Below are 53,945 nucleotides of genomic sequence, written 5' to 3'. Positions count from 1 at the left end.
CTCTTTCAGAGAAGATAGGGTGGAGAAAGTGATACAGGGAAAAGTCATAGCAATCACACGATCTAAGGAGGATTCAGAAGAGTTTGTCAGTCTAATTACAGGTGAAAAGGCACGGGCAATATCGCTTCCAACAATAGAACTTGTCAGCAAAGGCGAGGGAATGGTAGATGAATTTCTAAATGCAGTAAAGGAAGAAGATCCAGACTTTTCTGTATTTATGAGCTCAAAGGCCGTAAAACTACTATTTGACACTGCCAGAAAGATCTCAAAGTATGAAAAGCTGCAGCTAGGAGTGGCAAACACAACCGTGATTGCAGTTGGTCCAAAAACAAAGGCTGCGCTTGAAGCAGAAGGAATACGAGTGGCCCATGTTCCTGAAAGATTCTCGTCAGTAGGTGTTGGAGAAGTTTTCACACGCCTAAACGCAGAAGGAAAAAAAGTAATTGTACCAAGAAGTGGGGCGTCTACCGAATTTCTGGCTCAACTTCTTGAGAAGATAGGGCTCATAGTGAAAGGAGGTTTACTTGTATGACGTTAAATCTCACAGCGATCTGACTCAATGGATAGAATTCAAACAATTGTTTTCAAGTAACAAAGTTGACGGTATTGTCTTTACAAGTGCATCATCTGCTAGAGCCTTCTTTGAAATTATGCTTGGCGATACTAATGAAGACACATTGAGGGAAAACTTGGAAAAAACAACTGTTGTGGCAATAGGCCCATTTACTGCAGATGAACTAAAAAAATTTAGGATAAATCCAATAATTGCAGATGTTCACACTGTTCCAGGTGCAGTAGAGACGATCAAAAACTGTCTTTGCTAGCTTTCTCTTCTTGCATGCAAACGTTCCACCAGAAAAAATTCGATTTTTTAAATCTCGTTCTAAGATCTTGGAATGAGATCATTAGCTAGACCTAAGATGATTTGCAATGCCAATCTTGGCAAATATTGTATGTTCACATGCATTTAGCTTGGCCTACTCCGCTGTACATGTATGAAGAGGGGTGTAACTTTTTTATAATATAACGGAGTTATGTCAATCATGACGACAGAGAACCTCAATATGGATTATACAAAATATGATTTCAAGGATTCTACTGAGATGTATGTTTTTACAAGTAAGAAGGGATTATCAAGAGAAGTAGTTGAAGAAATTAGCAAACTAAAGGGTGAGCCACAATGGATGCTGGACTTTAGACTCCGCTCATATGACATCTTTATGAAAAAATCAATGCCAAATTGGGGGGCAGATCTCAAAACTATTGACTTTAACAATATCTACTATTATGCCAAGGCTTCTGAAAAGACAGAAAAGGACTGGGACAGCGTTCCAGCAGAAGTAAAGGCAACCTTTGATAAGCTTGGAATTCCAGAGGCTGAAAAGAAATTTTTGGCTGGAGTAGGGGCTCAATACGAATCTGAGGTTGTTTATCACAGTCTAAGAGAAGACCTTGCAAAGAAAGGCGTTCTCTTCCTTGATACCGACACTGCTCTAAAAGAACATCCTGAAATTTTCAAGAAATATTTTGGTAAAATAATTCCACCAGAAGATAATAAGTTTGCAGCACTTAACAGTGCTGTCTGGAGTGGTGGATCATTTATCTACGTTCCAAAAGGAGTAAAGGTAGACCTACCATTACAAGCGTACTTTAGAATCAACAAGGAAAATATTGGTCAGTTTGAAAGGACACTGATAATTGCTGATGAAGGTGCTGAGGTTCACTATATCGAAGGATGCACAGCTCCTGTATATTCGATCAGAATCACTACACTCTGCAGTTGTTGAATTGATTGCAATGAAAGGTGCCAAGTTGAGATACACCACAATTCAAAACTGGAGTAATGATGTTTACAATTTGGTTACAAAAAGGGCATATGCATACGAAGGTGCTAGAGTTGAATGGATCGATGGTAACATTGGAAGCAGAGTCACCATGAAATATCCTGGAATTTATCTCCTAGGACAAAGAGCACATGGAGAGACACTATCAATTGCATTTGCAGGCAAGAACCAACACCAAGACACTGGTGCAAAAATGGTTCATCTTGCTCCATACACTACATCTAGAACTACATCCAAATCCGTGAGCAAGAGCAATGGTAGAACTACATACAGAGGACTTTTGCATGTTGCTAAAGGCGCAACAAATGTCAAAGCCTCAGTAAGATGTGATGCTCTCTTACTTGATGATACATCAAAGACCGATACTTATCCTTACATGGAAATTAACCAAGAAGATGCAACAATTACTCATGAAGCAACTGTAGGTAAGATAGGCGACGAAGCAAATATTCTATCTGATGACAAGAGGATTCACCGAAGAAGAAGCACTCACACTCATTGTAAACGGATTCATCGAGCCATTTACTAAAGAGCTGCCGATGGAATATGCAGTTGAGCTCAATAGGCTAATCAAACTTGAAATGGATGGCTCAGTCGGCTAGTCCGGCTTGCCAATAGCACTCTGAACGGATATGTCATCTTTTGTCCTGTCTAAGCTTGGTGCAAACCATCTAGACGAAATCTCTGAAGCCAACAACGAGCCGGCTTGGCTAAAAGACTATAGGAAGAATTCATTTTCAATTTATGAAAAACTCCCTCCTGAGGTTTCTCCACTTTATAACAAATACTCAGATGCCAATAAAATGGATGCATCACAAGTGACATTCTCTTTAAGCTCGGACACTACACTGCCTGATTTTGTAAATGACAGGCTATCTGAGATTTCAGATAATCCAAACATAATTCAGATAGGAACAAACATTTCAAAGATAAACATACCATCAGAATTAAAATCAAAGGGCCTAGTTGTATGCTCAATTCAAGATGCCATAAGAGAGCATGAAGATAAGATAAGAAAAACATTTGAAAAAATTGACGCAAACAAAGACAAATACGTTGCACTCAACAATGCATTTTTCAATTCTGGAATTTTTATTTATGTTCCACGAAACCTTGTTTTGGAAAAACCGATCCATGTAATATCCTCGCTTTCTCTTGATCAATCCTCTACCATATCTAGAAACATTGTGATAGGTGATGAAAACAGCAAGGCGTCCATAGTTCAAGAGATTTATGCACCCAAGTCTGCCAAACAACAGGCATACCTTGAAGTTCTTGATGTTACTGCCAGCCCAAACAGTCATCTTGAACTTGTAACACTGCAAGCAATGGATGAGAATGCAGTAAACTTTTCATCAAGAGCTGCAAGAATTTCACAAGATGCCCAAATGAACTGGTACCTTGGCCTGTTTGGTTCTCATCTTTCAAGATACAAGGTTGATAACTATCTAAATGGAACAGGCGCAAATGCACATGATACCGAAGTAGTATTTGGAAACAAGAATCAATCATTTGATCTGGCTTCTAATCTTATACATAATGCACCTTCTACTATTGGCAGAGTCTTAGAAAAATCTGTTCTCAAAGATACTTCCAAGTCTCTCTTTAAGGGAATGATTAGAATTGAAAAAGATGCACATCATGCAGAATCGTATCTTGCAGGCCACTCGATATTGCTAGATAAGGGTGCAAAATCCGATTCCATTCCAGGCCTTGAGATACTGACAAACGATGTAAAGGCAACACACTCGGCCTCGGTTGCTCAGATGGACGAAGAACAGCTATTCTATCTTGCCACCAGATGCTTGAACAAACCTGGAGCACAAAAGATCATAGTAGAAGGATTTCTAGAACCTCTGTCAAGGAAGATGTCGTACCAGATTCGTGCTTGGATAAGCTACCTTATTGAATCAAAATGGCTTGGTAGAGACCTTAAGATCAAAACAGATGAACAACTCAAAGCAATACTTGAAGTCGAAGAGACAAGATACCGTGAGACCGATATCTTCGAGAGCCACTACAAATACAGGTGAGTGTGTTGTCAGAATGGGTCAAAGTATGTGATACAAGTGATCTGAAAAGAGGAGACATGCTAGATTTCGACTACAAGGAAAAAAAAATTCTCTTAGCAAATTTTAACGGGAAGGTTTACGCGACAGATAGAATATGCACTCATGCAGATGCTGACCTTACAACAGGAATTTTGAGCGAAGAGGGAGTTACATGTCCTTTGCATCTTTCAACATTTAATATTTCCACAGGAGTTCCCCAAAACCTTCCAGCTGAAGTGCCGCTTAAAATCTACAATGTTAAAATAGAACAAAATGAAATCTATGTTGAGGTAGAATAATTTGCAAGCAAGCATGATACAAATTGAAAACATAAGAAAAGATTTCCCTATTCTCAAACGTAAAGTTCACAAAGACAAGGCATTGATCTACTTTGATAACGCAGCAACTACTCAAAAGCCAATCCAAGTGATTGATGCCATAAGCAATTATTATCTAAATTACAACTCTAACATTCACAGAGCAGTTCATGAATTGGCAGAAGAGGCAACAATAGCATATGAGAGTACAAGAGATAAGATTGTAAAATTCATCAACGCAAAGAGCCGCGAAGAGATAGTTTTTGTTAGAGGTACAACTGAGGCAATAAATCTAGTTGCTTATGCTTGGGGGAGGCAAAATGTCAACAAAGATGACATTATTGTTACTACCGAATACGAGCACCACAGCAATATTGTCCCATGGCAACTCTTGACAAAAGAAAAAGGTGCAAAATTAGAGTACATTGGAGTTGATGACAATGGTGAACTCTTGCTTGATCAACTTGACAAATATTTGGAAACTGGCAGAGTGAAACTTGTTGCGTTCAGTCAGATGTCAAATGTTCTTGGTACCATAACTGACTCTGAAGAGATTATTCGACGTTGTAAGAAAAAAGGAGTTAGAGTCCTAGTTGATGGAGCCCAGTCTGTTCCACATCTCAAAGTAGATTTGCAAAAACTAGACTGTGATTTTTTTCGCATTCTCTGCCCATAAGATGTTAGGGCCAACTGGTGTTGGTGTACTGTGGGCAAGAAAAGAACTGCTTGAAGGCATGGTTCCATTTAATGGCGGAGGAGATATGATTCGTGAGGTCCACAAGTATGAAACATCATGGAACGATCTGCCATACAAGTTTGAGGCGGGAACTCCAAATATTGCAGATGTGATTGGATTTGCCGCTGCTATTGATTACCTTGAAAGAATAGGGATGGATAAGGTACGCGAGCACGAAATGGAGATAACAAAGTATGCACTAGACAAGATTTCTCAGATAAAAGGAATAAAGCTTTACGGCCCAATGGACGTTGCAAAACGTGGCGGTGTAATATCATTTAATCTGGGAGACATTCATCCTCATGATCTTGCAACAATAATTGATGAAGATGGAGTTGCCATTCGCTCAGGACACCACTGTGCACAGGTATTGATGGAAAGGCTTGATGTTTCTGCAACTTCTCGCGCAAGCTTTTATATTTATAATACAAAGGATGAAGTGGATGTTTTCATCAAGTCTCTCTATAGGGCAAAGGAGTTGTTTAGACTTTGAGTAGCGCAGACATTTATCGAGAAATTATACTAGACTATTACAGAAATCCAAGGAACTATGGCAAGCTGACAAATCCTGACATTGCCCAGAGGGACAGCAATCCGCTTTGTGGAGATGAACTTGAGATGCATCTTAGCATAAAGGAAAGTAAGGTAGTGGATGTCAAGTTCACAGGAAAAGGATGTGCAATAAGCCAAGCCAGCGCGTCAATGCTAACTGAACTTATAATGGGAAAAACTTTGAAGAAGTAAAAAAGCTCTCAAAAGAAGACATACTGGACAACCTTGGCCTGCATGACCTCGGACCTGCCAGAATAAAGTGCGCGTTACTGTCGCTTAAGGTTCTAAAATCTGGCCTGTATTCTTATCTTTCAGAGAAACTAAAGGACACTGAATCTGCAGATAAGGTAAAGGAAGAAGCCTCGGGTCTGTATTGACTTGACAACCCAAACAATGACGATACCTATTCAGATAAGAAAAATAATTTTTGAAAAGTTCAACGATCCTAATCTTAGGTTCACAAATGATGAGGTTTTTGAGTTCCTACAGAGCGACGGACTTGACAGCTCTCTTACAATAGATGACATGGAGACATACTTTAAGCAACTACATGACGAGGGACTGATAAGGCCTATTGCCCAGAACTTTACCACTCAGTGGTTTAAGATCTTCGATGTAATTGAGAAACGTACATGCAAATCTTGCAACCAAGAATTTTACTTGGGTAAACTAGAGCCGCAAGTATGCCTCAATCCTCAATGCAAGGCAACTATTTAGCTCTGTATCTTGTAGCTGCCTCTTCCAAGGCCTGAATCATTGGAAGCTTTACGCCAGTCAAATACAACACCAGTGCGCCGCCAGCAGTACTGATGTGGTTTATCTTCTCTGTCAGGCCATATCTTTTCAGGGCAGCTGTTAGGTGTCCTCCGCTTACTATGGTTGTGGCAAAAGAGTCTGCCACTCCCTTGAGAAGTGCTTCTGTGCCAAACTTGAAATTCTCATTTTCAAAAAATCCTGCAGGTCCACTCATGAATACGGTGCCTGCACCTTGTATTGATTTTAGATAGTATTCGACCGTCTTTGGGCCTAGGTCAAATATGTTATCGCCCTTGACAAGCTCACGAACATCTATCTCTACCCTTTTTCCGTTTCTTTCTACTGCGATGTCTACTGGGACAGAAAAGACATCGGGATATTCTCCTATGAGTGAATGGGCCTTTTGGACAACCTCTTCTTCTCTTTTTATTCCTAATGGGAACTTGACTCTCCCCTGTGCTCTTAGAAACACATTTGCTATTACACCAGTAAGCAGTACTTGGTCAGCTCGTCCATTTTGGATTAATTCCTTTATTGCCTCAAGTCTGTCAACTACTTTTGATCCTCCAAGAACTAGAACATGTGGTCCTTTTGTGATGGTCATTATTTCGTCAAGCTTTCTTACCTCGCGTTCTACTAGTCTTCCGGCACATGCAGGAAGAACATGTGCAAATCCTATGATTGAAGGATGGGATCGGTGCGAACTTGGAAAAGAATCAAGAATACATAGATCAAACAATTTGGAGAGCCGACTTACCATGATTGTCTGCGATGCATCAGGAGACAAGAACTCGTAATTTTCTTCAGCGCAAAGCCTCAAGTTATCAAGCAAGATTATATCGCCATCTTTCATATTTTTAATTTCGTTTTGAGCTGCAGATCCGATTACATCCTCAACATATTTTATTTTGCGGCCCAGAATCTGTTCTAAAACTTTGGCGTGGTTTTCCATTCCGGTATAATCCTTGTTGCCTACCCTTCCTTGGTGTGACGCAATCACAACCTTTGCCCCCTCCAAGTCTTTGAGGGATTCGGTAGATTCCTTGATCCTGCTTGTTTCAATTATCTTCATACTGGTAGGATCTATTGGACAGTTCATGTCTACACGCAAAAAGACAGTCTTTCCTTTAGTATCAAAATCATCAAGAGTGAGGATTCTCACGGCGATCCTTTCTTGGGGCAGGTTAAAATCTTTTAGTCAGGCAACAGATCATGTGGACTCTTCTAGAACAATTGACGGCATTTTAATATGGATTGGCTTTCGATCAAATATACATGTCAATACTAGGAGGATCTTTCTTTGCAAAAGTGGGTTTTTGATGTAAGAAGTAGAACATTTTTCCTTTTGACATTGTCATTTTTTATACTTGTATATCTTGCATGTGCAAAAATTCTGGTCTATCAGGACAATGTCTTTGAAAACTCACTACAAAAACTGGCGGGAAACACAACTGTGGATCTTGCCATGCAGCTCTTCTCTGAGATTGGTTGGGTTTTGTATCCGATATTTGTTGCCATAGTGCTTTTTATAAGGAAAAGTACCCGGCGTCTGGGCCTCATACTTCTTCTTTCGCTACTGATAGGAACAATAGCTGCGGCATACCTGAGATGCTATACTGGATATGAAAAGCCTACAATAGAGTTCTTGGGGGCGCACCTGTCAATAGAATCTGGGGCAGATGTTGGGGTTCCATGCCAGATAGATGGCACGTTCCCGGCAGGTCATACCGTACGAACAACAATCTTTGCATTTATCGTGGGATATGCATTGTCAAAACGATTTCCCAGAGGCTGGTATTTGGTATGGCTGTATCCAATTCTTGTCTCAATTAGCAGGCTGTATCTGCTGCAGGAATATCCCACAACGGTCATTGCTGGGGCAGTACTTGGCATCCTGCTTGCAGATATAATGTCAAAAAAACTCAAGATAGAACTTATCTTTGATAAATCAGAAACCTAGGGAACTTAGGACGCGCGAGCTTATCAGTATCATTGCAAAATGATCCTGATCATGGCTGTAGATCCAATATCTTACGTCGCGCTCTTGTTTTGTCTTTCGCAGGCCAAGATTAAGCTCATTCATGATTGTAAACCCAATTTTTTTTGCTACCCCTTTGTCTTTGGTCATGATCACTTTGAATCCCCCTTTTTGCGCTGAAAATCCCAACTTGACCATCTCAGCTGCAATTTCAGGTGCGTTGAACTCGTTTTCAATCTCAAATGTTTTGGAGATGGGTATCTGTGACGGGTGAAATTCCATGCATTTTTACTGTCAATGCCAAATAAAATCTACCTGCTCTATTTCTGATCATGTTTAAAATTTTACGAAAAAATTTAGAAAATATGTAAAAAATATTAACTCTTATGTCAAATCCCGATCATAACAAAAACTTAATCGATTACAAATGCTCTAGAACGCATATGGCATCCTTGGAGACACTCACTAAATCATATAAAGCAAAGAAGATTGAGGTTACAAAATTACGAAGAAAAAGCGAGAATAATCTAAAAGTCGGTCCTTTCAACGAAGAGGAGATCATCATCAGGGCTTGCATCTTTGGCAAGACGAAACGAATCTTTAGGCAGGCAGATTGAGCATGTGGCGCAACTGCTGAATCAACACTTGGCGCAAAAGGAGAGCATATCTAGGCTCAAGATTGCAGCTGAAGAACGATTACGACAGGAACAAGATGCACAGGACAACGCAAAGCAGCAAAGCGAATACGGTGGACCTGAAGAAAAGGCAGCTGCACAAGAGAGGCTAAAATTCATCGACGAAAAGATTATCGAATTACATGCGCAATTAAAGGAACGTGAAGCGATAGAGACAAGACTTGCCAAACAGATTGAGAGTTTGCACAAGGAAAAAGCAAAACTTGATTCACAATTAAGAAAACAGATTCATACTAGGCCTGGGCTGCTTGAACAGCTAAAATCAAGCCAGAAAGCAGAGCTAGTACTACGACCAAGAGTTCAATCTTTGATTAAAAGAGAGGCTCAAACAACCAAGGTATTACAATCAATGGAGAAGCGATTGGAAGAAGTTATGGCTCAGAGGAGAAAAGCGGCAAGAAAGGCCAAGAAAAAATCTGGAAAATCAAGAGTTAAAAAACGAAGAGCTGCCAAAACAAAGAAATCTGCTGGAAAGAAAACAAAAAGGACAAAGACAAGAACTAGAAAGGCAAAAACAAAGATGTCAAGGAAAAAAGCAGTAAGACGAAAAGTAGCAAAGAGAAAAATAACGAAACGAAAAGCAAAAACACGAAGATCAAAATCAAAACGAAGATAGCAATCCTACGCTTCATTAATATTGAATAATTTTTTTCCGTAACACATGTCGCTTCCTAACAGAATTATTGTGGAAGTAACTGAGATTCCAAAACTCAAGAATCCTTCATTAATCTGCGGTCTACCGGGAAGTGGATATGTGGGAAAGCTTGCAGTTGATCACCTAATTGAAGAACTCAAGGGAATTCCGTTTGCACACATCTTTTCATCGTCATTTCCTCCACAAGTCTTGATTCAATCTGATGGGACTGCAGACCTTATGAAAAATACGTTATATTATTGCAAGAATAAATCCTGTGATCTTGTTCTTCTCAGCGGAGATGCCCAGCCTGTTAGTCCAGAAAGCGAGTATGAGATGGCAGATGAGATAACCAAGCTTTGTGAAAAGCTTGGCGTGAAGACTATCTATACACTTGCTGCATATATCACGGGAGCATTTACGAAAACTCAAAGGGTTTATGGAACAAGCACTTCGTCTGAAATTGTAAAAGAATTTCCAAAACATGATGTTCATACAATGAATAGCGGAAGCATTACGGGAATGAATGGATTGATAATTGGAGTGGGAAAGAGAAAGAACATAACTGGTGTTTGTCTGCTTGGGGAAACTTCAGGCTATGTGGTTGATGCAAAAGCGTCAAAAGCTGTTCTTGAAATTCTTGCCAAGATGCTTGATCTAAAACTGGATCTGGCTGGAATTTCGAAAAAAGGCACAAGACACAGAACAACTTGTTAAAACAATTGAGGAACAAATGGGTGGCAGATCATCGCCTGAATCATTACCCATATCACAACACGATAAGAGACTAGGATATATCAGCTGAAATGAAAAAACGCGGACCAATTGTAATGATTATAGGCGCGGCGTTGATAGCTATTGCTTTTGTAACATCTTATTCTGTTATGGAAAGAGCCGGTCTGAACTCTGGCAACGGTGGGTTTTTTCCGTCGCCAGAAAACATGTTCGACGAAGTATCTGAAAAAGAAACAATTGATCCTGGAAATGCATACACATTTTCCCATACGACTTCATCATCCCAAGGTGCCATTGATGTGGGGTCTCTATATGGAAGATTACAAACCAGATGACAAAGTTGCAGTAAATGTTACCAATATTTTTGGTGACAAGTTTGGTTCTTTTCAAGAAGGAGAACCCATATTCATAAAGTCATTTATGATACCAAAGGTGGACACGTATAGCTTCAACGTGGAAAACATGGGTAACTCGTCAGTAACAGTAGAGACCATGTTTACAGAGAATCCTGAAAAATCAAAGGCTCTAACTGATCCAAATTCGCCATTTAATCAAAACATCGTGCCTCTGGCAGCTGCAGGCTTTATGTTGATAATTGGGATAATTGCAATTATTGCTGGAATAATACTTGGCGTAATAGACTGGAAAAAGAACAGGAATCAGTCTAGATATATCTAGAATTCTATTACTTCGAGTTTGCCGTACTTGCCTACGTTAAGAGAATTTTCTCCTCTAAATGTAGAGATGTATCCGTTTTCAATTCTGATCTTTGAACCCTGTTTTACCATCTTGATCTGTGCATCCCATAAGGTAAGCTTGATCTCTCCGGTGTCATCTTTTAGCATTGCATCTGCAACTTGGGCCTGTCCACCTGTCTTGAGGTTTACAGTTCTTGGTTCGCTTATGCTGCCTATGACTCCCTCAACAGGCTCTAACCTGTTTTGTGGTTTGTTGAGTTGGCCTATGTTTGGCATTCAGTAAAATTTTTCAGGCTCAAATAATAAGTGTTTTGATACAAACTTCTGCTAAGATGTTGATGTTCGGGCATTAGAAATTTACATTGTTAACTTTCGGGGTTTGAATACAAGCCCTAGAAACAATGCAATTCCAATCAATGCGAATCCTGCAAAGAAAATCGGTTCGGTAACATTAGGATTGAGATTGTAGTATCCTTGCATATCTGTACATGTAGGGCAATGTTGTAGGACACCTGCTAAATCTTCCTTGCTTAATTGAATATGGATGTGAACTGGCATTAATTCAAGACCAACAAAATTCAAGGCAATGCCAGTAATTGCAATAATTAATGTGATAGTTTTTCTATTTGCCAACTATTAGATTTTTGTGAAGTCAGTCTAATCAAATTTTCTATCTTATTCTGTCCTGAATCTAGCTTGATTCCTGCTTTTTCTGCGGGAGTCTGATCTATCGAACTGTGATTTCTAATGAAATTATAATGAATCCTAAAAACATCAATTGTTTTCTGAATAGATTTTGCGTATTTGAATAAATGAGACACAATTAAGAAGAATATGCGCTCCATATTATGACGATCATTGTTATTATGAAAGCACTGAAAATAGAGCCCATCACAATCGTCAATACTTTTTTCCTACTCATCTTGGTTAACTCTTAGTTTTGCCTTAATTGACATGTTATTTCATTCTATCTGGGAACGATGGTACCTATTTTCAAGCCACGAATATAGTGATTAGATTTTAAATAACCATCAATAAAACAAGACGAGCATGAGCGAACAACCAAGGACATTCTTTAATTTCTCCTTCTTTAAGGTTGATCCAAAATGGCGCTGGATGGCAGACCTTGCAAAAGACGAGTCTGCAAAAGAGGTGGAAAACATATTGAAAAATTCACAAATGCCGTACAGGTCATATTCCACCCTCGGACTACGTGATGACGCAGAATTCTTGTTATGGTTTGCATCCGAGTCTGTTGAGAAGCTACAGGATGTAATCTCAAAATTATACTTGACAGTTTTTGGAAAATACATAATTCCAACACATGTTTATCTTTCATGCACAAGACCATCAGTATATACAAAAAACTCTACAACCCATGGCTGGCTTGCAGGTGAAGAACAAAAAAAATATGTCATCGTATATCCATTTATCAAGACCAGAGGATGGTATCTCCTTCCACTTGAAAAGAGAAAAGAGCTAATGTCAGAGCACATTGCAGTTGGACAAAAATATCCAGAAGTAAATTTGAACACGACCTATTCTTTTGGCATTCATGATGAAGATTTCATGCTTGCATTTGAAACTGATAACCTGGACAAGTTTCAGGACTTGATAATGGATCTTAGAGAGACTCGCGTCAGTGAATATGTGCAAGTTGACACACCAATGATAGTTTGTGTGAAAAAAGACCTTATCTCAATGATAAGGAGCCTCGGATGATGAAGGCACTAAAGGAATGGGCAACCGTAGTAAAAGCACTTGAGAACGGAAACCAGACTGTTTTATTGAGAAAGGGTGGAATTCTTGAGACTGAATCAGGATTTAGGGTTGAGGCAACAAAGTTTGCATTGTTTCCAACTTTTGAACATCAGGACAATGCGTCGCTAAAATCACAATATTATGGATATCTTGCTGATGTAAGAGAGGATAAGCCAAGGGAAGGGTACAACAGAATTACTTCGATTGCACAAGTAGTTGAGGAGCGCGACATTTCATCAATTGAAAAAATAGAACAACTATCGCCATTTCACATTTGGAGCGACTCTTACATAGTTGAAAGAATGAACTGGATGCCGTCAAAACCCATGAAGGCGGTTTTTCTCAAGGTTTTCAAGATTGCTGAAACTGAGGTACCTGTATTGCCAGATTACCACGGATGTAAATCTTGGATAGAATTAAATGTAAATTCGGAATCTGGACAATCTGTTTTGAGCGATGCGGAACTACAGCAGCAATTGGAAGAGTTTAGGAGAATTGTAAATTGAAATACCGAACCCTTGGCAAAGAGTGGAATAAAGGTCTCTGAGATAGGATTTGGAGCATGGACTCTGGGTCTTGATTGGTGGGGAAAGAAGATTGAGGATGATGAGGCCAAGCGACTGTTAAAACACGCATATGATTTAGGAATTAATTATTTTGAGACTGGTGATATCTATGGAAGAGGTAAAAGCGAGCAACTAATTGGCGAAGTCTTCTCTGGAATGAGAAACGAGGTTGTAATATCTACAAAATATGGATATGACATTTACAGTAACGAACAGATAGGCCACAAGGAACTTCCGCAGAAATTTACTCCGGAATTTACCGAATTTGCATTGAAGAAGAGCATGGAGAGATTGCAAACTGACTATCTTGACGTCTATGGCCTGCACAATCCAAAGATCCATACTATTCGCGACAAGCCAATATTTGATTATCTAGATAAAAAAGTAAAAGAGGGCATCATCAAAAGCTACCAAATTGCTCTGGGTCCTGCAATTGGATGGACTAGGGAGGGGCTTGATGCAATGGATCTTACAAACACTACTGCGGTACAGACAGTATACAATATCTTGGAGCAAAACCCGGGAAACATACTGGTAGAGCAGGGTGAAAAACACAACGTGGGCATTCTTGTCAGAGTGCCAGATGCTTCTGGTATACTAACCGGCAAGGTCACAGCAGACACAAAGATTAGCGAAAAGGACCACCGTTCTGTGAGAAGCGGAGACTGGGTGAAGCAATCACTTCAAAAGGTTGACCAACTCATGCCTATTGCAAAACGATATGGATGGAACATAACTGAACTTGCAATCAAGTTTCTCTTGTCACATAATGGGGTATCATCGGTGCTTCCTACTGTTGTAAGCGAAGAAGAGATCACAATGTTCTCGCAAATGGCTGATGGGAAATATCTTAATGCATCAGATAAGAAAGAGATAACTGAACTTTTCAACCAGTGGCCTCCATACGAACTCAAGGCGTCTGCACAAACTGCGTGAGAAGATAACTTTGAACCTCGTCTTACCAAGTATTTTTAACAATGTTTTTCTTCTCTGTATACACAAAAGGAGATAGAATGGAAAATGGTATTGGCTACTAAAAAGACATCAACTATGACATTCCGAATTGATGAAGAAGTTCTAAACAAACTGCGAGAAGAATCTGAGCACAGAGAGACAAGTCTTAACACGTTTGTCAATCAGATCTTTAAGAGATATGTAGAATGGGACATGTTTGAATCAAAGGTTGGGATGGTACCTGTTGCCAAGCCAATAATTGTGGAACTTTTTGGAAAGATGTCAAAAGATGAGATAATAGACATGGCTAACCGAATAGGAAAAAATGTTGTCAGAGATATTGCATTGTTCATGAAGGGAGACATCAGTTTGACCTCTTTTCTGTCGTGGTTTGAGGTAAGGATGAAGGCCTCTTCAATTGAGATAAATCACAACATAAAAAATGGCTATCATACATTTATTGTAAAACATGATCTTGGCGACAACTGGTCTTTGTATCACAAGACTGTACTTGATTTGATATTTGTTGATGTTCTTGATAAAAAAGTCCAGTTCGATTATAATGCTGGCATGATATCATTCAAGTTCAGCGATTAGATGTTTGCAACTGTTTGCATCTGAGTACATTCTAATCTTCCTTGTTATATCGACCGGAACAAAATAGATACTGTGCAGGTACTTCTTTTAGGAAGAGATGTGGACCAGGAAAACACGCGCAATGCCATATTGAAGATAATCTCAAACGAGCAGGCCATCCAAGTACTTGAATGCAGCATAGATTCTCCAAAATCTGCATACGAAATCAGCACGACATGTAATATTCCCCTCACTCAGGTGTATCGTTGGGTTAGAAAGTTGCACAAGATGGGGCTTGTTCGTATATCGGGGGCAACAAACGATGCCGGCAAAAAATATTTTATGTATAAAAGTAAAGTGAGGGAAATAAAGATAGTACTGAGTGATACTTTTAGCCCCAAAATAGAAATATCGTAAATATTTTTTCTGTTCTGTCTTACACTGTAATTGTTTCTTCTATCTTGAATTCGTGCTCTACAAAGTATTCGACTCGAGTCTTTTTGAATTCTCTTGAACTGAATAATATTTTGTAGTCGTGTACGTCTATCTGGTTTTGGATCTCAGTTGCAATCTTCTGGGCATCATCATTTGATTTGCAGTGAACCATTGAAAATACATTGTAAGGCCAGTCCGGATAAACAGGTCTCTGATAACAATGACTTACTTGGGGAAATGCTCCCAGCTGTGCTCCTACCTGCTCTATTCTTTCTTCTGGCACCTTCCACACTATCATGCCATTTGCCAAAAAGCCTACCTCTCTGTGCCTTAGTATGGCTGCAAATCTACGCATCACGCCAATTTCTTCGTAATATTTGGCCTTTTCAAGAACTTGCTCCTCTGTTATTCCAAGACTTTGTGCGGCTTTTAAAAACGGTCTCTCAGTTATATCTAGATCTTTTTGCAGCTCGCGGATGTATCTCTTGTCCTCTTCGGTTGCAACAAATTTTACTTCGTGAATCTTTTTCTTCTCTTCAACAGGTTTGACTTCTGCCTTTTTCTCGTCTACCATCTCAAGCTTGACGCCAATCTTGAAGAGCTTTATTGTTGGAAGCATTCTGACCTTGTTGATGCCTTGTAACTTTGAAAACTTGTCAATCTCGGATTTTAGGTCTGAACCAGGTGGGACAGCTAGGGTAAACCAGAGATTGTATTCGTGGTTTCTCTCATAGTTGTGGCTGACGCCTGGGATGCTTGTTTACTTGGTTTGCAATGTTGTCAAGCTTGTCAGCATCAATTGCCATTGCAACCAGTGCACTTTTGTATCCTAGTCTTCGCGTGTCAAAGATTGCGCTAAGCTGTCTTACTATTCCAGCTTCTTTGAGTGCACGCAGTCTCTGCATCAAATCTTCGTCTGAAATTTGAAATTTCTTTGCAATATCAGAATACGGTCTTGGAACAAGAGGAAATGTCCACTGGATTTCATTTAGAATTTCCTTGTCCATCTTGTCCATGAATACACATCCAAATCTTGCTTACAATTAAAAATGTTACCTAGATTTTCATGGAATCTATAAATATCTTACAAAGACAGCGAGAATCATTGATAGTTGATCTAAATCTCAAGGGAAACTTGGTGATTGTTGTAGGTGGCGGAAACGAGGGACTCAAAAAGGTCAATGCGTTGCTTACCCAAGACTGCAAAATTCTTCTAATCAGCGATTCAACTAACCGGCAAATAGACAAGTATGTAAAACAAAAAAAGATCCAATTTAAAAAAATAAGACTTGTAAATGCTGATTTTATAAAAAAATACAAACCATTTGCGGTACTTGCAACTACAGATGATAGAGATCTGAACAGAAAGATAGTAGGAGCAGGCAAAGAAGATGCGATGCTATGCCTATGCGGCAGATGATCCAGAGGTAAGTGACTTTGCATTTGGTTCTGTCATAAACATCCAGGATACAGTACAGATAGCGGTATCTACCGGCGGACGAAGTCCGGCAATGGCGCGCAGACTGCGAATGCAGGCAGAAAAGATCTTCAAGAAACTAATCAAAAAGGAGGACATTTATCAAATAAAACTGCAGGACTTTGCCAGAAGGGCAGCCAAGACAAAACTTGCCACCTTTCCTGAGCGCAAAAAGTTCCTCTACCGTGTCATGAATGACAATCATATCAAACAATTAATAGCTGACGGAAATCTAAAAAAAGCACAGAAATACGTGATCGAGATGTTGGGTGATCTAAACTGACAAGCAATGTAATCAACGCTAGAGTTACTTTTAGAAAGTCCCCAATACACATGCTTGAGAGATTTACATTTAGAAATATTGATTCTGCATACGAGTCTTTCCTGAAACATTCTGGACTGCAGGAATGTGTGCTATTGCAAACTTGCAACAGGGTGGAACTATTTGGATTTGGAAATCATGAAGACATTGAAAAGATAAAAAAGACATGGGCATCTGTATCTGGCCTTGAGGAAAATGCCTTCAAAGAAAATCTGGAGATAAGCCAGGGAACGGAGGCATACCAGCACCTTCTAAAACTTACCTCGGGGCTTGACTCGCTTGTTATTGGGGAGGATCAAATTCTTGGACAGATAAAAGAATCAATCAGCACAGCACGCGAGATGCGGGCATCAGGAAGTGCACTGAACACCATGTTTGACAAAGCAATCCGTGTGGGAACACGAGTAAGACAGGCAACGGGAATAAGCAAGGGAAGCATCTCTATTGGTTCAATGGCAGTCAAGCTTGCCGAAGAAAATATCGATGACCTAAAATCCAAAAACATTCTCTTGATTGGTACTGGAGAAGCCGCAAGCCTTGTGGCAAAATCGCTCAAAAAACGCGGAATTGACTTTAATGTAACAAGCAGAACATTTGAACGCTCAAAATCTTTTGCAGAAACTGTGGGTGGAAACCCGCTCAAGTTTGAGGGAGCAATTGCAAACTTTCAGTCAGTTGACGTACTTTTTGTCGCAACCGTTGCTCCATACTTTTTGGTTACGCATGACAGGGTAAAGGAAGCAATGGAATCGCGCAAAAATGGCATGTTGATAATGGATCTCTCAAATCCAAGAACTGTTGATGAGAAGGTTGCTACAATAAAGAAGATAAAAATGATGAACCTAGATCAGATTGCAGAGATGGTGGACAAGAACATGCGCACAAGAATGGGCGTAGTATCCTCAGCGGAGAAGATAATTAACGAGGAGTTGCCAGTAATGGAAGCAGCAATGAAAAGAATTGAGGTAGAACCAATAGTAAAGAATGTCTTCAAGGAAATTGACCAGGCGCGAGTCAAGGAACTCAAAAAAGCTTTGCAAATGCTTGGAGAAAAAGATGAGCAAAAAATTAGAATTATTGATCAGCTCACGCAAGCCATAGTGGAAGACATAATCTCAGTCCCAATGAATAATCTAAGAAAGGCATCTGAGCAAGGAGATTCTGAAATACTCAGAACTGTCACAAAACTCTTTGACTATAAGAAAGAGTAAATTATATTGCTAGGAATTTGTGATTTTTGTAATGTCTTATCCTAATGTACGGCTTAGAAGATTGCGAAAGACTGGAAAGATTCGTGAGCTGTTAGAAGAGGTACGACTTTCTCCAAGAGACTTGATCTGTCCTGTATTTGTGCAAGAAGACCTCAAGTCAAAACTCCAGGGCCAATCCATGCCAGGTTTTGAAAGACTTCCGTTAAAAGATGTGGTGGCAGAAGTAAACTCTATTGCAGAACTGAAGATTCCAGCTGTCATGATTTTTGGAATTCCATCACACAAAGATGATGGGGGAACATCGGCATTTGCATCAGATGGCATTGTGCAAAAGACAATATCTGAAATTCGAAAAAATCTTGGCAATGACATTGCAATAATGTCAGATGTCTGCCTATGCCAGTATACCAGCTCAGGACACTGTGGACTGGTAAAAGGTGATAAAATTGATAATGATTCTAGTCTTGATACGCTGGCAAAGGTAGCTGTAAGCCAGGCCCAAGCAGGTGTAGATGTTGTATCTCCGTCTGCCATGATGGACGGGCAAGTAAAGGCAATAAGGCATGCACTTGACGATGCCGGATTTTCAGATGTGGCAATAATGTCCCACTCTGCAAAACACAGGTCATCTCTTTATTCTCCGTTCAAAGACATGGCTCACTCTGCTCCGCAGTTTGGCGACAGAAAGACCTACCAGTTGCCATATACCAACCCAAAGGAAGCCATGCGGGAAGTAGAGACTGACATTGCAGAAGGCGTAGATATTATCATGATAAAACCTGCATTGGCATATCTTGACTTGATTGCAACCACAAGGCAAAGATTCAACGTACCAATATCGGCATACAGTGTATCTGGGGAATATGCATTGGTAAAAGCGGCTGCAATGCAGGGCTGGATAGATGAAAAGGAAGTGACACTAGAAATTCTGACTGCAATTAAGAGGGCAGGTGCAGATATGATAGTAACATATTTCTCAAAGATTGCCGCAAAAGCTCTCGGCGAGAAATGAGGGACGACGAAGGCTTTGAGATAGACCGGGCTTTTGACTTGTTGCCACATGTTGTGGGTGCAAGCTGGGCTACTATATGGTTTAGAATAAACAAGATTAGAAGGCCAAGCATTGAAGAATTTAGGAACAAGGTTGCAGAATACTATGCAATGCTAGATCCTATAGTTAACTCATATTCTCAAGATGAAAAGTTTGCAGACATGACAAGACACATCAAGATGCGAAACCATGATGAGATAGAGCGAATACTAAAAGGAAGAAATCAGGAAATAGAAAAGCGCTTCAAAAGATACCTCGATTATGGATAAATCTCGTCTCTGAGAACGTCTAGAAACTCTAGCATTATCTTTACTCTTTTTCTTGCTTCCTGCTTTGCGCTCTTTGTATTCATTTTCTTCTCCAAGAGCAACAACTTTTTGTAAAAATGGTCCAAAGTCCACTTGGTGTCATCTGGGCTACGAGTCTTACAAAAAGGATCTTTATTGCTGTAAAATGGCCTTTTTTCAGCACCTCCAACAGAAAACGTCCTTGCAATTCCAATTGCACCTATTGCGTCAAGCCTATCTGCGTCCTGAAGTATTTTTCCTACCATTGTCTTTGGCACTGAACCCCTTGAGAAACTGTGGTCACGGATTGCATCTGAAATTATTTCAATCTCTTCTTTTGTGTAACTGTACCTGACCAAGATTTGCTTTGCTTTTGCTGCACTCTCTACTGACGAATTCTTGGACCGTGGGTCTGATTTTGGATAGGATACAATATCATGTAAAAGGGCAGCTGCAAGTACAAGCCTTGGGTTTGCCCTTTCCATCCTTGCAAGCCTTTGGGCATTACTGTAAACTCTCATAACGTGTTCAAAATCGTGGGCGGGATCGTTTTTTCCTACTTTTTTCCTTACTAGTTTTTTTAATTTTTCAATGTTGCCTGCCTTTTTCATTGAAAACACATCTGGGTTATTGTATATATGAACATAAACTGGTTGTACAAGCGATCTGGACTTGTGTATGGTTGAAAATTCTAGAGTTTGTCATTGTTATTCTTGTATTTTGTAGAACAATATGCTGAAAGAATTATCTTTTTGAAAAAAATAGATGAATCGTTCAATATCCTTATAAATAAAAAAGTGTATAATGATATCATGAGCTCAAAAGCGTGGAAATGTTATAGATGCAATCTTGTTTTTACTGATGCATCCCACGCTGACTTGCATGTAGATCTTTCAAAGCATGCAGTCCGAGAGATAAATCTCATAAAAGCCTAAAACTTCGATAATCTTATTGCCACATACTAGAGAGTACATTCATGTCATACTCTAATATCTCAAAGATGAATTTTGAGGTATCTGAGTGAGCAAAAAAATTTTCTCGAACAGGTAGACCAGGCCTGCAGGTCTATCCGAGATCATGAAACAAAATGCTATCTTGAAGAAAAACCAAATGACATGATAGTTCCAGTGTTTGGAAAGATTGGGATGCTTGGATGCCCATCTCAAAAAAACATGGCGGTCTGGGCTATGATATCCTGACGTACGTATTTGCACTAGAAAGGATAGGGCGGGAGGGAAATTCATTGCGCACGTTCTTTTCTGCTCATGTGTCCATAGGGCAGATGGTTTTACAAAACTGGGCAAACGAGGAGCAAAAAAAGCGATATCTTCCTGATACAATATCAGGCAAGAGCATCATGGCATTTGGGCTCACTGAGCCTGATGCAGGAAGCGATCCAGGTTCCATGACTACAAAATTTGAGGAAAGTGGAGATAATTTTATTCTAAACGGCAAAAAACACTGGGTGGGAAATGGGACTCTTGCAAAAGTAATGACTACATATGCAAGAGGACCTGACGGAAGAATTTCTGCATTTATTGTAGATACTAACTCTAAAGGATTTCATGCACAAGAGATGAAAAATAAGATGGGCTTGCTTAGCATAAAAAATGCCGAGGTTACATTTGAAAACTGTATTGTGCCAAAAAAGAATCTTTTGGGAACAAAGGGAAAAGGACTGAGCATAGCTTACAGTGCGCTAATAGATGGAAGGCTAAGCGTTGCTGCAGGTGCGATAGGTGTGATGAAAGACTGTCTTGACGAATCTATCATGTACTCGAAAAAAAGAGTACAGCATGGTTCGGCACTTGCCAAAAAACAACTAATCCAAGAACATTTGTCCACCATGATACTAAATGTCGAAAGCTCGCGATGGCTTGTTTATCGAGCTGCTGCGGCAAGACAGAAACTTCATGATTACGTGGAGAATCTAAAGGAAAAAGACTCGAACTGGCAGGAAATGCTAAACAGAGAAGACAAGGAATATTCCACACTGCGAGGCAAGGCAGATAGGCTTGCGGCAATAGCCAAGCTGCATTCTACAAATGCTGCATTTGATTCGGCAAACAGGGCAGTCCAGATCTTTGGCTCTTTTGCATATCAGAAGACAACCCGGGTAGCCAGACACTTTTTGGACTCGCGGGCAATCATAATTTACGAGGGCGCAAACGAAGTGCTCAAGCTAAAGATAGCCTCGCTTGAGCTTGGTGACAAGTATCAGGCATACTAGTGAATAATTGGCAAAAAATGATCTCTTAGCAACAAGGTCATGCCTAAAAAATGAGCTAATAGGGTCAAAATTACGCACGAAAAATGAGCTGTTTTTGCCTAGTCCGAGATTCTCTATATTACATGAAGAAAGAATTTGGTCAGTACCTCATTTCAATATACATATGCGTTTCCAGTGGAAAATATGGCAAGATTTTGAGTAAAATCTCAGTCCCTTGACAAGACCTGGTTCATTATGGACAAGCCTTGCTCTATCTGATCTTTTGTTATTACAAGTGGCGGTATTATCCTCAGGGATTTTTGGCCTGCACCAAGAGTGAGCAGTCCATTTCTGAATAAATTGGCCAACTTTTTCTCTCTGCGTGCTCTGGTGTCAAACTCTAGGCCAATCATTAGGCCTAAGTCCCCTCACATCTGTCACTCCTTTTTTGCCTACAAGTTCCTGCAAACCCTTCCTTAGAAGGTTGCCCATCTTGGTTGCATTTTCTAGCAACTTGTCACGCTTTATGACCTTGATGGTTCTTGCTCCTACCGCCATGTCTATTCTGCTGCCTCCTCCCCAAGTGCTAGACAGAGCTGACCTATCGGCTGGCTCAAATTTCTTGTTGTACATTGTAGCTCCTACCTGTAACGCCTTGGCAGTACTCATGATATCAGGTGTTACTCCATAATGCTCAAAGGCCCACCACTTGCCTGTGTGCCCAATGCCTGACTGTACCTCGTCTAAAATCAGACGGCACACCATATCGCGTGGCACACCTTCTCAGGTTTTTGATGAATTTTTTGCTTGCAACATAATATCCGCCCTCGCCTTGAACAACCTCGGTTAGAATAAATGCAATCTTGTTTTCCTTGAGCAAAGATTCCACAGAATCAATCTCAGGATCATCGTCTTTTGCGCAGAACTTGATCCTTTTGACTGCAAGTTCTGGAAAGTTGTACTTGTGTACTGGTCCTGCTAGATGTAAAGCTGAGTGCACCAAGCGTTCTGCCATGAAATGCGCCAAGACATGATATGCCAGGCAGTGGTCCCATCTTTCTGTATGCAATCTTTATTGCATTCTCTACTGCCTCTGCACCACTGTTGATAAAAAATGTCTTAAAGTTTTGTGGCAGTATTGTTGATACCGTCTCTGCAAGGTCGGCATGTTCCTTGGAGTAAAAGTCCTGGCCTGCAATCTTGTGCGTGCCATTTGTGGAGTACTCTGCCAGCACTTCCATGACATCAGGATGTGAATATCCTATGGGGCATGCGCCTATGTTAGAAGTAAAATCTAGGAACTTGTTGCCGTCTGGGTCTTCAATGATGCAATCATGGCCGTTTGCAATGACTAGGGATAGACAAATGTGGAATCATATGCATATTTTTTCATTGCATTTATGATTCGCTTTGAATTGGGTCCTGGCAATTTGTGGTTCATTGTATTTTCCTTGGGTGTTATTACATGGAAAAATTTTCTAATAAAGACTATCATGGATATGTCATGGGAGAAAATCACAGGGGATTTGACGAGCCAAATCGCAAACAGCGACAGAGAAGGGCAAAAAAGGCAAGGAAAGTGCAGAGGGAGGGATTTGAACCCCCGAACCCCTAAAGGAAAGGATTCTCCTATTACCGATGATCTTGAGTCCTTCTCGGTTGGCCGGGCTTCGATACCTCTGCAACGAGAGATTTAAGCACTGAATATATAAACTGAAACTGCAGGTTTTCGAATTTTAATAGATTGTCTTCTTTTTCAATTTACAAGTTTTTCTGATATTGCAGGCATTGTATAGAAAAATTCATCCTCAAAAGCAAAGTCCTGCTTTCCCTGTTTTCTCAATGATTCAAAATAACTCATGCAGTTTGCATAGAATGTGTTTGATTGGTTCTCTTCTGGCATGGTAAACATTGTTCCAGGAAAGGTGTTTCTTTTGATGTGTAAGAAATTTTAGACACAGTTATTGTCTTTTTTTAATTATCTATTCGTGATTTGAAATTTGGGAAAATACTTGTCAGCTTGTGCATTTAGGGTGTAAATTTGGTATCTCTAGGAAGCTGGTTGTTCGGTAGCGTCCTGAATTCCTAGCCACGAGTATCCTTTTTGTTCCAACTCGTCTGCAAGTTCCTTTGGACCTTCTTTTATCATCTTTCCCTGTGCCATGACATGCACGTAATCAAGCTTGTCCAAGAACTTGAGAATTCTTGCATAATGGGTAATGACTATTGACTGTTGCGTCCTTTCTTGAGACTTGGCTTATTGCTTTTGCAACTGCCTGGACTGCATCAATATCCAGTCCAGAATCTGGCTCGTCTAGAATTGATATCTTTGGCTGCAATACTGCCATCTGCAAAACCTCAGACCTCTTCTTTTCACCGCCGGAGAATCCCTCGTTTAGGTATCTTGACAGGAAATCATGTCTGAGCCCTACTTGATCAAGATTCTTTTTTAGATAATTTTGAAATTCTCTTACTGTCAAAAAGACTTCACGGTTCTGGTCTCCAAGTGATTTGCTCAATGCATTGTAAGCAGTTCTTAGAAAATGTGAATATCCGACACCTGCCACCTCTGTTGGATATTGAAATGCCAGAAACAATCCTTTCTTTGATCTTTCATCGGCAGACATGTTCAAGATGCTTTCTCCATCCAAGAGAATGTCGCCGCTTGTCACCTCATATTTTGGATGACCTAAAATTGTATAAGCTAGAGTACTTTTTCCTGATCCGTTTGGACCCATTATTGCATGGATCTCGCCTGGACCTGTCTTGAGATTTACTCCTTTGAGGATCTCTTTGCCTTCTCTTTTAGCATGAAGGTCTTTGATTTCAAGTACTGCCATCTTGTATATGTCAACTTGATTTCGATATATAATCCAACAAAAAATTAGATCAAGCTAACTGTGTACCTGCCATGGTTCTATATCGTCATTCTATGGTTTTGTAACAACCAAGGCTTGCAGAGTGTATGAGAATATGCTTTGAGGCTGGAATTAGGTGCTATTTTTCTAGGTTGTCTAGAAATTCCTTTGTTTCAAAAAAGCCAGAGAGTTCCTTTGAGATCTGGTCTGAGAATAATGATGAAATAAAAACAAAAAGGAAGGGGTTAGTTTTTGGCTAGCGCTGGTTTTAAGATAACCTTGATCTTGTATGCAGTCAGGATTTCCTTGCACCTGTTTCGTATGGTGACCTCGGTAATTCCTGCAACGCTTGAAACATCTCTTTGGAGTATGCTTTGTCCAAGCAGTGTTGAGGCGATGTAAAGATAGGCAGCAGCAAGGCCATTTGGCGCCTTTCCGTCTGCTAGGTTGTGGTCATCTGTCTTTTCTGCAATCTCTGCAGCAAGTCTTTCTACACGTACCTCAAGTTTTGCAAGATTTGCAATCTTTGATATGTATTTCTCAAGGGTTACTACTGGTGCTGTCTTTGATCCAAGCTCCATCACGAGCATTCTGTAATATTTTGCAGTCAGTTTTACGTTCATTTTTTCGTCTTTTGTACTTCCAGTTGCAGAGCAAATCTCGTCTAATGATCTTACAACATCGCACTGCTTGCATGCCATGTAAATGGTTGCAGCCGACATGCAGGCAACAGATTTTCCCTTTGCCTCTGTTTGGCCGTCAAAGTTTCTGTATATTATTGATGCAGTTTCAACTACGTTTCTTGAAAGTGCCAGTGATTGGCAAGTCTCTCCTATCTTTGAGAGTATGTTTGCAAGTCGTCTCTCTCTTGGAGAGGCAACTCTGATTCTTGTCTGCCACTTTCTTAGGTTGTACATCTGAAGTGCCATGTCGCTTGAAATTGTTTTTCCGCTAAAGTCTTTGGTTCCTAGTGCTATCTCTGTTCTAATTCCAAGGTCATGTTGTGCATAAGTTGTCTGACCGGTTGCTCTTGCAGTTTTCATTTTTTCTTCTGGATTGGTTGATCTTGACTCTGGACCGTAATCTGACATCTGCTCCATTGCTACCAGTCCGCAGCCAGAACAAATTTTTTCTCCACTATGAATGTCATCAACTAAGGATGATCTACATTCTGGACAATTTGTCTGTAGTTCTGTCATGTTCATCTTCTATTTCCTCTGAATCTTTTCGGTTTCATCGCAGGAGATTGTTCGACGATGTAAACATGCTGTCCGATGTGTCTTTTGATATTGTTGGTAAGCGGAATCGCTGATGCATACGGCGCATCGACCGGACCTATCATTTCCGAAACTTTGGCTACTTTGGTCCCAGAATTGTCTACTACAATCTGGCCATCGTTTAACGGTTTAGAAAGTCTAATCAAGACTCTACCGCTATTTGCTAAATGCAATACTTCGCCTACCTCCTGCAATTAGTGAATAAACCGAATACTGTTATCAATAGAGTTCTGTCAAAATTACTTTAGCTCTAAGCTAGAATAGCTGTTTACTTGGTCTGTTTAGCTCTTCGCGATACAATCTTGTCCGAAATTGCAGAAATTATTTTGGCTTTTGGTTGTACCTTTGCAAGTACGATGTAGCCTGACCTTACATATGGCCTTCTTGGAAATCTTACCTGTTCGTTAGTTTCTGTTGGCTCAAATCCAGCTGCTTTTGCAGCATCTACTAATTCTTTTAGTGAAGGATCGAAAATACTTTTTTCACGTGATACACGTCGACCCATTTTTTTTGGAAGTGTCTTGTTGAAATAATCCAACCAGATTACGACATGTTCGTAATCTTTCATTTTGAAATCACTTTATCAAAATTGCGTTTACTGCGCCGTCTTGACCTGGTCTTGAAACTACTTTGCATTGCCCATTCTCTGTTTCCAAAATTGCGCCCTTTGAAATTACACCACGTCTTTCATAGTCACTGCTTGCTGGATTTTTTAGAACTTTGAGTATCTTTACTCTTTTTACTTTTCCATCTGGGATAGATAGATTTACAAAATCTGTAGTCTTCAGTGCAGTCTTTCTGTTGTAACCTCGAACTTTTCTTGTAATGGTGACATGAGGACCTGGAATAGCTTCCACAGAATATCTGTCGATCTCATATTTTCTTCTAGTTCTAAGAGGATATCGTCTGCCTCCAGTAATCTTACTTGTGGCAAGATTTTCTACAGATTTCTTCATAAGCAGTCGTTAAAGTGACTCTAATTTATACCATCTAGAACAAAACATTGCATCCAGTGTCTTTACTGGCTTGGCTGTGTCATGGATTCCACATTTTCTGTCTGTGGCAGGGGCTGACTTGGAGAACTTTGGTTTGAAGATCTGACTTTTGTGAAAAGTTTCTGTTTTAGTAAATCTTTGTCACCTTGGATTCCAAAGTATTTCTGGAATTTTTCTGTTGTATTGTATATTTTGAGCCTTCCAACATTTTGGTGTTCAATGTATGCTAGCTGTTCAAGTAACTTTAGATGCAAGTATACACCGGAGCCTCGGACCTCGACCAATCTTTTTGATGAAATTGGTTGCATGTATGCAACATATGATAATGTCTTCAATGTGGCAGTTGGAAGCAGTGGCTTTGATGCATACTTTCTGATGACTGTATTGTACTCTGGTTTTAGCTGAAATACGTACGAACCATCGGAAGTGCGCTATTTCTAGTGCCCTAAAGGCAGACTTTGTCTTTTTCACAATTCCTGTCATGAGGGCAAGTGTCTTGGTTCTTGATTCGGTGCCAGACGCCTTTATCAACTCCTCTATTGTCAGAGGTCTTCCTGCCAGAATACAGGGCTGCCTCTAGCCTGGCAATTGCCTCATCGTCTTCTACTTTGCCCATCTACACAAAAAAGGAGGTCAGAAGATACTTAAAGGAAATTCCTATTGACAGTTGATTTACTTGTAAATTTCTATTTTGTAAAGGAGACCACTATGTCGTCTTCTGTCTGCTCCAAATCGACCTTCATATCCCTTGCCAAAAATAGTATTGCAAAGAAGCATCTGATCACATCTACCAGTTCAAGGCCCGATGTGATGTTCTTAAAGGAGCCTGATCCTGTTGGCCTTATCTTGTTCATAATGAGCTCCTCATACTGGCCAATTATCTTCTCAAGCGAGATGAAATAATCGTCAAAGTTTGGCACTTGGACGGGTTCAAACTCTATCTGTCTGCGGCTTGAACGTGGGTTTGCGATAGTTCCAATCAGGTTCTCAAGCACAGAAAGCAACTCGTCCAAGGTAACAGGATACGTGGATTCGTGTCTGTAAGGCATGTTTATTATTTCGATATCGACGTTTTCTCTCTGGCTGAGGGGCCTTTTCTCCATGGCTGCCTTTTGTAATGCAAATATGCTTTCTACCTTCATTCTGTGAATCATTGCAGACGAGAGGGCGGCAATTCCTGCAACCCTGAGATCTTTCTTGTCTGTCTGATTTAGAATTGTAATTAGCATCTTCAGTATGCGAGTAATGTCTATGCTCCAGACATCTTTTTTGGATATGTCAAGAGGTGTAAATAGAATGTTAACTGGAGGCTGCGCAAGACCAGTACCATTATTTTCCTCAGTCACTAGATAACATGTCTTTTGTCTTTATAATATCTGTTTGATTTGCTCTTTTGACCGCCCAAGTCAAGAATTTTACCATTTCTGCAACTCAAAAAATATAATCTTGTGCTGTATTAGCAAAGTGTTGGATAAAGACCTTGAAAAGTTTGACTTGGCATGTACCTACTTGAAAAATGATCAAAACATCTCAGCACACAATCTATTCATGTCACTTGCAGAAGATTCGATGAAAAAGGAGAGCTTCAAGGCAGGCGTATATCTCATTCTTGCCTCAGAATGTAAGGAAAAGCAAGGCAAGGATAGCAGGGAAGAATTTGGCATGGCTGCAAAATACTATCTCAAGGTTGCAAAAAAAGACCCTGCTAGCTCATCATACGCATACCAGTGTGCGGCAAGATGTTTTCTCAAGTCAGGACAGGTAGACTTGGCAATGAAGGTGTCAGAAGAGGCAAAAAAACACGTATCAGTAACTATTGAAGAGAAGAGACCAATTGTCGTAATAGATGACAGTCCTGCAATTACTTTACGACTCAAAAGCTATCTTGAACAACTTGGATATGATGACATCAAGATAGAAAATGACGGAAACAGTGCCATTAAACTTGTTACAAAATTAATTAATGACTCACAAAACCCGCTCATATTGCTTGACATGCAGATGCCAGACATGACAGGCGATGCTGTTGCAAAGAAATTGCTGGAGAAAAAACCGGATCTTTCCATCATATTGATAACTGCAGACGAAAAAAGTAATCCACGAGTCCGCAAGACAATTGGATTTGGCTCTACTGCGTTTATTCAAAAGCCATTTACAATAAATGAGCTAAAAAATGCACTTGATATCACAGAACAAAACCGTATCAGGTAAGAAGCAAGAGCGACATATTCAAGAGATTGACATCTTTTACCTGAAGGCCGCTTATTCTGTAATCTGAAACCTGATCAGAAAACTTTTCAATTATTTTTGACGTAGGGTTTTTCTCAGTACTATCAAGTCTCATCACTACTAACATGTTCCAATCGCCATCAAGCGTTGCAACAAAAAGATAATTTGGAAATGTCTTTGCAAAATCCTTTATTGATTCAACCTGGCTGCTAATTGAACGCGCAATCTTTAACTTTAAAAACAATGCCTCAAACTCGCCTGTGGAAGAGACACCGCTCAACACTGCCTTGTATCCCTTTATGATGCCGCTTTTCTCTAACCTCTCAATTCTTTTTCTGATGGTTCTATCAGAAACGTCCACTCCTGCATTTCTAAGCTCAGATGCAATCTCCTTGGAAGGGGTTCTTGCATTCTTGTTTAGAATTGCAATGATCTTTTGATCTATTTCATCCAAAGAGGACCAGTTCGAATCTTCAGACATCGTTAGTATAGTAAATCCAGTGTTTTTGAATTTTATGATGGTCCCACGCGCAGGATTCGAACTTGCGACTCTCCGGTATCTGTAAGCCTGATAGGCTGATGACGGTCAGCCAGAGCCAACCACTACAGCCGGATGCTCTACCAGGCTGAGCTAGCGTGGGACATCGATTTCATCCCGTTTGTTCGTATTAAATAATTATCGGATAGGAAAAACAGTTGCATATTTCCCAAAATCTGAAACAGATCTGTAAAACTTTGGTCCTACCAAACTACATATAAGAAGGTAGTTTGATCCCGATCACGTGTCTGGTTCCGGGGTTACGGAGGGAGGATATGTATGCGCACCATATTTGCACAACGAATCATCATCCAAACTGAAAGAATCACTGGAAAATTCTGCTTACATTGATGACATGTATTTTGTCACTGCCACTTTTTCAGAAGATGGCAATGCATATTTTCCATCGCACAACAATACGTATCTTCTTGCAAGATTTCGAGACCAACAACCCATACTAGATGAAGTTAAAAAATACAAGCAAGAAAGGCCGACATTTGTCTTCTCAAGATATACCGAGTTCTTTGAAAGATTCAGCGACCAAAAACTCAATCTTGTTTCTGTTTATTATCTTGATTATGGACACTCTGAATCTGATCTCTCCGACTTGGCATTGATTGTGGCAAAACGCAATAGAGTAAGACGGGCAGAATGCGGAACTTTACACATGTCTTCCACAGAATCTCCCAAGTTTACTTTTCCATATGTGGATAACTTGGTTGTCTTTGAAGTCTCAAGTGGAAACACGCACCAAAGTGACAACAAGTATTGTGAAAAGACAAGAAAGGAAGTTGCAAGAAAAGGAATCCGACTGACCAACTTGTTGAACCTTTCTGTGATAGAAAAAATAAAATAAAAAAGTTATATACTCTGCCAAATTCTGTTTGTGTGATGAGCAAGCCTTCTGAACTGGGTTCACTTAAAATTGGATCTTACATCTTGCTACCTGTTGACGCTCCAAGCCAAGAACCATGCAAGATAGTAGAATATGATACCAGTAAACCAGGAAAACACGGAGCAGCAAAGGCAAGAATTGTAGCTGTTGGAATATTTGACAAGAAAAAGTATCCACATGTATCACCAGTGAGTGCTCAGGTACAGGTACCGCTAATTGATAAGAGGGTAGGCTCTGTGATATCAAAAACTGATGCAATTGTACAGGTGATGGACTCTGAGAGCTTTGAGGTCTTCGATGTATCCCAGATAGAAGATGAGGTAGTAGACAAGATAACTCAGGGACAAGATGTTGAATACTGGAAGGTAATGGATAGAACTATTATAGTCCGAATCAAGAGCTAGATTCGGATGCTGATGATGACGAGAAAAGCCAACTGACATCATTGTGATGAAGATTATGAGTGTGAAGCATCCAAGGCTTTCTCTTTCTCGAATGAGTTATACGCCGTGACATCATACATAGCATATGAAAGGCCTATGTCATGTATGTCTTGCATCAAACGTAGAAATTACAATAAGGGGATCCTTGACTTTATGTGATAACTGCTTCAAAAAGGTAACCGAGCTGGAAAAAAATTAATTGGCTGGATACATCCAGAGTGCAAATTGAAACTTGGAGCACTCTTCTCAGGTGGCAAGGACAGCGCCTTTGCTATTTACAGGGCAAAATCTGAAGGCCATGACATATCATGTCTTGTTACTGTATTTCCAAAGTCTGAAGAAAGCCATCTACTGCATCATCCAAACATTGGGCTAACTGTACTACAGGCAAAAGCGATGAACATTCCACAAATCACTGTAGGTCTTGATTCTGATGATACCAGAATAGAGGTTGATAATCTAAAAAAATCGCTAAAGACTGCAAAGGAGCAATTTGGAATCGAAGGAGTAGTTCATGGAGGAATACGTAGCGCATTTCAGAAAAACCATTTTGAAACAATTTGTCGTAGTCTGAACCTTGGTGTGGTCTCTCCGCTCTGGAATGTAAACGAATCAATATATCTGCACGATCTGATACAATCTGGTTTTCAGTTTATTGTCACAAGTGTTACTGCACAAGGACTTGATAATTCTTGGCTTGGAAAAGAAATGACCATACATGATGTTGAAAAATTAATTGTTCTGTCATCCAAGTTTGGATTTAACGCATCATTTGAGGGAGGCGAAGCAGGAGACATTTGTAGTATCATGTCCTTTGTTTTCTGGGCGCATCAAGATTGTAAAATCAAACGAAATATGGGATGGGTACAGAGGAAGGTTTGAAATAACCGAAGCTGTTTTGGAAAAGTAATGCTAGACAGCCTCAAGACAGGCCTCCGGGCTGCACTGAAAAAAATAGTCAACTCGTCTGCCATAGATGAGGCACTAATCAAAGAATTATCTAAAGACATACAGAGGGCACTGTTGCAGTCTGATGTCAATGTAAAACTTGTCTTTCAAATTACAAAAAATCTGGAGGAGCGCTCGCTCAATGAGACTCCTCCTCCCGGGCTATCAAGAAAGGATCACATTGTAAAGATCTTGTACTGACGAACTTTCAAAATTGTTGGGAACAGAAAATGAATACGTCTTCCAGCCGGGAAAGATGAACCGCGTGTTAATGCTTGGAATTCAGGGTAGCGGCAAGACAACAATAACATCAAAACTTGCAAAAGCATCTGACAAAGCAGGGGTATAGAGTCTGTGTAGTTGGTGCAGACACGTACAGACCTGGCGCCTTGACTCAGCTTAAGACAATGTGTGAAAAGGCAAGTGTTGAAGTCTACGGCGAGGAAGGCAACAAGGACTCGCCTGAGATTGTAAAAAATGGTCTGAAACATTTTGAGGGAAAAAATTTTGATATTGTACTGATAGATACTGCTGGACGACACAAGGAAGAAAAAGATCTACTCGATGAGATGACTCAGAATAGGACAGGTGGCAAATCCAGACTTGGCGTTGCTCATCATTGATGGTACCATAGGGCAGCAGTGTTACAATCAGGCAGAATCGTTTCACAAAATAGTCCCAGTTGGCGGTATAATCATAACAAAACTAGATTCTAGTGCTAAAGGCGGTGGGGCTCTTGCAGCAGCAGCTGCTACCGGTGCTAAAATAATGTACATTGGAACCGGAGAGCGAATAGATGACTTGGAAAAGTTTTCGCCAACTAGATTTGTCGGAAGAATGCTTGGGATGGGAGACATTCAGGCCCTGCTTGACATGGCTGCAAGACTTGAAACTGAAGGAAACGAAGAGAGGCTAAAGCGCATATCTCATGGAAAGATGAACATGGAAGATTTCTATTTCCAGATAGAAGAGGCTACAAAGGCAGGCGGACTTCGAAGCATAATGGAGAACATGCCTGGGATCTCTGGGATGGTAAAAGAAGACCAGCTAGACCAGCAAGAGGAGAGGATGGAAAAGTGGAGATATGTAATCCAGTCCATGACAAAAGAGGAAAAGGCCGATCCAGATCTTATCAACGCATCTCGCGTAAAGAGAATTGCACGAGGCTCTGGCTGGCCCGAACATGAGGTAAAAGAATTACTCAAGGCATACAAGAATTCCAAGACCATGATGAAGGCATCAAAGGGCAGGCAACTACAGGGAATGCTGCGCAAGATGGGTCTTGGATAAGTTGCAACCGGTTGATTCTCCTAACAAGATTTGAAATCGTCAAAATCTTGTATTTGAAACATTACTTGATTCTATAATTGTAAAGATGTTTTAAGACTTTAGAAATATCGAACAGTAAACAACGTTAGTTTGCACGCACTAAAAGAATAGGATGCGATATGTGTACTATTATTCTCCATATGTAGGATCTGCTTTTCCTGTAATTTTTACAATGTCCATATCGGCTGCAATTTTTTGAATATCTCCTATCTTCATACGACCCATGACGTGAAGTACGCCCTGTTTATCTCCATGTTCCACTTCAAGAGAATATTTTTCTCGCAAACCATTCATTTTAACATCCACGTCTATACCTGACTTGTATTCTATAATTGCACTGACATCTGGCTCGTTCATATCTTCGTTTGTAAGTTTTCTTTCGAGATAGATTATCTGGTGAACCAGACCAGGATCAACGTTTGGCATGACTTGTTTCAGTTTAGACATATATTCATTGTATATGGATTCTGCATCTTGTGTCATGATTACATTATATGCAGAATATTATTTAAAAGATGAGTACATTTTCAGGTTTTTATCTGCGCTGATCAATTATGCAATACTTGCAATAATCTATTCTCGATTTCAAAGAACCACTGCTGGATGGATGTGTTTGCAACAAGCTGGTTCAATGAATAAAGAATTCCGGAAAATACAAGAAATCCCAATACAACAAACAAGATTCCTGAAAACAATGTGTTTGTATGCAGAGAAAATTGCTTGTTGGCTAGAACTATCTTGATCTCTTTTCCACGAATTATTCTCCATGCAATGGAATCTTTGTCAACTCTGCCAAGATATGCAGAGACTAGGATCAATGGAATTGCAAGACCTGTTGCATAGGAGAATAAGAGCAGGCTTCCAGTTGGAAGGGAGACTGTGGTTGCTGCAAGAAGCAAGATTCCAACCAGTATTGGTCCAACACATGGAGTCCATGACATTCCCAAAATGCAGCCAAACGTGAATGATCCAAAGTAAGTGACAGGACTCTTTGGTGTAATCTTGAGACCAGGTATTCCTCTACCAGACAAGGTGTATAGTCCAAAAAGAATCATTGCAACACCTGCAATCTCTGAGAATACTCCAATGTTTGATTTGAGATATGTGCCGACAAAAGCTGCAGACATACCCAAGAGTACAAAGACGATGACAAGTCCAAGAAAGAATGAAACTGACATGCCAAGCACGTTCATTTTTGATGTTCGAAACGTGTATGCCATGTATGCAGGCAAAATTGGGAGAGTGCATGGAGATGCAAATGATATGAATCCTGAAAGCACAGCTATTGGTACAAGCAAAAATATTGGACCTTGAAGCTTTGCTAGTCCTATATCTGATGGGACAAAGCTCTGGTTTGTCTGACCAGTACCATTTATCAAATTATTCAACCAAAAGTTTTCTTGCTTTTGTTTTTCAATATCGTCAATTCTAGTTTCGGCGTTTGTAAAATCCGACATTAGGTTATTGTCAACTATTATCTGTGATGCCTTGACATAATAGTATCCTTCATCGACAGGGCCAATATTGCCTGCCTGATTGCCCATGGTCTTTATCGCGGCATCCAAGTACTCGATATTATTTGTGTCCATGTATAGTCTCAACAAAGCATATGAGATTACTCCGTTTTCTTCAGGTGGTTTTGTTAGACTGATCTGCTCTCCTGGCTTGTAGATGTTAGTATCGGGGCTGTTTCGTTCAAAGAATCCTCCACTGTACCAATCATACAGGTTGTCAAGAGAATAATCAGCAAGTCCTTGTGCCGTTTTCAAATAACTCTGATTTCCAAGCGTATCGTATCCATCAACAAAAGCAAGAAGCAAGTAGGCGTTGTCTAAAAGATTTCCGCTGACTCCTATAGTGCCATTCACATCTTGATAATGATACGCGCCATTGCTAGATACTAGGTTACTCTCAAAAAAGTCAAGCGAATGTGTTGCCATGTCGTTATACTTTGAATCTTTTGTGACATTGTACAAGTAGAGGTAGGTGATGATGGCCTCAGAGTTCCAGTCGGAAAACTTGGTCTTGTCTATTATTGGCTTTTCATCAGGTCTTGGATTCTTCAAATAATATGCCTCTTCTGGACTAGAGTCTGTGTCTCCGTAAAAACCGCCATTTTGTTTGTCATACCAGTTATTTTCAATATAGTTTTGAGTTTTGTTTACAACCTCTTTTACCATGGTATCATCTGGGGTTATCAATAGAAGGTGTTCGTATGTCTTGAGAAGTTTTGCGTTATCGTATAGCATTTTTCATAATGTGGTGGGCTCCATGTTCTGGTTGTACCATACCTGTGAAATCCTCCATCTATTGGATCGAACAGCTTGTAATCTGTGAGGTTTTGTATGTTAGTGTATTGATTTTTCAGTGTATTCTGGACTAGACCAAGATATGTCATATTTCCTGTTTTCTGGTACATGTCAAGAAAAAAGTCAAGAGTTCTAGCCTCTGGAAACTTTTGTCCAGTTCCAAAACCTCCATAGACTGCGTCGTATAATTTTAGATTGTAATTGGCATATGCACCTGGGAGATCTGCAAGTTGTTTTTCTGTAAGAACTACCTGGGGATGTTTTTGGTAATTATAAGAGAATCCAGATGAAAATTTATGAGAATTGACATAGTCAACTGCCTGCTGAAAGTTTACCAACATGTTTTGTACCGGTCTTGGTCCGGAATATCCAAAAAGTATCTGTCCGTCAGGCGTTAATATTGCAGTTGATGGCCATCCGCCTTGCAGGTACTGCCCTGTCAGATCTTCTCGCTTGTCAGAGTCGACGTATACCGGAATAAAGTCTTGATTTATCATCTTGACTACATCCGGGTTGTACAGATAGTCTTCACTTTCATACACTTGACAGTAATAGCACCAAGAAGGCGCAGTCAACAAAAGCATGATTGGCTTGTTTTCTTCCTGCGCTTGCTTGAAAGCCTGTGGACCGTAATCCTGCCAGTTGATCAGATGCTTTAGTTCCTCTGCATGTTGGAAAGAATATTGGGTCGCAGACGCAAATTGTCCTGTTGTTTCTACTAGAACAAGAAAAATTATGATCAACGCTCCCAGGATAACTGGTGATAAATTATCTGCCAACTTTTTTCAGTCACCATAGCTTGACTACATCGATACATAAATCAAACAGCTGGAAGGATGAATGCAATCTAGAGTAGATGGTATTTGGAAAGAATATCATGTGATAAAACAAGAATTTAATTTGAATGTTGTATTTTCACTCAAAAATAATTATCTGCAGTTTTTCTATTGGATAAACTGTCCAACGATTTAAATACTAATATGGCAAGATAACGGATCGTTGAGTTCTAGCGCTTGCGGTCAAGATAATTTGATGGAGGAGCACAAGATATGACATACGAGTGGGCATGGCTTGTAACAGGCTTGACTTTGATTGGGATGGGAATACGTCATGCACTTGATGTAGACCACATTACGGCAATAGACAATCTCATTCGATTCAATAACGCATCAAAGCGAGCAAGATGGGTAGGTGCAGGGTTTAGCTCAGGTCACATGGTGTCAGTTCTTGCCGAAATGCTTCTTATGGTGTTTATTGCTGCAAGTGTAATCGATCAAGGCGGAATATTCTCATTGTCTACTGGAATAATTGGAGCTGCCGCATTGGGGGTTATTGGAATAATCAATCTCTATGCCATGAAAAAATATGGCAAAACTTCTGCAACCATATTGGCAGGCAAGATTCTGCCAAGAACTAAATTCATGGGAACAATGGGTTCATCTTTTGTTGTTGGCATAGTTTTTGGCTTGGGATTTGACACGTCAACGCAAGCTTGCAGCCATTGCTCTATCCGCAGCTGCTACGGTCATGGGTGGAATTGAATCTGCCCTTGAGATGATAGCGGTATTTGGAGTTGGCATGGTGGCAATGGATACACTAGACAGTGTATTGTTCAGGGCTGCATTTATCAAAACATTGGGCACTACTGGCTTTAGATATCTCTCATATGCATTGAGTGCAACTGCACTGATAATTGCAGGTTCGTCATTTTATGAGAGTCCTAAGCAATTCCAGTATAGTTCCTGAGTATACCGGACCTGTTCTGGCAGTGGGCGTCTTGATCTGTACATTTACCTACGCACGTGTAACGGGAAAAAATAGACCGCCAGAAAGCGTGAAGAATTAATATTAAATAAAAACCCCCTACCATGGAACTACACATGCATAATGTTGTCAAGCTACTTGGAAAAGTGGCACAACGATATTACCCCAGCAGGGTGCTATCATTTGAGACTGCACATATCTTCAAAGTACTTCAGGTAATATACGTAAATACAAAAGCAAGCAGGTCTCTTTTGATAGAAGAAGTAGGACTTGGGGAGGGCTCTATCAAGACGCTTGTGAAACATCTGAAGATGAATGAGCTCATTACTACATCAAAAGCTGGCATGACGCTGACAAACAAAGGAAGAGCCTTGTTTTCAAAACTAAATGAAGTCATGCCTGCAGAAAGCGACATCAAAGAATGCTCAATCACAATAGGAAAATTCAATCATGCGATACTTGTCAAGGGACTGGCAAAAGACGTGGGAAGTGGCATTGAACAAAGAGATGCGGCAATAAAGATAGGCGCACTTGGGGCGACCACTCTAGTATTTAGAAATGACAAACTCTTCACATCTGACAAAAGTTATGATATACCAATTAAAGATCAAAAACTAACTGTTGTGCTAGTTGAAAAGTTGCAACCTGAAAATGGAGATGTTGTAATTATAGCAAGTGCAGAGAATAAAAAAATTGCAGACTTGGCTGCAAAAAGAGCGGCGCTAGAGACCATATCAAACCATGAAAAACACTCATGATTACTGTAAAAAGCATTTAAAACAGTTTGACTGGACAATAGGTATTGAATAGTTACCAATGCTATCAGGTTTTGGGGGTGCAAGATGGCGCTCCAATGAAAGAGGTAAAGGCGGCATATCGCAAATTGGTACTAAAACACCACCCAGACAAAAGCAGCACACGATCAGGAGGGAATGAAATTCAAAATTATATCAGAAGCATATCAAACACTTCGAACTAATTACAAAAAAAGTATTGGCGCAAATTCAAATCAAGAAAAATATGAAGACAAAAACTCTGACACGAAATATGATTTTGGCTCAAAAAGGCGTTCATGGGGGGCAAGAGACTCGGACAAGACTCCTCAAGAAGACTGGACTAGATATACCAAGTATGCAGAACACGCCTACCAGGATTTTTGGAAGCAATATGAGCAGGTATTTTGGGATTACTATGACAGAGTAAAAGAAGAGGTAAAACCAGATGCTGATCCAATCCAAGTAGAACAAGAAATACCAATTTCAGTAAGAGTAGACCCGGAAAGATGCATAGCTTGTTGCAGTTGCGAGACCATTGCTCCCAAAGTATTTCATGTGGAAAAAAATGTGCAAGTCAATCCAAAATCCAAAGTCATAAACGAAGAGGGTGCAAAATCTGAGAAAATTTTTGACGCGGCTCATACATGTCCAACAAAAGCAATCAGCGTAACTCACAAAGAAACACAACAAAGACTATATCCTTACTAGAAAAACAAGAACTATTCTGCCATAATGTCACTATGGAAGTGCTGTTAGGTTAGACGAATCACTGTTTTTCCGATTAGGAATAATACATGCCACATTTACGATAATCTAGTGGACAAGAAAAAACTAGCCCTAGTTATAGAGAACACCAAGGGACTCCTGAAAGAACATCCTCTATGTGACCATTGTCTTGGTAGGATGTTTGCAGAAAAGCTGGGAGTAGTTTCACACAAGAGACTTGGAAATAAGATTAGAAACATGCTAAAACAGAGACCCACAAAAACATGCTATATTTGCAAAAATATGATGCTAAATCTTGATCTGCATCTGAAAAAAATGATTGACATAACAAAAGAGTATCAGTTTTACACGTTTCTAATTGGTGCTATATTGCAGCCGTCAATTCATGACAGGGATGACCTGATTCGCTCCAAGTTTAAGCTTCGCGGAATACCCAGCATCAAAAGTGATGTGACTCGAGAGATGGGAAAATCATTTTCTCGAAAGACAAGATCCAAAGTAGATTATCAGAATCCAGATATGGTGTTTACAATTGATTTCAAAAAGGAATACTATGACATAAAACCAAAAGCTGTATTGTTACAAGCAAGATATACGAAAAGCATCCGTGGTTTACCGCAAAAACAAAAATCATGTGACCAGTGTGAAGGAAAAGGATGTTTTGTATGCGATTTTCATGGAATTCAAGAATTTAATAGCGTTGAAGGAAAGATAGCAAAATTTCTAATTGACAAGTTTGGTGCACAACAGGCAAAGATTACCTGGATTGGAAGCGAGGATGAATCAAGTCTTGTGATGGGTAATGGAAGGCCATTTTTTGTAAAATTGGTAAACCCACGCAAGAGAAACGTTTCTCTTCAAAAAAAGATTGACTTGGATGGAGTTTTAATTCACAAAATGCATGTCATCTCAAAAATTCCTTCAGATCCGGTGAAGTTCAGTACAGAAGTTGTTATGGAAATAGACACAGAAAATGAGATTACACCTAATGCACTAGAAAAACTGGGAAGACTGGAGGGGCAACCTGTAGTTTTGTATGAAAACTCAGGCCGTAAGCATAAGAAAACCATCTATGATATTAAACTCAAAAGAGAATCTGAAACATCATTTAAGATTATGATGAAATCTGATGGTGGAATCCCGCTGAAAAGATTCGTTGCAGGGCAAGATGTAGAACCAAGCATATCTAGCATACTTGAAACAAACTGCAAATGTAAATTATTTGATTTTAACAAAATAATTATTATGAAATAGTGATGTTTTACATATTATATCACATGAACACCTCTGATATACCATAAATCAAAAAACAACATTAAAGTAAATCTCACAAAAACTAACAATGTTGAATTCTATTACAGAAACTTGTGTTGTATCAGTACCTAAAGACAAGGTTTTCAAATTCTTATCTAATGTTGAAAATCTGCCAAAGTGGAGCACGCAGTTTGTAAAAGAGATATCTTCTGTTGACGGCAAGTACAAGGCAGTAACGCCAATAGGAGAAGTCTTCATACGATTTGAAATAGATTCCAAGGCAGGTCTAATTGACATCTATGCGGGACCAACTGAACAACATATGACGCCAGCATATCTGAGAATTGTTCCTTTTTCGGAGAGTTCTACTGGGATAATGTTCACGTTTTTCCAGTGGGCCGATACTGACAATATGACTTGGCAAATCTTTTGTGAATGGATAAAAATTGAGGTCGGGAATATAAAAAAACATTTTTCCTAGATGATTCAGACTTGGAGCATTGATCATACATAAATAAATGTCTGACACAAGTCCGGTACGAGGTAATATTTGGTGATAGTGCATTGTCCAGACTGTGAACAACCGTTGATCGAATTTGATCCAGGCTCAGGAAATTATCACTGTTCTAATCCTGTCTGTAATTTTCAATACATGGAATTAATGACAGGAAAAAAACACAGAAAAAGTACAAAATATGAGGAAATAGAAACAAAATCTTCAATCAGTAACTTGGATAAAAAACCAAAACGAATTCTTGTCGGACTGGCAATAGAGAGTACGTTGGTTACTATGGGTCATTCTATATTTGATAAGGTAACTGCCAAGTTGAAAGAAGAATACAATGCCAACGTATTTGATTGTCTTGATAATCCACAATACTTGAAAAAAATCCTAGAGAAAAATTTCGATAGTAATATTCGTGCGGTGATGATAAAGTCTGTTAAAACTATCTTGGGAGAGTTTGCGTATTATGAATCCATTAGAGAATTTTTGGATAAATTAAGTGACAAGGATTAGTATCCGAAATTGGAAAACGCGATCCAATATTATCGCTTGTATGATATGAGACAAATTATTTTATATGATTATTTCTGATTCAAACAAAGCAATGATTGGGGATGAATTTATTGGTCATGCAAACTCTTCACTAGTACGTAACAGTAGACTTGTTCTTAAATCGAGAACTGATGGCTCTGTTGTTGATCTGATACCAACTCTCTATGATATGGCAAAAATAGTGATGAAAATACAATGCAGTCTTGCCAAAACAAGTACAGATGATAAACTGCTTGAAGAATTCTCCAAAATAGAGTCTGCAATGATGAAAATGGCTGTTGATATTGAATACTTGAGAAGAAAAGGTCATTGATCTGCAACTGCACTGATTTTTGCTCTTGTTTCCACTCTATAGTCAACTTTATATCGAATTTCTATAAAATTTCTACCAAGAATTTATCAAAGGCCTCTGTATTTCTATATTATTGCCCCGTAAAGAATACAAGACAATTACCGTCAAAGAAGCAACATTTGTAAGGTTTCTTAAGGCAGTTCATGATGCAAAGAAAGCAAATCCTGACCTTGACAATAGCATCTTCGTTGACAAGCTCTTGGACTCGTACAAAAAGAAAGGATGATCTAAGAACACTTCTACACCTTTGGTAAGGGGTTCTCTAGGCTCAAGTATGCAAAGATCTGAATGGGATTGATATCAAGGTTTTATTATAGTCGGATTCCAGTTTTTTTTAATTGGATCCGCTGTTAAAAGTAAACGAAGCTCACAAAAACGGTGTTCTATCAGACAAAATTCACTCACTAATCGTTAAGAGGTTTGATATCATACTTGAGGGTGTAAGTAGGATAGAGAAGGCATCTGGAATAAATTTTCCATTGGCATATGTGGAGCCATCAATTGTAATCTCACAACCTAGTGGCTCCTTTGACTATGGAATCCTTTTTGCAAGAACACTTCCTGTAATTGCAAACGAGAGGGTAGAGATCATTATTCAAATCACTGCCCCGCTTGTCGCCTATGGGTTAAAAGGCACAATACACGCTATACTTGCCCATGAGTTTCTGCATTATCTTGAATTGGTTAAAAGAATGTCCAAGATGGAGATGGTCTCAGATGAGATTACGGGAAATCTCTTTGAGAGTATGTATGCTGATACCACTAGATTGTTTGAGCCTCGTTCAGTGTTTGATGACAAGACACTCTTGTTACATATAACAAAGAAATTTCCAGAGGGGTTTCCGTGATTACAAACTTGAAGATAAGGTATTAAAAAATTGGATTCAAAAGAAATTACCTACAATAAATGTTGCACTTGACCAAAACATAGTAAAGATTCCTGCCGATGTGCTTGCAAAGACCAAAATTGATCCATCTCTGGTTCAAAAACTAGAGCAAATAGAACAAAAATCCTCAAAACTGAGAAAGAAGAAACTCTATTGATTATTTCGTGAACTCGGTATAGCCGCACTTGCCGCAAGTTCGTCTGTCCTTGTGATCTGACATGAAAACTCCCTTGCCGCATCTTGAGCATTCTTTTTTTGTTTTCTCCGCCTTGTCATCTTTTACCTTGTAGTACTTGTAAACTGAAGGGCTTGAGCCTTTCTTGCCTGCCATTACTTTGTCTCTTCCTTCTTCTCTTCAGCAGGCTTGGCTTCTGCTGCTTGTGCTGGCTCGGCTTCTTTTGCAGGTGCTGCCTTGGCCTTCTCTAGTCTTTTGAATACTGCTGCTTTGAGGTGTTCCTTTGCCAACTTTTCGTCTTCATAGACATAGAACGTACCTGAAAGTGTTGGCCTACCGGTCTCATTTTTGAGATTTATTGGAATGACAATCTTGCCTTCAAGATTGAATTGCTTTGATATCATATCTGCAGCTTCTAATCTCTTGAGCCTGCCTGCAAGTCCTTTGAACGTACACGTAATCTCTCTTCTTGAAAGTAGAGGATTCTTTACATCTCGTGTAACTTCAATCATGGACATGTATTGTGAGTCCTTTTAATAGTTCATATAAATCTTAACGAGGGAATAGCTAACAATTTTAAGAAATTACAATGTTGATACGACATGGATCGTTTCATGATTCATCTAAAGAATACTGGTTATCTACCACACGATGCACCGGTGTTACTGAAAAAAGCAGACCAACTGACTTCTGAAATGCATGCCATCATTAGAGATACACGAGTCTCAAAGAGATACTTGGAATTTGATGTATCGATTGCAAAAGAGTATCTTGATTTGCTAGTTGAAAGTTAGGATCACTTGGGGTGCTTGATCATGCTAGACATCTTGTTGAAGAAGAAATAGAAAAGATGAGGCGCTAAAAATGGGAAATTTTATTTCAACAGCGAAAGATTCTGGGAATGCCACGAAGTTCTTGAGGGTGTCTGGAAAAAAACATATGAAGGCGAAAAGATCTTGTGCAAGGAATAATTCTTGTTGCTGCAGCTTTTGTCCATTATCAAAAATATGAAAATGAGATTTGCCTATCCATAATGAGTCGCGCAATGCAAAAACTTGTCAATGCTACAGGCAAGTATCATGATGTAGATATCGACGAATTCAAGAAAAAACTCTCTGACATGATAAAGACTGGAAAGATTGACACTTTTGCTATCTGATAAGACTAATTGCAGTCTTGATTACATCTGCACCTGCAAGCAAACCTATCTTTCCTTTTTTTGCCTGTTCCTCAGTAAATCTTGTAGTTCCGTCTTTTTTGACTGAATCTCCAGAGACCAAAATTGGAACAGGATCGTCGCTATGTCCCTTGTTTATGCATGGGGTAGAGTGGTCCCCTGATATTACAACTGAAACCTTTGACGTGTCTATGATATTCAATAGAGTGCCAAAAAACCTAGTATCGATCTCCTCTATGTTTTTCATCTTTCCAATGGCATCTCCATCGTGGCCAAATTCATCTGGGCCCTTGATGTGTACGTAAATGGCATTCTGTGTTTCCATTGCCTTTGCTGCAACTCGCGCCTTTTCCTCATAGTCGTTTAGCCCTCCGGCATTGAATGTCTGCATTTTTAGCACATTTGCTATGCCGATTTCAACTGGCATGTCGACTATACATGAAAATTTCATCTCATGCAACTGGTTTATTGGAATAACATCTGGAAACTTGTTTCCAGCATCGCGTAACAGTATAGAATTTAGAAGTTTCTTGCCCTGTGCGCTGCGCCTCTTGTTTATCTCACTATTTTTCATGATGGCAAGTGACTGATCTGTGAATTCATTTACAAGTAAGGCGGAGAGTTTTGCTCCTGCTGATTCATTTAGGGGAAGTGATCTTTCAATCTTCAAGTAGTCGCCAACAGCTTTTGCAACACCCATGCCGTCAATTCTTGCATATGCTGGGTCTGTGTTACTGATATCAGGTGATAAGATCTCTCCCTCGCATCTTATTCTTACTATGACTCTATGTCCTATGGTAGGTGATACCACTACAGATGCCTTTGGATTTGAAAATTTGATCTTTTGCTCTAATTCGCGAGAAATGGCAACCGCGTCTTCTCTTTCGATTTTTCTGCCCGCCCTTCTATCAGTTATGACGCGCTCATCATTTACAGTAGAAAAGTTTCCGCGTAGTGCAAGGTCTCCACTTTTGAAATCAATTCCAATTCCTATTGATTCTATGACTCCTCTTCCAACATACACCGAATTCTCAAAACGATAACCTAGCATGTTAAAGACAGCGATATCTGATTGAGGAGCTATTCCTTTTCCTACTGAAATGACTTCGCCTATTGCTCCGTTGCTTGCAAGTTTATCCATGTTTGGAGTCTTGGCATATCCCAGCGGGGTCATTCCTTTCAAGTCAGGATGCGGCAAGTCTCCGATTCCATCAAGTAAGACATAGATCATATGAACATCGGAATTGCTTGTAATGCCTATTCAGCCCCATCTTCCAAGTTTTTCATATATTACATAAACCTTGATTTTTTCAAGTCGATCACAATTTTTTGCCGACTCGAATATGTTAAAAAAATGCCAACACATTCTAGCTGATCTGCAATAAGAAATTCAAACAGATACTTCTTTGAGTTTTATCTTAAAGCTCAGCGTCTTTCCTGCCAATGGATGATTCAGGTCTACTGTGACTATTCCTTCATCTACCGCAGTAATCATTGCAGGTACTTTCTCACCTGTTGGCAGGCCTGCCTCAAAGAGTAATCCTGCCGTAAGCTCTGCTTCTTGTGGAAATACCTCTCTTGGAACCTTTTGTACCAGAGTTGGATCATGTTGTCCATATGCTTCAGCAGGCTGTATGGTAAACTCTTTCTCATCTCCTTCACTCATTCCTAAAACTGCGTCATCAAATCCTTTTATCACGTGGCCTGAGCCAACCTCAAACTCTAATGGCTTTCCATGATCCTCTGAACTATCAAAAACTGATCCATCGTCGAGTTTTCCAACATACTCTACTTTTACTTTATTTCCAGTCTTTACTGTCAATCTAAATCCATCCTATATTATCTGCAAAAAATCTTCGACCATATGTAGATATGGATTTCATATCTCTCTCTAGTAATGGTATGGTAGAAAAATCCTTTGGTTGCCACATGTTAATGAAATCTTATCCTTCTTTTAATGGGAACTGCTTTGCAAGATCCTCGGCAAGTTTTTCATAAGCTTCTCTTGTCTTGCCAAGTTCTTTGAGTTTTTCTGATTCTACATTTGAAAGCTCAGTGTTTATTCTTTCCACGTCATTTCGAAGGGCCATCTCTGCCATCTCAAACAAGCGGTTGTTTTCCTTCCAAATATGTTGAATCAAATGATTGATGTATTCTTGCATATCTGTAATCAACTGAGTTGCATTGCCCGTAGTTACATATGTCTTGGCAGATTCTTCCATCCTTGCAGCCAACTTTCGAGTCAATGCATGTTCCATAAGCATGATTGCAATTGGACCGCTGTCTTTTGGCATGCCTTTTTTTTCAAGTTCTGGAAAGAGTGAACCTTCTTCTTTTCCATGATGGCACAAATCAGTAAAGTTTTTTGTAAAATCAATAACTTGAGAAATTATGGGTTCAGGTATGGTGGTTCCATTCTGCAAAAGTGGAATTGTTGCCCACATGGCCTTTAACACTTTTTCAATTAGTGCGTGGTCTTGTCTTAGCGATTCTGTAGACATTTTGATAATTGTGCACATATTTTATTCCAATTTAAGCGTAATTTTTGGTAAATCTCTAAAACTCGGGCATTCACAGTGTGTTTGTTCGTACCGTACGAATGGAATGATATCTGCGATCAGGTGCTATAGTATACCAATGTATCAAATTAGTCCATTTGGAAAGATATCAGATACAGGACCACCTGTACCTAGGTTTTTCATAAACCGGCGTGGTATATCCTAATGACCTACAACGATATTGCTATGAAGAAGAATCTCGTTATTTTAGCAATTGGAAAAACACTCATAGATATTGACTCTAGACGATATACCGAAGTTTCAAAACTTCTTGACAAAAAATATGGTATTGCTCTTTCTGATTGTTATGAAAATCCAAAATATCTGCGTGAAGTGCTAGAAGATCTTTATGGAAATTCCTACAGGTTTTTAGTGGATTCTATTAAAGAAAAACTTGTAGATTTTCCTGATCATCTGGCAATTGCAAATTTCTTAGATGTGTTGTCAAAATGATCCGTATTTGTGTTCTAATTTACCACTTTTTCAGATAAAAAGATCTACTGGTGTCTTTGGGTTAGATCTCCTGCTATTGAATCCCATATTCCGATCATTGAAAAGGTTTTAACTTGGCAGATCGGGAATTTAGCAGATATGGGAGATCTTCGTAAGGATTATGTTGTTGACAAATTCGTAATTGTTTCCCAAGATAATCACAACTTCAATGATTCCAAGAAATGTCCCTATTGTCCTGGAAATGAATCCATGACAAATCCATCGTCACTATCGCTTGTTGCAAAGGATGGTATGTTGCAAAGACTGCAGGATACAGAAGATTACTATGTAGAAAATTGGTCTGTTAGAGTCTTTGAAAGCAAGAATCCGGTAGTTGCTACGACCTCTGAGAACTCTTACAGCGATAGGCCGCTTTATAGTGAACCCGCCTATGGTTATCACTACATCGTAGTTGCATCTGAAAAACACAAAGACTCGCTTGCTAGCATATCAATTGAACAATGGTCCAACGTTCTAGTTGTAATTCAGGATAGACTTAGGTGGTTATACACACAAAGGGGAGTAACCTATGTCTCAATCTATGTAAATCACGGCAAGGAAGCCGGCGGCCCTGTTATTCATCCGCATATCAATATAGTGACATTTTCTACAATTCCACCTGTAATCGAACAGGAAGCAGAGGCCGCGCACAAGATTCTAAATGAAAAAGGCATATGCCCAATGTGTCAGGCTGTAAGTACTGAGACAGGCGGGCCAAGACAAATCCTGCAAACTGAAGGATTTTTGGCATTTTGTCCATGGGCTCCCTCACATCCGTATGAGTTTTGGATATATCCAAAAAAACACACTACAAGTTTTTCAAAAATAACTCAAAAGGAGATAAACGACCTATCTTTGATCTTAAGGGCTACGCTTGGCGGACTTGCAAATACCATGAAGAATACGGCATACAACATGGTGTTTCATCTCTCTCCGGAAAAGAAAAACAACAGACAGATTCACTGGCATATTGAAGTGTATCCACAGTCTGATTCCTGGTCTGGTCTTGAAAGGGGATATGGCGTTTTCTTGAACAAGGTAACTCCTGAAAAGGCAGCAGAAGAGCTTGGCTCATCTTGCAGAAAAGAACTTGCAGGTCTAGTTGGGATAGTATAACCAATCATTTGGTTTATTTATTGAAGTAACTCAAGAACATCTGTGGCAGTTGAAAAATGGGTAGCCGCGGCAAGCTTTGCAATGTTCGCACTATTTGTAGCTGAATTAATTTCGATATCGCATTTTCTAAAAAGTCCGACATATGACATTGATCCTTCGGGCTCGGTTCTGGAATTTATTACAATTAGCGGAGTACCTGCACTGATACTTGCAGGCTCTTCATTTTTGTTGGCGCGCAGATATGGTTCAATATTTTGTGGTTCTCTAATTGTTGCTGGTGGAGTTGTAACGTTAATCGGAATGAACTATGTCAATACACTGATCCCACAGATAGCTTCAGCGTATGTAGTTCCAGAGCTTGCACTTACTCCAACCATATTCATGGGGGTATCAATACCTGTCATGATAACAGGCGGTCTCTTGTTTCGCTTAAAGCCCCAGCCAAAAAGAGATTACATTTTTGACCGATGATCAAATCTCATTGAGTTAGAATGTATTTTGAATCCTAATTTTTTGTAAAACGGAATAAGATCATCTGTACAATCAAGAATGGTCTTGTAGCAACCTTGTTTTCGTGCATATCTCAATAATGCACGCACTATTTTTTGGCCAATTCCATTTCCTTGAAATTCTTTTGCGACCACGACATCTTCTATGTGGCCAACCTTTCCTCCATTGTGTATGAATTTTTGTTCAATTATGATGGTTGCAGCACCTATGATTTTTGGACCCATTGCTGCAACATAGATTACCTCATTTGGATTCTCGGAGATCTTCTCAAATATGGCCTGAGCTTTTCTTGGGTTCACGCGGCTTGTATTCCTAAGGGAATCAAGTGAATGCAGGAATCCATTGAAGAGATCTTTTTTCTGTATCTTGCGTATCTTAATTTCAGTCATGGTTTGAGACTAGATTTGGCCAAGCCTTTCCAAATAATGCTGGTATGCGCGTCGATAGGAAGCTTTGTCTCCTATGTCGATAAATCCCTTCTTGATTACATATCCGCTTACCTTGTTCTTCTTAGCCAATGCACTGCGAATGACAAGATCCATCCCGTATGGCTTGCCTTCTGGGATTAAATCGAAAATTCCAGGCTCCATGACATAGCATCCTATGTTGATGTTGCCTTTCACATCAGGCTTTTCTTGCCATGTCTTGACCCTATTGGTCTTGTCCATTTCTATGAATCCATATGGAAGCTTGGTCTTGTACTCGGCCAACCCCATAGTTACAAAAGATTTTTTCATTTTGTGATAATTGATCATGTTTCTTAAACTAAATTCAAAAATAGAGTCTCCGTACACGCAAACAAAAGTATCATCGATAAACTCTTGTGCAGTTTTTAATTGCCCTGCTGTTGCCAGCGGTCTATTTGCAACTGCATATTCTATTTTTACTCCGAACCTGCTCCCGTCTTCGAAATAATCTTCTATTGTTCTTCTCAAATAACTCACACACAAGACAAACGAGTCTACGCCTCCATTCTTTATCCATTCAATCAAATGTTCTAAGAGTGGTTTCTCTCCTAGCGGGAGCATTGCTTTAGGCAGAAATGTAGTATAAGGCTGAAGTCTTGTTCCAAGTCCACCGGCCAAGATTACAGCCTTCATGAGATGTAGTCTAAGAATGTAGTATTTATTTTGAAGGATGAAAAGTTTCTACCTAATCTTGACAAGCTTTGTCAAGACATCTTTTGGAGTTTTGCCAAATAACAAGATCATCGGTTCTTTTCCGATGTCTCCTTTGTGGTATATGATATCTGGAGGGCTCTTGAGTTTCTCAATTGCACTCTTTATCCCCCATGATATTGTTTTTCCTTCAGTGACTTTGGTATCGCGTGGTTCTAGAACCCTGTCGTAATATGCAATGCAAAGTCTCTTCTCAGTAGCTCTTTTGATTGTCTTGGTGTCGTATTTGATATTGACTGCAGATCTTACTGTGGGAAACTTTTTTGCCACCTCAAGAACTGCATTGGCCACATGTCTTGAGCCTCCGTACTTGAGCGTACCTGTCACTATGGCTAATTTTCCTGCTTTGACTATGCGCCCTTCAAGTCCTAGTATGTGGGAAATGGATTCCTGGACGGGGTTTGGAATACACAAAATTTGTCTGCACTTCTGGTATGTTTTCATAAATTTGTTCCATGTTGACAAATTGGATTGATTGCTGTGGCAAGTTCGTCTTCTATTGTATCTGCATTTTTTTGTCTTGCAATGGATAGGCCTTTTCCAACTCTAGTTGAATTTTTGATGGACTCAAATGAAGTCTTTTGTGCAAGACTTGTAGATTCTATCAAGCTCTTTCCCTTGGCTATATTCACGCAAAGTGCGGCAGAAAATATGCATCCTCCGCCATGACTTTCTCGTGCAAGTCTCTTCTGAGAAAACGTATGAAATTTCTTGTTTTCAAGCAAGAGGTCAATCACCTTGCCATCTTTCATATGGCCGCCTTTTATTATGACATTTTTTGCACCCATGGAATTTATCTTCAGAGCTGCTTTTTTTGCATCATCCAAAGACTTGATTTTCATACCAGTGATTTTTTCTGCTTCTGGCACATTTGGAGTTATGACATATGAGAGGGGCATGAGTAATTTCTTGAAATCAGAAAAAGCGTCAATACGAAGAAGTATTCCTCCAGTTGTTGATTCAAAAATTGGGTCAAGCACAATGGGAATCTTTAGGTTTTTCAGCTCAGAGTGAATTGTTCTTATGGTTTTTTTGTCATAGACCATTCCTATCTTTATTGCATCAATCTTAAAATCTGAAAGAACAGATCTTATCTGACTCTTGATGATTTCAGGTGAAGCAGGTTCTGACTTGAAAAACTTTGAAGAGTTTTGGCTTGTTAGTGCAGTAACTGCAACAAGTCCGTATGCTCCAAGAGCTGTGAATGTCTTTATATCTCCCTGAATGCCTGCGCCAGACGATGGATCAGAACCTGCTATGGATAACACATTCATGACATTACCATGGGAAACTCACGTTTAAATTCAATCGATTGGTAAAAAAGGTAAATTGGGAACACAAATGAGCGCAGCCCGCAGGGGCATTGCCACCGAAGAAATGAAAACAGTGGCAAAAGATGAAGATGTAACTTTAGACTGGCTCATTCCAAAAATAGCAACGGGCTCGATTATAATTCCACACAACAATGTCAGACCACAAAAGATTCACGTGGTAGGAATTGGCAAGGGAATGAAAACAAAGGTCAACGTCAACATTGGAAATTCTACTCTGAATCAGAATCTTGATGAAGAGGTAAACAAGGCCAAGGTTGCTGTAAAATATCATTCAGATACCATAATGGATCTGAGTGATGGTGGAGACGTGGGTCTTTTCAGAAGAACTCTGCTTGAGGCAGCTCCTATAACATTTGGCACAGTTCCAGTATATGAGGCATACAACTATGGCGTTGAAAAACACAAGAACCCTCTTGATATTACAGAAGATGATTTTCTTAATGCATTTGAGCGTAACATAAAAGATGGTGTAGATTACACCACAATACATTCTGGTATTACAAAAGATATAGCAAAAAGAATTTTGGCAGTAAAAAGACATGGCGGAATAGTAAGCAAGGGAGGAACCATAACGGCCGCATGGATGCTAAAGTATGACAAGGAAAATCCGTACTATGAGCACTTTGATTATTTGATAGAACTGGCAAGACAGTATGATGTTACTTTTAGCTTGGGTGATGCTCTAAGGCCTGGCTCTATACTGGACTCGCATGATGAATTGCAAGTTCAGGAGATGATCAACATATCTCGGCTTACAAAAAGGGCCCATGAAAAAGATGTCAGGTAATGGTTGAAGGCCCAGGACATGTGCCGCTAAATGAAGTTGCTGCAAATGTTAGGCTGGCAAAATCACTCATTGGAGATGTCCCGTACTATGTATTGGGACCGCTTGTAACTGATGTAGCCTCAGGTCATGATCACATTGCCAGTGCAATAGGTGCTGCAATATCTGCAAGCGAAGGGGTTGATTTGCTGTGCTATCTTACTCCTGCCGAACACTTGGCTCTGCCTAATGCTGACGAAGTAAAGGCAGGATTGATTGCATATAGAATTGCCGCGCATGCTGCCGACCTTGTCAAATTGCGAGACAAGGCAATCAAGTGGGATATGGAAATGACAGAGGCAAGACGAACTCTCAACTGGGAAAAACAGATTGCACTATCAATTGATCCAGAAGAGGCAGCACGAATCCATGCAAGAACAGGCCAGCTCAAGGGAAATACTGTACCATGTACAATGTGCGGAGGAGCATGTGTCTACATCATGCTTCCACAACAGAGATACACAAAATCCGACGAAGTAACAGAAGAAAAACTACAGCAAGCTAGCTAGAACCTTGTCAAGGCTTGGCACTGTTTGATATTGCGTTAGCTCTCCCGGGCTTATCCATGTATATTCTTGATTCTCCCAATTCAGAGTAATTGTTGGGTCTTGTACGGAAAACAAGAATGGAAAGATCAACCATTCGTGGTTTTCGTATTGGGGGGAATCTGTACGAATTTGTTGTGCGATTTGAGAAGAGTAATCTTGTTTTCTTCAATGCCTATTTCTTCCAGTATTTCTCTTTTGGCTCTGTAGAGCGGCTCTTCGTTTCCTTCTATGATTCCAGATACTCCTGCCCAGAGTCCCTTCATCGACTTTACTTTTTCGCTTCGCTTTAAGATGAGGTACTTGTCGTTGTGAACTAAAAAGGAAGTAACGATTCTTGTGGATTTCAACTATTTTTCAACAGAATTTACCATGGATACTAATTTTTTATACGCGTCATCCATGTCGACATTCTTTGCAAGTCTCTCCTTTGCACTTCCGACATACTTGAGAATTTCTTCAGTCCTGTTTTCTTGGATTAAAATGAGCATCCTGCCTATGTCCTTCCAAAACTCTTCTGCATATCTTCTAATTTCTGGATTTGAGATTATTGTTTCAATGAGTTCTGGAGACTCTGTCATTATTCCAGCAGTGAGAAGCTTTTGTGCCTTGAACGTGGTACCTGCCATCTTTTCAACTAGTGTAAAGTTTTCTTCCTTTGCAAGTATGTTAGCAAGTGTCAAGTTGACCAGATGAGTCATACCTAAGATTATTGCAATTTTCTTGTCATGTTCTGTAGCATCTATCTGGACAAAATTTGCTTCAGGGAATAATGATTTTGCAACTAAAAGCTCTTTTTTTGCATCACGGATTGGAATGGAGATTATGTTTTGTCCCTTTAACTTCTTAGTTCCAGGTCCGAACATGGGGTGAATGCAAACTGGACTTACCTTGTCTGGAATTTTTGATAGAGCAGCTGCAGTTTTGAGTTTCAGTGAAGAAACATCTATGAGGTAGGATTCTCTTTTCATCTCTTTTGCAATCAGTCGTATAGTTTCTGGAGTACGCTTGACTGGAATGCACAAAATAACATAATCTGCAGGTAAGATCGCGCCAACAAGGGACTGTGCCTTTGTAACTGCTTTGTTTAGGATTTCTTTTTCTGAATCATAACCAATTACTTCAAAACCCTTTTCGAGAAAGTACTTTGTGAACCATTTGCCGATCTGACCTTCTGAACCGAATAATAGCTATCTTTTTCTTCATTTTTCTGTCCTCATCACTTCTTCTATTATCTGCATTCCGTGGTTAAGTGTTTCTTCTGGCTGACAAGCAGATATCCTGACAAATTCTTGATAATTCCCAAATCCCTCACCCGGGGCTATCGCAACACCATAATCTAAAAGCTTGTTTGTAAACTCGACCGAGTCAAAATGCGGTTTTTTCACCTTGGCAAAGAGGTACATTGCACCATCTGGCTCCATAAACTCAATTTCCATGCTCTTTGCCTTTTTTATCACAGCTTCGAGTCTGGTTTTGATGGTTTTAGTATTGTCCGTAGTGTCAGCTTCGAGTGCTTTCATGGCTACATATTGAATTGGCTCTGAAACGTTTG

71 protein-coding genes, 2 tRNA genes and 13 pseudogenes (2 of these 86 only partly in view) are annotated in these 53,945 nt (G+C 39.7%); 48 read left to right on the top strand and 38 right to left on the bottom strand.

Features of this window, described 5'->3' with window-relative positions; translation table 11 throughout:
* The 8 genes and pseudogenes from cobA to DYY67_RS06905 form a co-directional block, all read left to right on the top strand.
* Positions 1-32 carry the 3' portion of a uroporphyrinogen-III C-methyltransferase gene (gene cobA / locus DYY67_RS06940; protein WP_166391981.1) on the top strand. It extends 712 nt beyond the left edge of the window, so only the last 32 of its 744 coding nucleotides appear in the window; its start codon lies off the left edge, out of view; its stop codon occupies positions 30-32.
* Positions 29-824: pseudogene (locus DYY67_RS06935) on the top strand (uroporphyrinogen-III synthase). The gene cobA and the pseudogene DYY67_RS06935 overlap by 4 nt, the downstream one beginning before the upstream one ends.
* Before the next feature lie 219 nt (positions 825-1,043).
* A pseudogene (gene sufB, locus DYY67_RS06930) lies at positions 1,044-2,446 on the top strand (Fe-S cluster assembly protein SufB).
* Between the two features lie 30 nt (positions 2,447-2,476).
* On the top strand, positions 2,477-3,877 hold the full coding sequence (locus tag DYY67_RS06925; RefSeq protein ID WP_166391902.1) for a SufB/SufD family protein: 1,401 nt from the start codon (positions 2,477-2,479) through the stop codon (positions 3,875-3,877).
* Between the two features lie 5 nt (positions 3,878-3,882).
* A complete protein-coding gene (locus DYY67_RS06920) occupies positions 3,883-4,194 on the top strand; it encodes a Rieske (2Fe-2S) protein (protein ID WP_166391900.1) in 312 nt (103 codons plus the stop codon).
* A gap of 13 nt (positions 4,195-4,207) precedes the next feature.
* Positions 4,208-5,441: pseudogene (locus DYY67_RS06915) on the top strand (cysteine desulfurase).
* A pseudogene (gene sufU, locus DYY67_RS06910) lies at positions 5,438-5,877 on the top strand (Fe-S cluster assembly sulfur transfer protein SufU). Before DYY67_RS06915 ends, sufU begins: the two co-directional pseudogenes overlap by 4 nt.
* A 16-nt stretch (positions 5,878-5,893) precedes the next feature.
* Positions 5,894-6,217 carry a hypothetical protein gene (locus DYY67_RS06905; RefSeq protein WP_166391898.1) on the top strand — a complete coding sequence of 108 codons (324 nt, stop codon included), beginning with the start codon at positions 5,894-5,896 and terminating at the stop codon, positions 6,215-6,217.
* Here the strand turns inward: DYY67_RS06905 and DYY67_RS06900 are convergent.
* Complete coding sequence (locus DYY67_RS06900) at positions 6,210-7,418, bottom strand: phosphoglycerate kinase (protein ID WP_166391896.1); 1,209 nt, start codon at positions 7,416-7,418, stop codon at positions 6,210-6,212. The genes DYY67_RS06905 and DYY67_RS06900 overlap by 8 nt on opposite strands.
* 189 nt (positions 7,419-7,607) lie before the next feature.
* On the opposite strand from DYY67_RS06900, the gene DYY67_RS06895 reads away from it, so the two are divergent.
* Positions 7,608-8,216, top strand: coding sequence for a phosphatase PAP2 family protein (locus DYY67_RS06895; protein WP_218584699.1), 609 nt, complete (start codon positions 7,608-7,610; stop codon positions 8,214-8,216).
* Here the strand turns inward: DYY67_RS06895 and DYY67_RS06890 are convergent.
* Positions 8,205-8,516, bottom strand: a complete 312-nt coding sequence (locus tag DYY67_RS06890; RefSeq protein WP_166391892.1) for a hypothetical protein — start codon at positions 8,514-8,516, stop codon at positions 8,205-8,207. The genes DYY67_RS06895 and DYY67_RS06890 overlap by 12 nt on opposite strands.
* A 161-nt stretch (positions 8,517-8,677) precedes the next feature.
* On the opposite strand from DYY67_RS06890, the gene DYY67_RS06885 reads away from it, so the two are divergent.
* The 5 genes from DYY67_RS06885 (at position 8,678) to DYY67_RS06865 (ending at position 10,976) form a co-directional block, all read left to right on the top strand.
* Positions 8,678-8,851 (top strand): hypothetical protein, encoded by a 174-nt coding sequence (locus DYY67_RS06885; protein ID WP_166391890.1) that lies wholly within the window; start codon positions 8,678-8,680, stop codon positions 8,849-8,851.
* Between the two features lie 28 nt (positions 8,852-8,879).
* Positions 8,880-9,545, top strand: coding sequence for a hypothetical protein (locus DYY67_RS06880; protein WP_166391888.1), 666 nt, complete (start codon positions 8,880-8,882; stop codon positions 9,543-9,545).
* Positions 9,546-9,590: 45 nt separating this feature from the next.
* Positions 9,591-10,280, top strand: a complete 690-nt coding sequence (locus DYY67_RS06875; protein ID WP_166391886.1) for a proteasome assembly chaperone family protein — start codon at positions 9,591-9,593, stop codon at positions 10,278-10,280.
* An 89-nt stretch (positions 10,281-10,369) separates the two neighbouring features.
* Positions 10,370-10,633, top strand: a complete 264-nt coding sequence (locus DYY67_RS06870) for a hypothetical protein (protein WP_166391884.1) — start codon at positions 10,370-10,372, stop codon at positions 10,631-10,633.
* On the top strand, positions 10,611-10,976 hold the full coding sequence (locus tag DYY67_RS06865) for a hypothetical protein (RefSeq protein WP_166391882.1): 366 nt from the start codon (positions 10,611-10,613) through the stop codon (positions 10,974-10,976). Before DYY67_RS06870 ends, DYY67_RS06865 begins: the two co-directional genes overlap by 23 nt.
* On the opposite strand, the gene DYY67_RS06860 is transcribed toward DYY67_RS06865, so the two are convergent.
* The 3 genes and pseudogenes from DYY67_RS06860 to DYY67_RS11000 all read right to left on the bottom strand — a co-directional run.
* On the bottom strand, positions 10,973-11,272 hold the full coding sequence (locus DYY67_RS06860) for an OB-fold nucleic acid binding domain-containing protein (RefSeq protein WP_166391880.1): 300 nt from the start codon (positions 11,270-11,272) through the stop codon (positions 10,973-10,975). The two genes, DYY67_RS06865 and DYY67_RS06860, sit on opposite strands and share 4 nt — an antisense overlap.
* Positions 11,273-11,353: 81 nt before the next feature.
* On the bottom strand, positions 11,354-11,629 hold the full coding sequence (locus tag DYY67_RS06855) for a hypothetical protein (RefSeq protein WP_166391878.1): 276 nt from the start codon (positions 11,627-11,629) through the stop codon (positions 11,354-11,356).
* Positions 11,602-11,784 (bottom strand): annotated as a pseudogene (locus DYY67_RS11000) (hypothetical protein); the annotation flags it as partial. The gene DYY67_RS06855 and the pseudogene DYY67_RS11000, both read right to left, overlap by 28 nt.
* A 262-nt stretch (positions 11,785-12,046) precedes the next feature.
* On the opposite strand from DYY67_RS11000, the gene DYY67_RS06850 reads away from it, so the two are divergent.
* The 5 genes from DYY67_RS06850 to DYY67_RS06830 all read left to right on the top strand — a co-directional run bounded on the left by DYY67_RS06850 (position 12,047) and on the right by DYY67_RS06830 (position 15,270).
* Positions 12,047-12,718 (top strand): chlorite dismutase family protein, encoded by a 672-nt coding sequence (locus DYY67_RS06850; protein WP_166391876.1) that lies wholly within the window; start codon positions 12,047-12,049, stop codon positions 12,716-12,718.
* Complete coding sequence (locus tag DYY67_RS06845) at positions 12,715-13,263, top strand: DUF1802 family protein (RefSeq protein ID WP_255492944.1); 549 nt, start codon at positions 12,715-12,717, stop codon at positions 13,261-13,263. Before DYY67_RS06850 ends, DYY67_RS06845 begins: the two co-directional genes overlap by 4 nt.
* Before the next feature lie 12 nt (positions 13,264-13,275).
* Positions 13,276-14,259 carry an aldo/keto reductase gene (locus DYY67_RS06840; RefSeq protein ID WP_168711848.1) on the top strand — a complete coding sequence of 328 codons (984 nt, stop codon included), beginning with the start codon at positions 13,276-13,278 and terminating at the stop codon, positions 14,257-14,259.
* Positions 14,260-14,349: 90 nt separating this feature from the next.
* Positions 14,350-14,874, top strand: coding sequence for a hypothetical protein (locus tag DYY67_RS06835; protein WP_166391975.1), 525 nt, complete (start codon positions 14,350-14,352; stop codon positions 14,872-14,874).
* A 72-nt stretch (positions 14,875-14,946) separates the two neighbouring features.
* Positions 14,947-15,270, top strand: a complete 324-nt coding sequence (locus tag DYY67_RS06830; RefSeq protein WP_166391875.1) for a TrmB family transcriptional regulator — start codon at positions 14,947-14,949, stop codon at positions 15,268-15,270.
* Between the two features lie 19 nt (positions 15,271-15,289).
* Here DYY67_RS06830 and ahbA read toward each other — a convergent pair.
* A pseudogene (gene ahbA, locus DYY67_RS06825) lies at positions 15,290-16,304 on the bottom strand (siroheme decarboxylase subunit alpha).
* A 50-nt stretch (positions 16,305-16,354) separates the two neighbouring features.
* Between ahbA and DYY67_RS10995 the strand changes: the two are divergent.
* Genes DYY67_RS10995 through DYY67_RS06805 form a run of 5 tightly spaced genes read left to right on the top strand, consistent with a single transcriptional unit; the run spans position 16,355 to position 19,618 of the window.
* On the top strand, positions 16,355-16,708 hold the full coding sequence (locus tag DYY67_RS10995) for an NAD(P)-dependent oxidoreductase (RefSeq protein ID WP_255492943.1): 354 nt from the start codon (positions 16,355-16,357) through the stop codon (positions 16,706-16,708).
* Positions 16,680-17,048: a precorrin-2 dehydrogenase/sirohydrochlorin ferrochelatase family protein gene (locus tag DYY67_RS10990; RefSeq protein ID WP_255492942.1), complete on the top strand. Its 369-nt coding sequence runs from the start codon at positions 16,680-16,682 to the stop codon at positions 17,046-17,048. The genes DYY67_RS10995 and DYY67_RS10990 overlap by 29 nt, the downstream gene beginning before the upstream one ends.
* Positions 17,045-18,298, top strand: coding sequence for a glutamyl-tRNA reductase (gene hemA, locus DYY67_RS06815; protein WP_166391973.1), 1,254 nt, complete (start codon positions 17,045-17,047; stop codon positions 18,296-18,298). The genes DYY67_RS10990 and hemA overlap by 4 nt, the downstream gene beginning before the upstream one ends.
* Before the next feature lie 31 nt (positions 18,299-18,329).
* Positions 18,330-19,310, top strand: coding sequence for a porphobilinogen synthase (hemB, locus tag DYY67_RS06810; protein WP_166391873.1), 981 nt, complete (start codon positions 18,330-18,332; stop codon positions 19,308-19,310).
* Positions 19,307-19,618 (top strand): hypothetical protein, encoded by a 312-nt coding sequence (locus DYY67_RS06805; RefSeq protein ID WP_166391871.1) that lies wholly within the window; start codon positions 19,307-19,309, stop codon positions 19,616-19,618. Before hemB ends, DYY67_RS06805 begins: the two co-directional genes overlap by 4 nt.
* On the opposite strand, the gene DYY67_RS06800 is transcribed toward DYY67_RS06805, so the two are convergent.
* On the bottom strand, positions 19,609-20,247 hold the full coding sequence (locus DYY67_RS06800; RefSeq protein ID WP_166391869.1) for an HD domain-containing protein: 639 nt from the start codon (positions 20,245-20,247) through the stop codon (positions 19,609-19,611). The two genes, DYY67_RS06805 and DYY67_RS06800, sit on opposite strands and share 10 nt — an antisense overlap.
* A 542-nt stretch (positions 20,248-20,789) precedes the next feature.
* Between DYY67_RS06800 and DYY67_RS06795 the strand changes: the two genes are divergently transcribed.
* Positions 20,790-21,866, top strand: coding sequence for an acyl-CoA dehydrogenase family protein (locus tag DYY67_RS06795; RefSeq protein ID WP_166391867.1), 1,077 nt, complete (start codon positions 20,790-20,792; stop codon positions 21,864-21,866).
* 206 nt (positions 21,867-22,072) lie between these two features.
* Here the strand turns inward: DYY67_RS06795 and DYY67_RS06790 are convergent, their stop codons facing one another.
* From DYY67_RS06790 to DYY67_RS06725, 14 genes and pseudogenes are all read right to left on the bottom strand, one after another.
* Positions 22,073-22,213: a hypothetical protein gene (locus DYY67_RS06790; RefSeq protein ID WP_255492953.1), complete on the bottom strand. Its 141-nt coding sequence runs from the start codon at positions 22,211-22,213 to the stop codon at positions 22,073-22,075.
* A 25-nt stretch (positions 22,214-22,238) separates the two neighbouring features.
* Entirely contained in the window at positions 22,239-22,610 is a 372-nt protein-coding gene (locus DYY67_RS06785) for an aminotransferase class III-fold pyridoxal phosphate-dependent enzyme (protein WP_166391863.1), read from the bottom strand.
* Positions 22,540-22,734, bottom strand: coding sequence for an aminotransferase class III-fold pyridoxal phosphate-dependent enzyme (locus tag DYY67_RS06780; protein WP_166391861.1), 195 nt, complete (start codon positions 22,732-22,734; stop codon positions 22,540-22,542). The genes DYY67_RS06785 and DYY67_RS06780 overlap by 71 nt, the downstream gene beginning before the upstream one ends.
* Positions 22,735-22,750: 16 nt before the next feature.
* Positions 22,751-23,170: an aminotransferase class III-fold pyridoxal phosphate-dependent enzyme gene (locus tag DYY67_RS06775; RefSeq protein ID WP_320415997.1), complete on the bottom strand. Its 420-nt coding sequence runs from the start codon at positions 23,168-23,170 to the stop codon at positions 22,751-22,753.
* Positions 23,171-23,196: 26 nt separating this feature from the next.
* A complete protein-coding gene (locus DYY67_RS06770; RefSeq protein ID WP_166391859.1) occupies positions 23,197-23,340 on the bottom strand; it encodes a hypothetical protein in 144 nt (47 codons plus the stop codon).
* Positions 23,341-23,425: 85 nt separating this feature from the next.
* Positions 23,426-23,528, bottom strand: a tRNA-Leu gene (locus DYY67_RS06765).
* 73 nt (positions 23,529-23,601) lie between these two features.
* Complete coding sequence (locus DYY67_RS06760) at positions 23,602-23,748, bottom strand: hypothetical protein (protein WP_166391857.1); 147 nt, start codon at positions 23,746-23,748, stop codon at positions 23,602-23,604.
* A 147-nt stretch (positions 23,749-23,895) separates the two neighbouring features.
* A pseudogene (gene sufC, locus DYY67_RS06755) lies at positions 23,896-24,685 on the bottom strand (Fe-S cluster assembly ATPase SufC).
* A gap of 263 nt (positions 24,686-24,948) precedes the next feature.
* Positions 24,949-25,908, bottom strand: coding sequence for a transcription initiation factor IIB (locus DYY67_RS06750; protein WP_166391855.1), 960 nt, complete (start codon positions 25,906-25,908; stop codon positions 24,949-24,951).
* A complete protein-coding gene (locus DYY67_RS06745; protein WP_166391853.1) occupies positions 25,905-26,174 on the bottom strand; it encodes an H/ACA ribonucleoprotein complex subunit GAR1 in 270 nt (89 codons plus the stop codon). Before DYY67_RS06745 ends, DYY67_RS06750 begins: the two co-directional genes overlap by 4 nt.
* A 74-nt stretch (positions 26,175-26,248) precedes the next feature.
* Positions 26,249-26,548 carry a signal recognition particle subunit SRP19/SEC65 family protein gene (locus tag DYY67_RS06740; RefSeq protein ID WP_166391851.1) on the bottom strand — a complete coding sequence of 100 codons (300 nt, stop codon included), beginning with the start codon at positions 26,546-26,548 and terminating at the stop codon, positions 26,249-26,251.
* Positions 26,549-26,555: 7 nt separating this feature from the next.
* Positions 26,556-26,936, bottom strand: a complete 381-nt coding sequence (locus DYY67_RS06735) for a 30S ribosomal protein S8e (RefSeq protein WP_166391849.1) — start codon at positions 26,934-26,936, stop codon at positions 26,556-26,558.
* 62 nt (positions 26,937-26,998) lie between these two features.
* A pseudogene (gene scpB, locus DYY67_RS06730) lies at positions 26,999-27,591 on the bottom strand (SMC-Scp complex subunit ScpB).
* 70 nt (positions 27,592-27,661) lie between these two features.
* Positions 27,662-28,321: a chromosome segregation protein ScpA gene (locus DYY67_RS06725; protein ID WP_166391847.1), complete on the bottom strand. Its 660-nt coding sequence runs from the start codon at positions 28,319-28,321 to the stop codon at positions 27,662-27,664.
* 121 nt (positions 28,322-28,442) lie between these two features.
* On the opposite strand from DYY67_RS06725, the gene DYY67_RS06720 reads away from it, so the two are divergent.
* A complete protein-coding gene (locus tag DYY67_RS06720) occupies positions 28,443-29,186 on the top strand; it encodes a response regulator (RefSeq protein ID WP_166391845.1) in 744 nt (247 codons plus the stop codon).
* Here DYY67_RS06720 and DYY67_RS06715 read toward each other — a convergent pair.
* Positions 29,179-29,685, bottom strand: a complete 507-nt coding sequence (locus DYY67_RS06715; RefSeq protein ID WP_166391843.1) for an Lrp/AsnC family transcriptional regulator — start codon at positions 29,683-29,685, stop codon at positions 29,179-29,181. The genes DYY67_RS06720 and DYY67_RS06715 overlap by 8 nt on opposite strands.
* 38 nt (positions 29,686-29,723) lie before the next feature.
* Positions 29,724-29,845: transfer RNA gene (locus DYY67_RS06710), tRNA-Tyr, on the bottom strand.
* Between the two features lie 141 nt (positions 29,846-29,986).
* Here DYY67_RS06710 and DYY67_RS06705 point away from each other — a divergent pair.
* From DYY67_RS06705 to DYY67_RS06690, 4 genes and pseudogenes are all read left to right on the top strand, one after another.
* Positions 29,987-30,598 (top strand): hypothetical protein, encoded by a 612-nt coding sequence (locus DYY67_RS06705; RefSeq protein WP_166391841.1) that lies wholly within the window; start codon positions 29,987-29,989, stop codon positions 30,596-30,598.
* A gap of 35 nt (positions 30,599-30,633) precedes the next feature.
* Entirely contained in the window at positions 30,634-31,041 is a 408-nt protein-coding gene (locus tag DYY67_RS06700; RefSeq protein WP_166391839.1) for a translation initiation factor IF-5A, read from the top strand.
* Between the two features lie 264 nt (positions 31,042-31,305).
* Entirely contained in the window at positions 31,306-31,962 is a 657-nt protein-coding gene (locus tag DYY67_RS06695) for a diphthine--ammonia ligase (RefSeq protein WP_255492940.1), read from the top strand.
* Between the two features lie 27 nt (positions 31,963-31,989).
* A pseudogene (locus DYY67_RS06690) lies at positions 31,990-33,318 on the top strand (signal recognition particle receptor subunit alpha).
* 168 nt (positions 33,319-33,486) lie between these two features.
* Here the strand turns inward: DYY67_RS06690 and DYY67_RS06685 are convergent.
* The 3 genes from DYY67_RS06685 to DYY67_RS06675 form a co-directional block, all read right to left on the bottom strand.
* Positions 33,487-33,840 carry a hypothetical protein gene (locus DYY67_RS06685; RefSeq protein WP_166391837.1) on the bottom strand — a complete coding sequence of 118 codons (354 nt, stop codon included), beginning with the start codon at positions 33,838-33,840 and terminating at the stop codon, positions 33,487-33,489.
* Between the two features lie 65 nt (positions 33,841-33,905).
* On the bottom strand, positions 33,906-35,606 hold the full coding sequence (locus tag DYY67_RS06680; RefSeq protein ID WP_166391835.1) for a cytochrome c biogenesis protein CcdA: 1,701 nt from the start codon (positions 35,604-35,606) through the stop codon (positions 33,906-33,908).
* Positions 35,555-36,445: a DUF255 domain-containing protein gene (locus tag DYY67_RS06675; RefSeq protein ID WP_166391833.1), complete on the bottom strand. Its 891-nt coding sequence runs from the start codon at positions 36,443-36,445 to the stop codon at positions 35,555-35,557. The genes DYY67_RS06680 and DYY67_RS06675 overlap by 52 nt, the downstream gene beginning before the upstream one ends.
* Positions 36,446-36,715: 270 nt before the next feature.
* Between DYY67_RS06675 and DYY67_RS06670 the strand changes: the two genes are divergently transcribed.
* The 11 genes and pseudogenes from DYY67_RS06670 (at position 36,716) to DYY67_RS06620 (ending at position 42,639) form a co-directional block, all read left to right on the top strand.
* Positions 36,716-37,207, top strand: coding sequence for a HoxN/HupN/NixA family nickel/cobalt transporter (locus DYY67_RS06670; protein ID WP_166391831.1), 492 nt, complete (start codon positions 36,716-36,718; stop codon positions 37,205-37,207).
* A complete protein-coding gene (locus DYY67_RS06665; RefSeq protein ID WP_166391829.1) occupies positions 37,194-37,412 on the top strand; it encodes a hypothetical protein in 219 nt (72 codons plus the stop codon). Before DYY67_RS06670 ends, DYY67_RS06665 begins: the two co-directional genes overlap by 14 nt.
* A gap of 122 nt (positions 37,413-37,534) precedes the next feature.
* Positions 37,535-38,188 (top strand): DUF4443 domain-containing protein, encoded by a 654-nt coding sequence (locus DYY67_RS06660; RefSeq protein ID WP_255492939.1) that lies wholly within the window; start codon positions 37,535-37,537, stop codon positions 38,186-38,188.
* A gap of 44 nt (positions 38,189-38,232) precedes the next feature.
* Positions 38,233-38,409, top strand: a complete 177-nt coding sequence (locus tag DYY67_RS11925) for a J domain-containing protein (RefSeq protein WP_166391827.1) — start codon at positions 38,233-38,235, stop codon at positions 38,407-38,409.
* Positions 38,363-38,914 (top strand): ferredoxin, encoded by a 552-nt coding sequence (locus DYY67_RS06650; protein WP_166391825.1) that lies wholly within the window; start codon positions 38,363-38,365, stop codon positions 38,912-38,914. The genes DYY67_RS11925 and DYY67_RS06650 overlap by 47 nt, the downstream gene beginning before the upstream one ends.
* Positions 38,915-39,022: 108 nt before the next feature.
* A complete protein-coding gene (locus tag DYY67_RS06645) occupies positions 39,023-40,186 on the top strand; it encodes a tRNA pseudouridine(54/55) synthase Pus10 (protein WP_320415996.1) in 1,164 nt (387 codons plus the stop codon).
* A gap of 88 nt (positions 40,187-40,274) precedes the next feature.
* On the top strand, positions 40,275-40,667 hold the full coding sequence (locus tag DYY67_RS06640) for a hypothetical protein (protein WP_166391823.1): 393 nt from the start codon (positions 40,275-40,277) through the stop codon (positions 40,665-40,667).
* A gap of 78 nt (positions 40,668-40,745) precedes the next feature.
* The gene (locus DYY67_RS06635) at positions 40,746-41,204 is read left to right on the top strand and encodes a hypothetical protein (RefSeq protein ID WP_166391821.1); all 459 of its coding nucleotides are present in this window, start codon (positions 40,746-40,748) and stop codon (positions 41,202-41,204) included.
* A gap of 91 nt (positions 41,205-41,295) precedes the next feature.
* Positions 41,296-41,556, top strand: a complete 261-nt coding sequence (locus DYY67_RS06630; protein WP_166391819.1) for a hypothetical protein — start codon at positions 41,296-41,298, stop codon at positions 41,554-41,556.
* A gap of 112 nt (positions 41,557-41,668) precedes the next feature.
* Complete coding sequence (locus DYY67_RS06625; RefSeq protein ID WP_166391817.1) at positions 41,669-41,821, top strand: hypothetical protein; 153 nt, start codon at positions 41,669-41,671, stop codon at positions 41,819-41,821.
* Positions 41,822-41,933: 112 nt separating this feature from the next.
* A pseudogene (locus DYY67_RS06620) lies at positions 41,934-42,639 on the top strand (hypothetical protein).
* Here the strand turns inward: DYY67_RS06620 and DYY67_RS06615 are convergent.
* On the bottom strand, positions 42,640-42,813 hold the full coding sequence (locus tag DYY67_RS06615; protein ID WP_166391815.1) for a 30S ribosomal protein S27ae: 174 nt from the start codon (positions 42,811-42,813) through the stop codon (positions 42,640-42,642).
* Positions 42,813-43,175, bottom strand: coding sequence for a hypothetical protein (locus DYY67_RS06610; RefSeq protein ID WP_166391813.1), 363 nt, complete (start codon positions 43,173-43,175; stop codon positions 42,813-42,815). The genes DYY67_RS06615 and DYY67_RS06610 overlap by 1 nt, the downstream gene beginning before the upstream one ends.
* 84 nt (positions 43,176-43,259) lie before the next feature.
* Between DYY67_RS06610 and DYY67_RS10985 the strand changes: the two genes are divergently transcribed.
* From DYY67_RS10985 to DYY67_RS10975, 3 genes and pseudogenes are all read left to right on the top strand, one after another.
* Positions 43,260-43,451, top strand: coding sequence for a hypothetical protein (locus DYY67_RS10985; RefSeq protein ID WP_255492937.1), 192 nt, complete (start codon positions 43,260-43,262; stop codon positions 43,449-43,451).
* Positions 43,452-43,565: 114 nt separating this feature from the next.
* Positions 43,566-43,628 (top strand): annotated as a pseudogene (locus tag DYY67_RS11920) (hypothetical protein); the annotation flags it as partial.
* The gene (locus DYY67_RS10975; protein ID WP_255492936.1) at positions 43,616-43,816 is read left to right on the top strand and encodes a DUF309 domain-containing protein; all 201 of its coding nucleotides are present in this window, start codon (positions 43,616-43,618) and stop codon (positions 43,814-43,816) included. The pseudogene DYY67_RS11920 and the gene DYY67_RS10975, both read left to right, overlap by 13 nt.
* On the opposite strand, the gene DYY67_RS06600 is transcribed toward DYY67_RS10975, so the two are convergent.
* The 3 genes from DYY67_RS06600 to DYY67_RS06590 all read right to left on the bottom strand — a co-directional run bounded on the left by DYY67_RS06600 (position 43,809) and on the right by DYY67_RS06590 (position 46,335).
* A complete protein-coding gene (locus DYY67_RS06600) occupies positions 43,809-45,065 on the bottom strand; it encodes an alkaline phosphatase family protein (protein WP_166391811.1) in 1,257 nt (418 codons plus the stop codon). The genes DYY67_RS10975 and DYY67_RS06600 overlap by 8 nt on opposite strands.
* A 159-nt stretch (positions 45,066-45,224) precedes the next feature.
* Positions 45,225-45,656: an FKBP-type peptidyl-prolyl cis-trans isomerase gene (locus tag DYY67_RS06595; protein ID WP_166391809.1), complete on the bottom strand. Its 432-nt coding sequence runs from the start codon at positions 45,654-45,656 to the stop codon at positions 45,225-45,227.
* A 121-nt stretch (positions 45,657-45,777) separates the two neighbouring features.
* Entirely contained in the window at positions 45,778-46,335 is a 558-nt protein-coding gene (locus DYY67_RS06590) for a hemerythrin domain-containing protein (RefSeq protein WP_166391807.1), read from the bottom strand.
* Between the two features lie 222 nt (positions 46,336-46,557).
* Between DYY67_RS06590 and DYY67_RS06585 the strand changes: the two genes are divergently transcribed.
* The 3 genes from DYY67_RS06585 (at position 46,558) to DYY67_RS06575 (ending at position 48,471) form a co-directional block, all read left to right on the top strand.
* Complete coding sequence (locus DYY67_RS06585) at positions 46,558-46,845, top strand: hypothetical protein (RefSeq protein ID WP_166391805.1); 288 nt, start codon at positions 46,558-46,560, stop codon at positions 46,843-46,845.
* Between the two features lie 138 nt (positions 46,846-46,983).
* Positions 46,984-48,000 (top strand): galactose-1-phosphate uridylyltransferase, encoded by a 1,017-nt coding sequence (locus DYY67_RS06580; protein ID WP_166391803.1) that lies wholly within the window; start codon positions 46,984-46,986, stop codon positions 47,998-48,000.
* A gap of 42 nt (positions 48,001-48,042) precedes the next feature.
* On the top strand, positions 48,043-48,471 hold the full coding sequence (locus tag DYY67_RS06575; protein WP_166391801.1) for a hypothetical protein: 429 nt from the start codon (positions 48,043-48,045) through the stop codon (positions 48,469-48,471).
* Here the strand turns inward: DYY67_RS06575 and DYY67_RS06570 are convergent.
* From DYY67_RS06570 to thiD, 4 genes are read right to left on the bottom strand one after another with little or no spacing between them, the layout of a single operon-like run.
* On the bottom strand, positions 48,453-48,899 hold the full coding sequence (locus tag DYY67_RS06570) for a GNAT family N-acetyltransferase (protein WP_166391799.1): 447 nt from the start codon (positions 48,897-48,899) through the stop codon (positions 48,453-48,455). The two genes, DYY67_RS06575 and DYY67_RS06570, sit on opposite strands and share 19 nt — an antisense overlap.
* Positions 48,900-48,908: 9 nt before the next feature.
* Positions 48,909-49,610 (bottom strand): nucleotidyltransferase family protein, encoded by a 702-nt coding sequence (locus tag DYY67_RS06565; protein ID WP_166391797.1) that lies wholly within the window; start codon positions 49,608-49,610, stop codon positions 48,909-48,911.
* Positions 49,611-49,658: 48 nt separating this feature from the next.
* The gene (locus DYY67_RS10970) at positions 49,659-50,132 is read right to left on the bottom strand and encodes a thiamine-phosphate synthase family protein (protein WP_255492929.1); all 474 of its coding nucleotides are present in this window, start codon (positions 50,130-50,132) and stop codon (positions 49,659-49,661) included.
* A complete protein-coding gene (gene thiD / locus DYY67_RS10965; protein WP_255492928.1) occupies positions 50,129-50,962 on the bottom strand; it encodes a bifunctional hydroxymethylpyrimidine kinase/phosphomethylpyrimidine kinase in 834 nt (277 codons plus the stop codon). Before thiD ends, DYY67_RS10970 begins: the two co-directional genes overlap by 4 nt.
* A gap of 55 nt (positions 50,963-51,017) precedes the next feature.
* On the opposite strand from thiD, the pseudogene thiC reads away from it, so the two are divergent.
* Positions 51,018-52,354: pseudogene (gene thiC / locus DYY67_RS06555) on the top strand (phosphomethylpyrimidine synthase ThiC).
* Here the strand turns inward: thiC and DYY67_RS06550 are convergent.
* The 3 genes and pseudogenes from DYY67_RS06550 to DYY67_RS06540 all read right to left on the bottom strand — a co-directional run.
* A pseudogene (locus tag DYY67_RS06550) lies at positions 52,337-52,740 on the bottom strand (NUDIX domain-containing protein). The pseudogenes thiC and DYY67_RS06550 overlap by 18 nt on opposite strands.
* On the bottom strand, positions 52,741-53,556 hold the full coding sequence (locus DYY67_RS06545) for a prephenate dehydrogenase/arogenate dehydrogenase family protein (protein WP_166391965.1): 816 nt from the start codon (positions 53,554-53,556) through the stop codon (positions 52,741-52,743). It lies immediately after the preceding pseudogene.
* Between the two features lie 36 nt (positions 53,557-53,592).
* On the bottom strand, positions 53,593-53,945 hold the 3' end of the coding sequence (locus DYY67_RS06540; RefSeq protein WP_178084797.1) for an aminotransferase class I/II-fold pyridoxal phosphate-dependent enzyme. 1,018 nt of this gene lie beyond the right edge of the window; the window shows 353 of its 1,371 coding nt (coding positions 1,019-1,371); its start codon lies beyond the right edge, outside the window — the gene reads right to left on this strand; the stop codon is at positions 53,593-53,595.

The sequence above is a fragment of the Candidatus Nitrosotalea sp. TS genome, from assembly GCF_011319465.1.
Classification (GTDB): domain Archaea; phylum Thermoproteota; class Nitrososphaeria; order Nitrososphaerales; family Nitrosopumilaceae; genus Nitrosotalea.
The sequence above is the reverse complement of the archived record's forward strand: the minus strand, read 5'-3'. Positions and strand labels throughout refer to the sequence as shown.

Bases quoted from the DNA above. Each gene is read 5' to 3' on its own strand.
- DYY67_RS06925 (WP_166391902.1), top strand. From the start codon at position 2,477: ATGTCATCTTTTGTCCTGTCTAAGCTTGGTGCAAACCATCTAGACGAA.
- DYY67_RS06905 (WP_166391898.1), top strand. From the start codon at position 5,894: ATGACGATACCTATTCAGATAAGAAAAATAATTTTTGAAAAGTTCAAC.
- DYY67_RS06890 (WP_166391892.1), bottom strand. From the start codon at position 8,516: ATGGAATTTCACCCGTCACAGATACCCATCTCCAAAACATTTGAGATT.
- DYY67_RS06885 (WP_166391890.1), top strand. From the start codon at position 8,678: ATGGCATCCTTGGAGACACTCACTAAATCATATAAAGCAAAGAAGATT.
- DYY67_RS06875 (WP_166391886.1), top strand. From the start codon at position 9,591: ATGTCGCTTCCTAACAGAATTATTGTGGAAGTAACTGAGATTCCAAAA.
- DYY67_RS06870 (WP_166391884.1), top strand. From the start codon at position 10,370: ATGAAAAAACGCGGACCAATTGTAATGATTATAGGCGCGGCGTTGATA.
- DYY67_RS06865 (WP_166391882.1), top strand. From the start codon at position 10,611: ATGGAAGATTACAAACCAGATGACAAAGTTGCAGTAAATGTTACCAAT.
- DYY67_RS06860 (WP_166391880.1), bottom strand. From the start codon at position 11,272: ATGCCAAACATAGGCCAACTCAACAAACCACAAAACAGGTTAGAGCCT.
- DYY67_RS06850 (WP_166391876.1), top strand. From the start codon at position 12,047: ATGAGCGAACAACCAAGGACATTCTTTAATTTCTCCTTCTTTAAGGTT.
- DYY67_RS06845 (WP_255492944.1), top strand. From the start codon at position 12,715: ATGATGAAGGCACTAAAGGAATGGGCAACCGTAGTAAAAGCACTTGAG.
- DYY67_RS10995 (WP_255492943.1), top strand. From the start codon at position 16,355: ATGGAATCTATAAATATCTTACAAAGACAGCGAGAATCATTGATAGTT.
- DYY67_RS10990 (WP_255492942.1), top strand. From the start codon at position 16,680: ATGCGATGCTATGCCTATGCGGCAGATGATCCAGAGGTAAGTGACTTT.
- hemB (WP_166391873.1), top strand. From the start codon at position 18,330: ATGTCTTATCCTAATGTACGGCTTAGAAGATTGCGAAAGACTGGAAAG.
- DYY67_RS06805 (WP_166391871.1), top strand. From the start codon at position 19,307: ATGAGGGACGACGAAGGCTTTGAGATAGACCGGGCTTTTGACTTGTTG.
- DYY67_RS06800 (WP_166391869.1), bottom strand. From the start codon at position 20,247: ATGAAAAAGGCAGGCAACATTGAAAAATTAAAAAAACTAGTAAGGAAA.
- DYY67_RS06795 (WP_166391867.1), top strand. From the start codon at position 20,790: ATGCCCATCTCAAAAAAACATGGCGGTCTGGGCTATGATATCCTGACG.
- DYY67_RS06785 (WP_166391863.1), bottom strand. From the start codon at position 22,610: ATGGTGTGCCGTCTGATTTTAGACGAGGTACAGTCAGGCATTGGGCAC.
- DYY67_RS06770 (WP_166391859.1), bottom strand. From the start codon at position 23,340: ATGATAGTCTTTATTAGAAAATTTTTCCATGTAATAACACCCAAGGAA.
- DYY67_RS06760 (WP_166391857.1), bottom strand. From the start codon at position 23,748: ATGCCAGAAGAGAACCAATCAAACACATTCTATGCAAACTGCATGAGT.
- DYY67_RS06750 (WP_166391855.1), bottom strand. From the start codon at position 25,908: ATGAACATGACAGAACTACAGACAAATTGTCCAGAATGTAGATCATCC.
- DYY67_RS06740 (WP_166391851.1), bottom strand. From the start codon at position 26,548: ATGAAAGATTACGAACATGTCGTAATCTGGTTGGATTATTTCAACAAG.
- DYY67_RS06735 (WP_166391849.1), bottom strand. From the start codon at position 26,936: ATGAAGAAATCTGTAGAAAATCTTGCCACAAGTAAGATTACTGGAGGC.
- DYY67_RS06715 (WP_166391843.1), bottom strand. From the start codon at position 29,685: ATGTCTGAAGATTCGAACTGGTCCTCTTTGGATGAAATAGATCAAAAG.
- DYY67_RS06700 (WP_166391839.1), top strand. From the start codon at position 30,634: ATGAGCAAGCCTTCTGAACTGGGTTCACTTAAAATTGGATCTTACATC.
- DYY67_RS06685 (WP_166391837.1), bottom strand. From the start codon at position 33,840: ATGACACAAGATGCAGAATCCATATACAATGAATATATGTCTAAACTG.
- DYY67_RS06680 (WP_166391835.1), bottom strand. From the start codon at position 35,606: ATGCTATACGATAACGCAAAACTTCTCAAGACATACGAACACCTTCTA.
- DYY67_RS06670 (WP_166391831.1), top strand. From the start codon at position 36,716: ATGACATACGAGTGGGCATGGCTTGTAACAGGCTTGACTTTGATTGGG.
- DYY67_RS06665 (WP_166391829.1), top strand. From the start codon at position 37,194: ATGGGTGGAATTGAATCTGCCCTTGAGATGATAGCGGTATTTGGAGTT.
- DYY67_RS06660 (WP_255492939.1), top strand. From the start codon at position 37,535: ATGGAACTACACATGCATAATGTTGTCAAGCTACTTGGAAAAGTGGCA.
- DYY67_RS06650 (WP_166391825.1), top strand. From the start codon at position 38,363: ATGAAATTCAAAATTATATCAGAAGCATATCAAACACTTCGAACTAAT.
- DYY67_RS06640 (WP_166391823.1), top strand. From the start codon at position 40,275: ATGTTGAATTCTATTACAGAAACTTGTGTTGTATCAGTACCTAAAGAC.
- DYY67_RS06630 (WP_166391819.1), top strand. From the start codon at position 41,296: ATGATTGGGGATGAATTTATTGGTCATGCAAACTCTTCACTAGTACGT.
- DYY67_RS06615 (WP_166391815.1), bottom strand. From the start codon at position 42,813: ATGGCAGGCAAGAAAGGCTCAAGCCCTTCAGTTTACAAGTACTACAAG.
- DYY67_RS06610 (WP_166391813.1), bottom strand. From the start codon at position 43,175: ATGTCCATGATTGAAGTTACACGAGATGTAAAGAATCCTCTACTTTCA.
- DYY67_RS10985 (WP_255492937.1), top strand. From the start codon at position 43,260: ATGGATCGTTTCATGATTCATCTAAAGAATACTGGTTATCTACCACAC.
- DYY67_RS06600 (WP_166391811.1), bottom strand. From the start codon at position 45,065: ATGATCTATGTCTTACTTGATGGAATCGGAGACTTGCCGCATCCTGAC.
- DYY67_RS06590 (WP_166391807.1), bottom strand. From the start codon at position 46,335: ATGTCTACAGAATCGCTAAGACAAGACCACGCACTAATTGAAAAAGTG.
- DYY67_RS06585 (WP_166391805.1), top strand. From the start codon at position 46,558: ATGACCTACAACGATATTGCTATGAAGAAGAATCTCGTTATTTTAGCA.
- DYY67_RS06580 (WP_166391803.1), top strand. From the start codon at position 46,984: ATGGGAGATCTTCGTAAGGATTATGTTGTTGACAAATTCGTAATTGTT.
- DYY67_RS06570 (WP_166391799.1), bottom strand. From the start codon at position 48,899: ATGACTGAAATTAAGATACGCAAGATACAGAAAAAAGATCTCTTCAAT.
- DYY67_RS06565 (WP_166391797.1), bottom strand. From the start codon at position 49,610: ATGAAGGCTGTAATCTTGGCCGGTGGACTTGGAACAAGACTTCAGCCT.
- DYY67_RS10970 (WP_255492929.1), bottom strand. From the start codon at position 50,132: ATGAAAACATACCAGAAGTGCAGACAAATTTTGTGTATTCCAAACCCC.
- thiD (WP_255492928.1), bottom strand. From the start codon at position 50,962: ATGAATGTGTTATCCATAGCAGGTTCTGATCCATCGTCTGGCGCAGGC.